The sequence below is a fragment of the Streptomyces sp. AK02-01A genome (genome assembly GCF_033795305.1).
Classification (GTDB): Bacteria; Actinomycetota; Actinomycetes; order Streptomycetales; family Streptomycetaceae; genus Streptomyces.
The window spans coordinates 1-56,827 of the sequence record NZ_JARBAE010000013.1; the positions used below are offsets into that span (position 1 = coordinate 1).

At 68.7% G+C, this 56,827-nt stretch carries 53 protein-coding genes, 3 pseudogenes and 1 riboswitch (1 of these 57 cut by a window edge); of the genes and pseudogenes, 15 read left to right on the forward strand and 41 right to left on the reverse strand.

Annotated elements, in window-relative coordinates:
* Positions 1–395: 395 nt before the first annotated feature.
* Positions 396–836, reverse strand: a complete 441-nt coding sequence (locus PV679_RS14840) for a VOC family protein (protein ID WP_319680690.1) — start codon at positions 834–836, stop codon at positions 396–398.
* Between the two features lie 190 nt (positions 837–1,026).
* Positions 1,027–1,578, reverse strand: coding sequence for a hypothetical protein (locus PV679_RS14845; protein ID WP_319680691.1), 552 nt, complete (start codon positions 1,576–1,578; stop codon positions 1,027–1,029).
* A gap of 426 nt (positions 1,579–2,004) precedes the next feature.
* Between PV679_RS14845 and PV679_RS14850 the strand changes: the two genes are divergently transcribed.
* The 4 genes and pseudogenes from PV679_RS14850 to PV679_RS14865 all read left to right on the forward strand — a co-directional run.
* On the forward strand, positions 2,005–2,331 hold the full coding sequence (locus PV679_RS14850) for a PadR family transcriptional regulator (protein ID WP_319680692.1): 327 nt from the start codon (positions 2,005–2,007) through the stop codon (positions 2,329–2,331).
* Positions 2,328–2,684 carry a DUF1048 domain-containing protein gene (locus PV679_RS14855; RefSeq protein WP_319680693.1) on the forward strand — a complete coding sequence of 119 codons (357 nt, stop codon included), beginning with the start codon at positions 2,328–2,330 and terminating at the stop codon, positions 2,682–2,684. Before PV679_RS14850 ends, PV679_RS14855 begins: the two co-directional genes overlap by 4 nt.
* 1 nt (position 2,685) lies before the next feature.
* On the forward strand, positions 2,686–3,012 hold the full coding sequence (locus tag PV679_RS14860) for a DUF1048 domain-containing protein (protein WP_319680694.1): 327 nt from the start codon (positions 2,686–2,688) through the stop codon (positions 3,010–3,012).
* Between the two features lie 247 nt (positions 3,013–3,259).
* Positions 3,260–3,523: pseudogene (locus PV679_RS14865) on the forward strand (ABC transporter); the annotation flags it as partial.
* A gap of 54 nt (positions 3,524–3,577) precedes the next feature.
* On the opposite strand, the gene PV679_RS14870 reads toward PV679_RS14865, so the two are convergent.
* The 4 genes and pseudogenes from PV679_RS14870 to PV679_RS14885 form a co-directional block, all read right to left on the reverse strand.
* On the reverse strand, positions 3,578–5,422 hold the full coding sequence (locus tag PV679_RS14870) for a TerD family protein (RefSeq protein WP_319680695.1): 1,845 nt from the start codon (positions 5,420–5,422) through the stop codon (positions 3,578–3,580).
* A gap of 737 nt (positions 5,423–6,159) precedes the next feature.
* Positions 6,160–6,282: pseudogene (locus tag PV679_RS14875) on the reverse strand (transposase); the annotation flags it as partial.
* Between the two features lie 235 nt (positions 6,283–6,517).
* A complete protein-coding gene (locus PV679_RS14880) occupies positions 6,518–7,846 on the reverse strand; it encodes a class I SAM-dependent RNA methyltransferase (protein ID WP_319680696.1) in 1,329 nt (442 codons plus the stop codon).
* Positions 7,847–8,004: 158 nt separating this feature from the next.
* Positions 8,005–10,053, reverse strand: coding sequence for an APC family permease (locus PV679_RS14885; protein WP_319680697.1), 2,049 nt, complete (start codon positions 10,051–10,053; stop codon positions 8,005–8,007).
* Positions 10,054–10,277: 224 nt separating this feature from the next.
* Here PV679_RS14885 and PV679_RS14890 point away from each other — a divergent pair, with 224 nt between their 5' ends.
* Both PV679_RS14890 and PV679_RS14895 read left to right on the forward strand, forming a co-directional pair.
* On the forward strand, positions 10,278–10,946 hold the full coding sequence (locus PV679_RS14890) for a TrkA family potassium uptake protein (RefSeq protein WP_319680698.1): 669 nt from the start codon (positions 10,278–10,280) through the stop codon (positions 10,944–10,946).
* Positions 10,946–11,623, forward strand: a complete 678-nt coding sequence (locus PV679_RS14895; RefSeq protein WP_319680699.1) for a potassium channel family protein — start codon at positions 10,946–10,948, stop codon at positions 11,621–11,623. Before PV679_RS14890 ends, PV679_RS14895 begins: the two co-directional genes overlap by 1 nt.
* A gap of 70 nt (positions 11,624–11,693) precedes the next feature.
* On the opposite strand, the gene PV679_RS14900 is transcribed toward PV679_RS14895, so the two are convergent.
* From PV679_RS14900 to PV679_RS14950, 11 genes are all read right to left on the reverse strand, one after another.
* On the reverse strand, positions 11,694–12,470 hold the full coding sequence (locus PV679_RS14900; RefSeq protein ID WP_319680700.1) for a DUF3159 domain-containing protein: 777 nt from the start codon (positions 12,468–12,470) through the stop codon (positions 11,694–11,696).
* A 3-nt stretch (positions 12,471–12,473) separates the two neighbouring features.
* A complete protein-coding gene (locus tag PV679_RS14905) occupies positions 12,474–12,824 on the reverse strand; it encodes an OB-fold nucleic acid binding domain-containing protein (RefSeq protein WP_319680812.1) in 351 nt (116 codons plus the stop codon).
* A gap of 70 nt (positions 12,825–12,894) precedes the next feature.
* On the reverse strand, positions 12,895–13,584 hold the full coding sequence (locus tag PV679_RS14910; protein ID WP_319680701.1) for a response regulator: 690 nt from the start codon (positions 13,582–13,584) through the stop codon (positions 12,895–12,897).
* A 26-nt stretch (positions 13,585–13,610) separates the two neighbouring features.
* Entirely contained in the window at positions 13,611–16,157 is a 2,547-nt protein-coding gene (locus PV679_RS14915) for a sensor histidine kinase KdpD (protein WP_319680702.1), read from the reverse strand.
* Between the two features lie 250 nt (positions 16,158–16,407).
* Positions 16,408–17,070: a potassium-transporting ATPase subunit C gene (locus PV679_RS14920; protein WP_319680813.1), complete on the reverse strand. Its 663-nt coding sequence runs from the start codon at positions 17,068–17,070 to the stop codon at positions 16,408–16,410.
* A 14-nt stretch (positions 17,071–17,084) separates the two neighbouring features.
* Positions 17,085–19,184 carry a potassium-transporting ATPase subunit KdpB gene (gene kdpB, locus PV679_RS14925; protein WP_416069727.1) on the reverse strand — a complete coding sequence of 700 codons (2,100 nt, stop codon included), beginning with the start codon at positions 19,182–19,184 and terminating at the stop codon, positions 17,085–17,087.
* Positions 19,185–19,219: 35 nt separating this feature from the next.
* Complete coding sequence (gene kdpA / locus PV679_RS14930; protein WP_319680704.1) at positions 19,220–20,884, reverse strand: potassium-transporting ATPase subunit KdpA; 1,665 nt, start codon at positions 20,882–20,884, stop codon at positions 19,220–19,222.
* Between the two features lie 2 nt (positions 20,885–20,886).
* Positions 20,887–20,976, reverse strand: coding sequence for a K(+)-transporting ATPase subunit F (gene kdpF, locus PV679_RS14935; RefSeq protein WP_033264828.1), 90 nt, complete (start codon positions 20,974–20,976; stop codon positions 20,887–20,889).
* 301 nt (positions 20,977–21,277) lie between these two features.
* On the reverse strand, positions 21,278–22,054 hold the full coding sequence (locus PV679_RS14940) for a DUF3710 domain-containing protein (RefSeq protein WP_319680705.1): 777 nt from the start codon (positions 22,052–22,054) through the stop codon (positions 21,278–21,280).
* A 1-nt stretch (position 22,055) separates the two neighbouring features.
* Positions 22,056–22,571, reverse strand: a complete 516-nt coding sequence (gene dut, locus PV679_RS14945; RefSeq protein ID WP_319680706.1) for a dUTP diphosphatase — start codon at positions 22,569–22,571, stop codon at positions 22,056–22,058.
* A complete protein-coding gene (locus PV679_RS14950; protein WP_416069724.1) occupies positions 22,568–23,188 on the reverse strand; it encodes a PaaI family thioesterase in 621 nt (206 codons plus the stop codon). Before PV679_RS14950 ends, dut begins: the two co-directional genes overlap by 4 nt.
* Positions 23,189–23,246: 58 nt before the next feature.
* Here PV679_RS14950 and PV679_RS14955 point away from each other — a divergent pair, with 58 nt between their 5' ends.
* Positions 23,247–23,705: a DUF3093 domain-containing protein gene (locus tag PV679_RS14955; protein ID WP_319680707.1), complete on the forward strand. Its 459-nt coding sequence runs from the start codon at positions 23,247–23,249 to the stop codon at positions 23,703–23,705.
* 164 nt (positions 23,706–23,869) lie between these two features.
* Here the strand turns inward: PV679_RS14955 and PV679_RS14960 are convergent, their stop codons facing one another.
* The 4 genes from PV679_RS14960 to PV679_RS14975 all read right to left on the reverse strand — a co-directional run bounded on the left by PV679_RS14960 (position 23,870) and on the right by PV679_RS14975 (position 27,393).
* Complete coding sequence (locus tag PV679_RS14960; RefSeq protein WP_319680708.1) at positions 23,870–24,784, reverse strand: hypothetical protein; 915 nt, start codon at positions 24,782–24,784, stop codon at positions 23,870–23,872.
* A 13-nt stretch (positions 24,785–24,797) separates the two neighbouring features.
* Complete coding sequence (locus PV679_RS14965; protein WP_030350183.1) at positions 24,798–25,094, reverse strand: DUF4193 domain-containing protein; 297 nt, start codon at positions 25,092–25,094, stop codon at positions 24,798–24,800.
* A 404-nt stretch (positions 25,095–25,498) separates the two neighbouring features.
* Positions 25,499–26,740 (reverse strand): sensor histidine kinase, encoded by a 1,242-nt coding sequence (locus tag PV679_RS14970; protein WP_416069725.1) that lies wholly within the window; start codon positions 26,738–26,740, stop codon positions 25,499–25,501.
* A complete protein-coding gene (locus PV679_RS14975) occupies positions 26,740–27,393 on the reverse strand; it encodes a response regulator transcription factor (protein WP_319680710.1) in 654 nt (217 codons plus the stop codon). The genes PV679_RS14970 and PV679_RS14975 overlap by 1 nt, the downstream gene beginning before the upstream one ends.
* A gap of 350 nt (positions 27,394–27,743) precedes the next feature.
* On the opposite strand from PV679_RS14975, the gene PV679_RS14980 reads away from it, so the two are divergent.
* On the forward strand, positions 27,744–27,917 hold the full coding sequence (locus PV679_RS14980) for a hypothetical protein (RefSeq protein ID WP_319680711.1): 174 nt from the start codon (positions 27,744–27,746) through the stop codon (positions 27,915–27,917).
* A gap of 157 nt (positions 27,918–28,074) precedes the next feature.
* On the opposite strand, the gene PV679_RS14985 is transcribed toward PV679_RS14980, so the two are convergent.
* Positions 28,075–28,890: an inositol monophosphatase family protein gene (locus PV679_RS14985; protein ID WP_319680712.1), complete on the reverse strand. Its 816-nt coding sequence runs from the start codon at positions 28,888–28,890 to the stop codon at positions 28,075–28,077.
* Between the two features lie 12 nt (positions 28,891–28,902).
* Entirely contained in the window at positions 28,903–30,030 is a 1,128-nt protein-coding gene (locus PV679_RS14990) for a ferrochelatase (protein ID WP_319680713.1), read from the reverse strand.
* Positions 30,031–30,137: 107 nt separating this feature from the next.
* On the opposite strand from PV679_RS14990, the gene PV679_RS14995 reads away from it, so the two are divergent.
* Positions 30,138–31,391, forward strand: a complete 1,254-nt coding sequence (locus PV679_RS14995) for an MFS transporter (protein ID WP_319680714.1) — start codon at positions 30,138–30,140, stop codon at positions 31,389–31,391.
* Complete coding sequence (locus tag PV679_RS15000) at positions 31,345–32,670, forward strand: D-arabinono-1,4-lactone oxidase (RefSeq protein WP_319680715.1); 1,326 nt, start codon at positions 31,345–31,347, stop codon at positions 32,668–32,670. The genes PV679_RS14995 and PV679_RS15000 overlap by 47 nt, the downstream gene beginning before the upstream one ends.
* Positions 32,671–32,685: 15 nt before the next feature.
* On the opposite strand, the gene PV679_RS15005 is transcribed toward PV679_RS15000, so the two are convergent.
* Positions 32,686–33,561 carry a hypothetical protein gene (locus tag PV679_RS15005; RefSeq protein ID WP_319680716.1) on the reverse strand — a complete coding sequence of 292 codons (876 nt, stop codon included), beginning with the start codon at positions 33,559–33,561 and terminating at the stop codon, positions 32,686–32,688.
* 489 nt (positions 33,562–34,050) lie between these two features.
* On the opposite strand from PV679_RS15005, the gene sepH reads away from it, so the two are divergent.
* Complete coding sequence (sepH, locus tag PV679_RS15010; protein ID WP_319680717.1) at positions 34,051–35,085, forward strand: septation protein SepH; 1,035 nt, start codon at positions 34,051–34,053, stop codon at positions 35,083–35,085.
* Positions 35,086–35,190: 105 nt separating this feature from the next.
* Here sepH and PV679_RS15015 read toward each other — a convergent pair whose 3' ends face one another.
* Both PV679_RS15015 and PV679_RS15020 read right to left on the reverse strand, forming a co-directional pair.
* On the reverse strand, positions 35,191–36,369 hold the full coding sequence (locus PV679_RS15015; RefSeq protein ID WP_319680815.1) for an IS30 family transposase: 1,179 nt from the start codon (positions 36,367–36,369) through the stop codon (positions 35,191–35,193).
* Positions 36,370–36,656: 287 nt separating this feature from the next.
* Complete coding sequence (locus PV679_RS15020) at positions 36,657–37,484, reverse strand: sulfurtransferase (protein WP_319680718.1); 828 nt, start codon at positions 37,482–37,484, stop codon at positions 36,657–36,659.
* A 207-nt stretch (positions 37,485–37,691) separates the two neighbouring features.
* Between PV679_RS15020 and PV679_RS15025 the strand changes: the two genes are divergently transcribed.
* A complete protein-coding gene (locus tag PV679_RS15025; protein WP_319680719.1) occupies positions 37,692–38,468 on the forward strand; it encodes a VOC family protein in 777 nt (258 codons plus the stop codon).
* On the opposite strand, the pseudogene PV679_RS15030 reads toward PV679_RS15025, so the two are convergent.
* Positions 38,465–38,590, reverse strand: a pseudogene (locus tag PV679_RS15030) (thymidine kinase); the annotation flags it as partial. The gene PV679_RS15025 and the pseudogene PV679_RS15030 overlap by 4 nt on opposite strands.
* A gap of 67 nt (positions 38,591–38,657) precedes the next feature.
* Here PV679_RS15030 and PV679_RS15035 point away from each other — a divergent pair.
* Entirely contained in the window at positions 38,658–39,422 is a 765-nt protein-coding gene (locus PV679_RS15035; RefSeq protein ID WP_416069726.1) for a PIG-L deacetylase family protein, read from the forward strand.
* 514 nt (positions 39,423–39,936) lie between these two features.
* Here the strand turns inward: PV679_RS15035 and PV679_RS15040 are convergent.
* A complete protein-coding gene (locus tag PV679_RS15040) occupies positions 39,937–40,137 on the reverse strand; it encodes a hypothetical protein (protein ID WP_319680721.1) in 201 nt (66 codons plus the stop codon).
* Between the two features lie 443 nt (positions 40,138–40,580).
* Here PV679_RS15040 and PV679_RS15045 point away from each other — a divergent pair, with 443 nt between their 5' ends.
* Complete coding sequence (locus PV679_RS15045; protein WP_319680722.1) at positions 40,581–42,497, forward strand: acyl-CoA dehydrogenase; 1,917 nt, start codon at positions 40,581–40,583, stop codon at positions 42,495–42,497.
* A 2-nt stretch (positions 42,498–42,499) separates the two neighbouring features.
* On the opposite strand, the gene PV679_RS15050 is transcribed toward PV679_RS15045, so the two are convergent.
* From PV679_RS15050 to PV679_RS15095, 10 genes are all read right to left on the reverse strand, one after another.
* Positions 42,500–43,861, reverse strand: a complete 1,362-nt coding sequence (locus tag PV679_RS15050) for a cytochrome P450 (RefSeq protein WP_319680723.1) — start codon at positions 43,859–43,861, stop codon at positions 42,500–42,502.
* An 11-nt stretch (positions 43,862–43,872) separates the two neighbouring features.
* The gene (locus PV679_RS15055; protein ID WP_319680724.1) at positions 43,873–44,463 is read right to left on the reverse strand and encodes a GTP-binding protein; all 591 of its coding nucleotides are present in this window, start codon (positions 44,461–44,463) and stop codon (positions 43,873–43,875) included.
* On the reverse strand, positions 44,438–44,812 hold the full coding sequence (locus tag PV679_RS15060; RefSeq protein ID WP_319680725.1) for a DUF742 domain-containing protein: 375 nt from the start codon (positions 44,810–44,812) through the stop codon (positions 44,438–44,440). The genes PV679_RS15055 and PV679_RS15060 overlap by 26 nt, the downstream gene beginning before the upstream one ends.
* The gene (locus tag PV679_RS15065; RefSeq protein WP_319680726.1) at positions 44,809–45,216 is read right to left on the reverse strand and encodes a roadblock/LC7 domain-containing protein; all 408 of its coding nucleotides are present in this window, start codon (positions 45,214–45,216) and stop codon (positions 44,809–44,811) included. The genes PV679_RS15060 and PV679_RS15065 overlap by 4 nt, the downstream gene beginning before the upstream one ends.
* Complete coding sequence (locus PV679_RS15070) at positions 45,213–46,349, reverse strand: ATP-binding protein (protein WP_319680727.1); 1,137 nt, start codon at positions 46,347–46,349, stop codon at positions 45,213–45,215. Before PV679_RS15070 ends, PV679_RS15065 begins: the two co-directional genes overlap by 4 nt.
* 995 nt (positions 46,350–47,344) lie before the next feature.
* Positions 47,345–47,803 carry a DinB family protein gene (locus PV679_RS15075; protein ID WP_416069728.1) on the reverse strand — a complete coding sequence of 153 codons (459 nt, stop codon included), beginning with the start codon at positions 47,801–47,803 and terminating at the stop codon, positions 47,345–47,347.
* A 132-nt stretch (positions 47,804–47,935) separates the two neighbouring features.
* Positions 47,936–48,586 (reverse strand): thymidine kinase, encoded by a 651-nt coding sequence (locus tag PV679_RS15080; protein WP_319680729.1) that lies wholly within the window; start codon positions 48,584–48,586, stop codon positions 47,936–47,938.
* 100 nt (positions 48,587–48,686) lie between these two features.
* On the reverse strand, positions 48,687–49,883 hold the full coding sequence (locus tag PV679_RS15085) for an alkaline phosphatase family protein (protein ID WP_319680730.1): 1,197 nt from the start codon (positions 49,881–49,883) through the stop codon (positions 48,687–48,689).
* On the reverse strand, positions 49,883–50,482 hold the full coding sequence (locus tag PV679_RS15090; protein ID WP_319680731.1) for a DUF5998 family protein: 600 nt from the start codon (positions 50,480–50,482) through the stop codon (positions 49,883–49,885). The genes PV679_RS15085 and PV679_RS15090 overlap by 1 nt, the downstream gene beginning before the upstream one ends.
* Positions 50,483–50,557: 75 nt before the next feature.
* Positions 50,558–53,443, reverse strand: a complete 2,886-nt coding sequence (locus PV679_RS15095; protein WP_319680732.1) for a GNAT family N-acetyltransferase — start codon at positions 53,441–53,443, stop codon at positions 50,558–50,560.
* Between the two features lie 175 nt (positions 53,444–53,618).
* Here PV679_RS15095 and PV679_RS15100 point away from each other — a divergent pair, with 175 nt between their 5' ends.
* A complete protein-coding gene (locus PV679_RS15100; RefSeq protein WP_319680733.1) occupies positions 53,619–53,900 on the forward strand; it encodes an HPr family phosphocarrier protein in 282 nt (93 codons plus the stop codon).
* Between the two features lie 206 nt (positions 53,901–54,106).
* Here the strand turns inward: PV679_RS15100 and PV679_RS15105 are convergent, their stop codons facing one another.
* From PV679_RS15105 to PV679_RS15115, 3 genes are all read right to left on the reverse strand, one after another.
* Positions 54,107–54,796, reverse strand: a complete 690-nt coding sequence (locus PV679_RS15105; RefSeq protein ID WP_319680734.1) for a GntR family transcriptional regulator — start codon at positions 54,794–54,796, stop codon at positions 54,107–54,109.
* A gap of 293 nt (positions 54,797–55,089) precedes the next feature.
* Positions 55,090–55,851 carry a M23 family metallopeptidase gene (locus PV679_RS15110; protein WP_319680735.1) on the reverse strand — a complete coding sequence of 254 codons (762 nt, stop codon included), beginning with the start codon at positions 55,849–55,851 and terminating at the stop codon, positions 55,090–55,092.
* 13 nt (positions 55,852–55,864) lie between these two features.
* Positions 55,865–56,034: riboswitch (cyclic di-AMP (ydaO/yuaA leader) on the reverse strand.
* A gap of 189 nt (positions 56,035–56,223) precedes the next feature.
* On the reverse strand, positions 56,224–56,827 hold the end of the coding sequence (locus PV679_RS15115; RefSeq protein ID WP_319680816.1) for a pitrilysin family protein. Its footprint extends 779 nt past the window's final position; only the last 604 of its 1,383 coding nucleotides appear in the window; the start codon falls outside the window, past its right edge — the gene reads right to left on this strand; the stop codon is at positions 56,224–56,226.

Here is a 56,827-nt window from a genome sequence, read left to right on the forward strand (position 1 = left end):
CCTGAGGAGCGCACAAGCTCGATCGCGTCCCGCTTGTACTCGTCCGAGTACCGCTTCGTGTACTTGCTTGCCACCTGGTCACTGCTTCCTCTGGAACCACTCTGATCCCAGTCTCCAGGTGTCCACGATCAAGGGGAAGCTTCACAAGGCCAGTTCTGGTGCCGTCGTTTCAGGAGCCTGTGCGCGAGGTTGGCCACGGAAGTTTGGGCGCGTAGTTCGTCGTACACATGACGATGTGCGACCCGTTCCAGGTGAAGACGATTGGTACGTTGCGCAGGGCCCCGTCCTTGGCGACGTAGGCCAGGCGAGTCATGTCACGGGCCGGCAGCTCCTGGCGGATCGCGCGGTTCAGAACCTCGACGATCTCGTCGGCTGCATGGTTCGGTTCCTCCTTCTCAGCGCAGTTGCTCGGCCAGTCCGACGATGATGCCCTCCGGGCCGCGGACGTAGCAGAGCAGATAGCTGTCCTCGAACCGGGCGATCTCGCCGACGAGTTCGGCGCCGTGAGGGCGCAGGCGGGCAACGGTGTCCTCGATGTCGTCGACGGCGAACATGACGCGGTGCGTGCCCAGAATGTTGTGCGGCCGGTTGCGCGGCCCGGCGCTGATCACCGCAGGACTGCGGTACTTCGCCAGCTCAAGCCGGCTGTGACCGTCCGGGGTCCGGACCATCGCGATGTCACAGCGGACGCCGTCGAGTCCGGTGCACTGGTCGGCGAAAAGGCCCTTGACCTCCGCCCTGCCCTCCAGCTCCATACCGAGTTCCACGAAGAACGCGATGGCGGCATCCATGTCCTCGACGACGATGCCGACGTTGTCCATCCGCTGAATCGCCATGCTGGTTTCTCCTTCTTCCTCGTGCGGCCGGTGGTGGCCGCTGATGTCCTTGGGACGGAGCTGGTGGCACGTTCTCGACATCCTCAGACCGCCGAAATCCAAAAAAACTGGATCGCGCCTCAGCAGCCAGCCCGTACACGACCAAAACCGTATTCCGGAAAGGCCGGCCGAAGGTAACGGCCCCTTCGCATCACCACTGCCCTGCCCGGAGAGGAACCCGTCCGTGAAGTTTGGGTGGCCTCGCGCCGGAGCGCGGTGAGCAGGGTGCTGCGCTGGCCTCCGTGTGTGCACGCTGTCGCCGACGGAGAGGAATGTCTCGCCCTGGAATGAGAGCAGCAGGAAGCCCCCGCAGGTATGAGACGCACGCGAGGCTTCTCGCTTCTCGCCGCAAGGCTTCAGTCCTGCAGCACGATGCTGCTCCAGTCCGTCGCGGCGCCCTGTTCCAAGCGGTCAAGCGGTCAATACAGAAGCCCCACCACAAGATTCCCTCCAGCCCGGGGACCTGGGTCCACTCCTCCAGCCGCTCATGGGCCAGTCCCGGGTCGGTGGTCATCGGGCACAGGGCCCACGGCCGATCCGGATCGGCGACCAGGGATTCCAGTACCGCGCGGCGCTCGGCGTACGGGCGGACGAGCACTGGGCTGCCGTCGCCCTGCAGAACGTCGAAAGCGACGAAGTGGGCGGACAGCTCGCGGGCCAGGGCGCGGGCGGTACGACTGCCGGCGACGGCGCGGCGCTGCAACGCCTCACGACAGATCGTCGCCGATCGTCACAAGCAGGGCGGACATCCGACTCTCGGCTGGGCAGTTGCGGTCATCCTCCTTGTGCCGCGCCCGCAGGCCCAGTGTCGGCCACGTTATCCAGCGGGACTCGTCACGGACCCGCGAGTCGGGGTACGTGAAGGTGAGCCGAGAAGTTCGACATGCCGCCGCTGGAGGGCCCAGAACGGGCTCTGGACTGGGGCGAGCGGTCCCACCTCAGCTGATGACGGCTGCGCACACCGAGCTGGTCGCCGAGGGCTTCTCTGTCAAGTTCAGCCTGTTGCGGTACGGGAAGCCCCAAGCCCGCAGAAGGCAAGACCGCCGCGCTGACATTCTCCACTACTCGGTGGTACCGTATAGTGGTACTCGGTACTACGCAGTACCGCTAGGGCCGAGGAGGACTCGCGATGGACGACCTGACAGAGATGCTGAAGGGCACGCTCGAAGGGTGCGTACTCGAGATCATCGGCAGCGAGGAAACCTACGGGTACGCCATCACTCGTCAGCTCAACGAGCTCGGCTTCGCCGACGTCGTCGAGGGGACCGTGTACACCATCTTGCTGCGACTGGAGAGGAACAAACTCGTCCAGGTGACGAAACGACCCTCCGGGGTCGGTCCGCCGCGCAAGTTCTACGCGCTCAACGACGCCGGACGCGAGGAACTCACGAAGTTCTGGACGAAATGGCAGTACGTCTCATCACGCATCGACAGGCTCAAGGAGGGCGCGAGATGAACTTCTGGGAGAACATCACAGGCAGCGATCTCACCAGGGATTGGAAGGCGTTCGAAGCCCGGGCCGAGGCCCTGCCAGACGACTACCGGGCGGCGTGGGAACAGATCAAGGGCCACATCTTTCCCCATGGGGACTTCACCGGCCGCAACCTGATGCCGATCCTCGACGCCGCTCTGGGGCTGCTCGAAGAAACAGCGGCGGACGGGCAGAGCGTCCACGAGGTCCTCGGCGACGACATCCGAGGCTTTTGTACGGCGCTGGCCGGCGGAGAAGGGGCTCGAACCTACCGCGACCGGTGGCGCGAGCAGTTGAACAGGAACGTCGCAAGGAAATTGAGCCGGCTGGGAGGCTGACGTGGGCATCCAGGACATCATCGAGGGCAAGAAGCAGTGGCGGGCACATGTGGCTCGGGTCAAGGCGCTCCCGCCGGACTACCGGATCGTCTACGAGGAGATGCAGAAGTACATGTTCAAGGTCGGACCGATCGACCTGCCTGACGGGCCCCTGCTCCCCGGGATCGTCGATTTCTTCGAGGAAGGCGTCGCCGCTGGCAAGGGAGTCCTGGAACTCATCGGCAACGACGTCGCCGCGTTCTGCGACAACCTTGTCAAGGACTCACGCACCTATGCGGACGCCTACCAGGAGTCCATCAGCGGGGAACCCGGCACGGCCGAGAAGTAACACCCGTCGCCTCATGTCAGTGGGCGTAGTAGCGCGCACGCACGGTTCGTTCGGCCCGGCGTAGCACGAACAGGCGCGAGCCGACCGGCCACCTGAAGCCGCCGCAGATCCTGTCCACCGAGGTGGTCTAGCAGGCGGGCGATATCTGACTCAGTCCTGCCCATGCCTCCGGCGAGCAGGTCTCCGGCGGCGGGCCGCTCGACATCATTCCCCAAGACGACACGACAGACGTGTAGTACGGACAGTCAACAACGACAGGATCGCCGCCGAGGGCACCACCGACGAGCTGAAGCGGATCGTCCCGGGCGGACACGTCCGCCTGCGCTTCACCGATCCGGACGCCTACCGGGCCGCCGCCACCGCGCTGCGCGAGGTCACCCACGACGACGAGTCCCTCACCGTGCAGATCCTCAGCAACGGCAGCCAGCGCGAACTGTGCTCCATCCTCGACCGGCTGGACGCCGCCGGCATCGAGGCGGACGAGCTGACCGTGCACACCCCTGACCTCGACACGCATGGGTGGCAGTTCCTTCGGAACCCAACACTCGCTATGGGGGCTCGTCGGTCATTCGGCGACGTCGACGCCGTAGCCGCGGGCGAGGTCCGCCAGTCCATGGTCGTAGCCCTGCCCGACGACGCGCAGCCGCCACCCGTCACCTCGGCGGTAGAGCTCGGCGAGGATCATGGTGCGCTCGGTGGTGGCGGCGTCGAGGGTGGCCCGGGCGGTCGGGGCCGCGCCGATCCCGCAGGTGGCGGTGATCTCGATAGCCCCGACGTCGGTGAAGGTTGCGGCGCCGTCGATCGCGGCAGCGATGGCGATCCGGCGGATCTCCAGGGGCAGTCGCTCCAGGTCGGCAGTGACGGCCTGTTCTGTCGGACCGTCTGTGGCGAGCCGCAGGGTGCCGTCGGGGTGCTCGGGTGCGCCGTAGAAGACGAAGTCCTCGTCTCCTGGTACTTGTCCGTGAGGGTCGACCGCGAAGGCAACGACGTCCACGTCGTAGGGGGTCTGCTGACGCCATGTGGCGGCCACTGTCCAGGCCATGCCGGTGTCGGACAGGTCGATGACCGCCCCTCGGACCAGTACCGCTGCCGTGTCGGGCCGGTTTTCGGCGGTGCTCTGTGCCAGCGCGGGCATCGGCGTAGTCGTGGGTGCGAGGAGCCAGTCGGCGTCGTGGACCCGGAGGCCGAGGGCGGTGATGCGCGTCATGCGCCGGTCCGCTTCGCTGCCGGGCAGCACGACGACGTCGGACACGCTGGCGGAGAGGTTGACCGCCGCGGAGGCTCCCAGGGCGACAGCACGCGCACGTGCCTCGGCGGCCTCTTGGTGAGTGCCTCCCAGGACCAAGACCCTGTGCCCGGTGAGCGGCTGATCCTCGGTAACAGCGGACGCGGTCGGTACGGCAGTCCGCTGTGCCGGGACACTCGGCGTCGGCGCAGGCGGTGCAGTGGGCGGGTTCACGGGAGTCTCCGCCGCGCGCCGCTGCCGGACGGTGCCCTTGGCCTGGCCGGGTTGCACACTTTCGAGCAGTCGCAGATACGTCGGCTCATCCACGAGCGGGACACCCTCGGTCGCGGCGCGACGCAGTTTCCCGGATGCGGCACTGGGGTCGTTGGTGACGACGACGCTGGTCTGGCCGCTGACCGAGGTCGTCATGTTCAGCCCGGCGGCCACCGAGCGGGCGATCAACTCCTCGCGGGAGACCTGGGTGTCCCCGCTGATGGCGACCTTCATGCCCTGAACCAGGGCCCTGCCCGGTTCCAGGCGGCCCGGATTGCGGTACGCGCAGGGCGTCTTGGGGACATACGGCTTGTAGTCCTGGCGGGGCGGGCAATCCAGGAGCGGCAGGGACAGGCCCAGTCGCTCGGCCGCGCTCAGCGAGCCGCGCAGGATGCCCGAGAGCACCCGCACGTCGTCCTGCGCGTCGTGGGCCTTCTCCTGGCGCACGCCGTAGTGCGTGGCGAGCGTGCCCAGCTTGAGATCGGGCGTCGCGGGCCCGACCAGGCGGTTGAGGGCCAGCGTGCACAGCCGTCTGCTGACTGGAACCCAGGAACGGACGTGGGCGAACTCGTGGGCCAGGAAGTCGTAGTCGAACTGCGCGTTGTGGGCGACCAGGACGCGGTTGCTGAGCAGTGCCCCCACCTGCGGTGCGATCTCGTCGAAGGTGGGAGCGCCGGCGAGACGGGCCGGGGTGAGGCCGTGGATGTGCACGGGGCCGGGGTCACAGCCCGGGTTGAGGAGGGTGGAGAACTCCCCCATCTGACGGCCGTGTGCGTCCAGCGTGAGGATCGCAAGCGAAAGGACTCGGTCCCGGCCGGGTCTCAGCCCGGAGGTTTCTACGTCCACCAGCGCCCAGTCGTGGAAATAGTCGGGAAGGGTGGGCCACTTCGGACTCGACGACAGCAGGGCCATACGAGGCTCCCCTCCCCCGGGTGCAGCGGGCGGTACGCCCTGTCTGCGGTGACGATCGACCCGTGGGATTTTCGCACGCGCCAGGCACCGTTTGTGGTGGATCCGTAACGGAGAGCCGGTCGGGAGGCCGACAAGCTGCTGCTCTGTTGAGCCGGCCTCGGTGCCTTCCGTTCACTGAGTGAACGGAAGGCGTGTCCACCCGGTGAACACTCACGCTGTTCACTCGGTGAACAGACTTTGCTGGGATCGTTGCCGTTGCCCACACCACGACGACCGGCCAGTGCCCGTGGCCCGGACCGCACCCCCGCCTATGAATGTTCCTTCGCCCCTCTATGGCGGACGGAGCGAAGGAACGCTTAAGCGGCAACGGTCAGGTCAGCGGAGCGTCCAAGCGCTCCCAAGCGCCGAGGACAGCCTTATGCGCATCCGGCTGCACGTGGGCGTAGCGCTGCACTTCCGGCCCGCGACACGGCACATGGACCGCATGGACGTGGATCGCCGATCACCCCAGCACCGTCCCCAACCCTGTTGAGTAGATTCCGGTCGACCCGCCCCGCACCGTCCGGATCGATGATCGCGACCTGCGAACGGTGCCTCCCCACCGCGAACCCCCGTCCTTCCAGCGCGGAAGGGGGGGCGTCGTTGGGCGAGCAGCCAGAGTTTCGCGATTTCTGACTCGATCGGGTGGAGACGGGCCTCGGCCAGCAGGTCGAGTCCCATGCAGCGGGCGGACCTCCTTGCTCGGCCAGCACGGCGCCAACCAGGCAGATCAAAGCGGTGCGGTCAGGAAGCACCCCGACGACATCGACGCGGTGCCGGATTTCTTAGTTGGGCTCCTCCCGAGGACTGTTCACCCAGATGTCGGCGTCGGGCCGTTCGAAGATGCTCCCGTCGGCCAGCCGGCCGAGACAGCGTCGGTCAGCTCGCGACGCTTACTAGGCACTTGTTCTATCTCAAGAGGGTCTGACCTGCCCAAGAAGTCACTGACACCCCATCAGAACGAGCGTCAAATGAGCGCCACGAGCGTCATTTCAGCGTCAAGATATCGCCCGTAACGCCCACACCGCACATAATGCCCACACGCAAAACCGCAGGTCAGGCGCCCTTCCCCACCGGCTCCAGGATCGCCACGCACTCCACATGGTGCGTCATCGGAAAGAGGTCGAAGGCGCGCAGCGTACGCGGCTTGTAGCCGCCCTCGCGGAAGTACGCCAAGTCGCGGGCCAGGGCCGCCGGGTCGCAGGCGACGTACGCGATGCGGCGGGCGCCCAGGCCCGAGATGTGCTTGACGACCTGCTTGCCGGCGCCGGCGCGCGGCGGGTCGAGCACGATCAGGTCCGTCGACGTGATGTGCGTGCGCGGCAGTACCTGGTCGACCTTGCCCTGCTCGACGCGGACCCTGGGCAGGTCCTGGAGGTTGTGCCGGGCATCCTCCACAGCGCGCTTGCCGGACTCGATGCCCAGCACCGCCCCGGCCTCCCCGACGCGCTCCGCGATCGCTCCGGCGAACAGGCCGACTCCGCAGTACAGATCGAGCGCGGTCTCGCCCTTGCGCGGCATCAGCCCTTGCATCACGGCCTCCACCAGTACCTGCGGAGCCTGCGGATGGACCTGCCAGAAGCCGCCCATGCCGACGCGGTACGTACGGCCGTCGGCGCGCTCGCGGACGAAGGCGCGGCCGTGCACCCGGTGCACACCGCCGTCGTGCTCCTCCACCCGCAGCACGGACACCGGCTTGTCCAGCTCCACCAGCGGCAGCCGACCGCCGGGCCGGGGAGTGAGGACCACCTGACGGTCGCCGGAGCCCGACGCCGCGATCGCCTCGACCGTGGCCATCTGCGGCCACTCGCGCCGCTCGACGCCCAGCTCGCTCACGCCCTCCGTGGCGATCAGGCAGTGGTCGACCGGCTCGATGTCGTGCGACCGGTGCTTGCGCAGTCCCGCGCGGCCGTCCTCGTCGACGGCGTACTGCACCCGCGAGCGCCATGCGGGCACCTCGCCCGGCGGCAGCTTGTCTCCCGGCGCGGGCATGACGGTCCCGTCCCAGCCGGCCTGCTCGGGAGTGAGGCCCGCGAGTCGCTGAAGCTGTTCGGCGATGACCTCGCCCTTGAAGCGCCGCTGCGCGCCGGGCTTGGCGTGCTGCCAGTCGCAGCCACCGCACCGGCCGGGACCGGCGTACGGGCAGGGCGCCTCGACCCGGTCCTTGGACGCGTCGATGATCTTCACCGCGTCGGCGCGGAGATAGCGGGAGTCCTCCTCGCCCTCCGTGACCCGCGCGATGATCTTCTCGCCGGGCAGCGCGTGCCGTACGAACAGCACGCGGCCCTCGTCGGTACGGGCGATGCAGTGGCCGCCGTGGGCGACGGGACCGACCTCGACCTCGTACTCCTCCCCGATCAGTGAAGCCTGCGGTTCAGTTTGCATGAGGGGGTGGCTCCAAAAGATCAAAGGGGACGGCGGGACGACAGCCCACCAGTCTACGTGCGCACGACCGGGCCCCTCGCCACTCCGGATCGCGGCCGCCGTCCGCCCCGGACGAGCAGGTCCTGACCGAGGCGGTACCGGTCGTTTCCCCCACCGGGTCAGTCCTTGGGAGCGGAATCCTTCGGGCGCGAGTCGACAGGTCCACGCCGGACCGAGCCCGGCGCCTGGTACACGGGCCGCCGCTTCGCCCGCTGTTTCGCCAGCTCCGAGGATTCGAGCTGGTACGGCACCGAGGTCACCATCACCCCGGGAGTGAAGAGCAGCCGTCCCTTGAGCCGCAGGGCGCTCTGGTTGTGCAGGAGATGCTCGTACCAGCGGCCGACCACGTACTCCGGGATGTAGATACTGATCGCGTCACGCGGGTTCTCGCTGCGCAGGCCCCGTACGTACTCGATGATCGGCCGGGTGATCTCGCGGTACGGCGAGTCGAGGATCTTCAGCGGTACGTTGATGCCGCGCCGCTCCCAGTCCTCCTTGAGCGCCTTCGTCTCGGCCGGGTCGACGCTGATACTGAGCGCCTCCAGGGTGTCCGAGCGCATCAGCTTGGCGTATCCGAGCGCGCGCAGCGTGGGCTTGTGGACCTTGGACACCAGCACGATGGAGTGCACACGGGACGGCCGGACGCTGTCGTCCGACGGACCCTCCTCGGCGGCGATCTCCTCGGCGACCCGGTCGTAGTGCTTACGGATCGCGGTCATCGTCCCGTAGAAGATCACCATGCCGAGCAGCGCGACCCAGGCACCATGAGTGAACTTGGTCGCCAGGACGACCACCAGGACCAGGCCGGTGAAGAAGGCGCCGAAGGCGTTGATGGCCCGGGAGCGGACCATGTGGCGGCGCTTGGCCACGTTGCGCTCGGTCTTCAGATGACGGTTCCAGTGCCGCACCATGCCGGTCTGGCTGAGCGTGAAGGAGACGAAGACACCGACGATGTAGAGCTGGATCAGCCGCGTGGAGTCCGCGCCGTAGACGGCCACCAGCAGCGCTGCGGCGCCGGCCAGCAGCACGATGCCGTTCGAGAAGGCCAGCCGGTCCCCGCGGGTGTGGAGCTGGCGCGGCAGATAGCGGTCCTGGGCGAGAATCGAGCCGAGCAGCGGGAAACCGTTGTACGCGGTGTTCGCGGCCAGGAACAGGACGAGAGCGGTGGCCGCGGCGAGCAGCACGAAGAAGAAGGTCTCGGGCCCGAAGACGGCCGCGGCGACCTGTGAGATCACCGGGTTCTGGACATAGCCCGGGCCGACGGGAGCGCCGTCGCGGAACAGATCGGTGGCCGGGTACTCGGCCATCCTCACCTTGGTGACCATGGCCAGCACGATGATGCCGCAGAACATGGTGACGGCGAGGCCGCCCATCAGGGCGAGCGTCGTCGCCGCGTTCTTGCTCTTCGGTTTGCGGAAGGCCGGGACACCGTTGCTGATCGCCTCGACACCGGTGAGCGCGGCGCAGCCGGAGGAGAACGCCCGCAGCAGGAGAAAGACGAGCGCGAAACCGGCCAGGCCCTGGTGCTCGGGTTTGATCTGGAAGCCGGCGGTCGGGGCGTTCATGGTCTCCCCGAGCACGAGCCCGCGGAACGCGCCCCACATGATCATGATGAAGACGCCACCGACGAAAACATAGGTCGGGATGGCGAAGAGCTTCCCGGATTCTCGTACGCCGCGCAGATTCATCAGGGTCAGCAGCACGATTATGGCGATGGCACAGAGGACTTTGTGTTCCACGACAAACGGAATCGCGGAGCCGAGGTTCTCCACGCCCGAGGAGATCGACACGGCCACGGTCAGCACGTAGTCGACCAGCAGCGCGCTGGCGACGGTCAGTCCGGCCTTGGGACCGAGGTTGGTGTTGGCCACCTCGTAGTCGCCGCCGCCGCTGGGATAGGCGTGCACATTCTGCCGGTACGAGGCGACGACCGTGAACATCAGGACCACGACGGCCACCGCGATCCACGGGCTGAAGTGGTAGGCCGACACTCCCGCGATGGACAGGACCAGAAGGACCTCTCCCGGCGCGTACGCCACCGAGGACAGCGGGTCGGAGGCGAAGACGGGCAGGGCGACGCGTTTGGGGAGGAGGGTCTCCCCCAGCCTGTCGCTACGCAGCGCCCGCCCGATCAGGATTCGTTTGGGCACGTCGGTCAGTTTGGACACGCAGAGGATCGTATGCGTTCGAACAGCCTGCCGCGCAGTCAGTACCCCACACCGTCTTGGAGTCGTGGCCCCACGGAGATGACAGCTTCACGCCACCGCCGCTTAAGCTCGACCCAGGGGGACACCGTATACACAGTCCCATTTAGTGCGCGGCACGTCGAGAAAGAAGAGTGAACAGGGTGTTTTCGCAGGTCAGCGAGTTCAGGACTGCGGGGTAAGGCGACGTGCACATCGTGATCATGGGCTGCGGCCGGGTGGGAGCCGCGCTCGCGCAGAATCTGGAGCGGCAGGGGCACACCGTCGCCGTCATCGACCAGGACCCGACGGCGTTCCGCCGGCTCGGCTCCGGTTTCGGCGGCCGTCGCGTCGGCGGGGTCGGATTCGACCAGGACACCCTGCGTGAGGCGGGGATCGAGGAAGCCGGCGCGTTCGCGGCGGTGAGCAGTGGCGACAACTCCAACATCATCGCCGCCCGGGTGGCCCGCGAGATGTTCGGCATCGAGAATGTCGCGGCCCGTATCTACGACCCGAGGCGCGCCGAGGTCTATCAGCGGCTGGGCATCCCGACCGTGGCCACGGTCCGGTGGACCGCCGACCAGATGATGCGGCGGCTGCTGCCGTCGGGCGCGGAGCCGCTGTGGCGCGATCCGAGCGGCGGTGTGCAGCTCGCGGAGGTGCACACCTCGGAGAGCTGGATCGGGCACAAGATCAGCACGCTGCAGGAGGAGACGGGCGTCCGCGTCGCGTTCCTCACCCGGCTGGGCGAGGCGATGCTGCCGACGTCCCAGACGGTGCTGCAGGAAGGCGATCTCGTCCACGTGATGATGCGTACCGACGAAATCGAGAAGGTCGAGGCGGCGTTCGCCGAAGGTCCGGACGGAGGCGGGAACTGATGCGCGTCGCGATTGCCGGGGCAGGTGCGGTGGGCCGTTCCATCGCGGGCGAGCTGCTGGAGAACGGGCACGAGGTCCTGCTGATCGACAAGGCGCCGACGGCGATCTCGGTGGAGCGGGTTCCGCTGGCCGAGTGGCTGCTGGCCGATGCCTGTGAGATCACCTCGCTGGACGAGGCGGCGCTGCAGCGCTGCAATGTCGTGATCGCCGCGACCGGCGACGACAAGGTCAATCTGGTCGTCTCGCTGCTCGCCAAGACCGAGTACGGCGTGCCGCGGGTGGTGGCGCGGGTCAACAACCCGAAGAACGAGTGGCTGTTCAACGAGGCCTGGGGCGTCGATGTCGCGGTCTCCACGCCGCGTCTGATGTCGGCGCTGGTCGAGGAGGCGGTGAGCGTCGGCGATCTCGTACGGCTGCTGCGCTTCAGCCACGGTGACGCCAACCTCGTCGAGTTGACGCTGCCTCCGGAGTCGGCTGTGACCGGCACCCAGGTCGGCGATGTGACCTGGCCCGAGGACACCTCCCTGGTCACGATCATCCGCGGTACGCGCGTGCTCACGCCGAACCCGGAGGAGACGCTGGAGGCGGGCGACGAGCTGCTGTTCGTGGCCGCTCAGGCGCGCGAGGAGCAGCTTGAGGATCTTCTGTCGGTGCGCCGCGAGGACGCGGCCGGCTGATCCGCCCCGGCGGTGGACACGCGGAAGGGCCGGCAGGAGTGCCGGCCCTTCCGCACGCGTGGAGCGGAGGCTATGTGTCCCGGCGGTGCCGGGCCGGGCCGTCGGCCGTGGCGGCGGCCGCGGCCTTGCGCTCCTTCTCGGCCTGCTCCTCCGCCTCCATCTCGGCGAAGACGTCGATCGGCGGCGGTGCCTTCGCCAGGAAGATCCAGGTGAGATAGACCGCCAGCAGGAAGGGCGGGATCTTGAGCGCGATCAGCACCCAGCCGAGCTGCGTGGTGTCGGCCCACCAGTAGAGCGGGAAGAGGATCGCGCACTTGGCGAGCAGGATCAGGCCCCAGGCCCAGCTCGCCTTGGCGTACGCCTTCCTGCGGCCCGGGTTACGGGTGCGCCAGGAGAGGTTCTCCTTGAAGACCGGGCCGAGGATGAGTCCGATCAGCGGCACGCCGGCCATGGTGGTCACGAGGTAGGCGACCGCGAGCCCCAGCGTGTAGATCATGCCCGGCAGATAGAAATCCTTGGCGTTCCCGGTCATCATCGCGAAGACGACACCGAAGGCGACGCCGAAGACACCGCTGAAGGCGTGCTTGACGGTGTCCCGGCGGACCAGCCGGACCACGAGCAGCAGCAGCGAGACGGCCACGGCCGCGATCGCCGAGCTGTGCAGGTCCTTGTTGATCGTGAAGATCGTGACGAAGAGCAGACCGGGGAGGACTGTCTCCACCATGCCGCGCAGGCCGCCGAACGCCTCGAAGAGCGCCGCCTCGGTGACGGCTTTCGCGTCTTCGTCCTGCGAGGTCGGTGAGGCGCTGGAAGCGGGCGAGGCGGGAGGCTTGTCGAGTGACGTCACCGGCTACTCCTGTCCGAGCGGTCGGAGCTCGTATTTGGGATTGAACAGCACCCGCCGGCCGTGGCTCAGAGAGATCCGGCCGGAGGCGATCAGCTTGCGGCCCGGTTCTATGCCCACGATGGAGCGCCGGCCCAGCCACACCACGTCCAGCGGCGCGGTGCCGTCGAACAGCTCCGCCTCCAGCGCGGGTACACCGGCCCGCGGACGCAACGTGACCGTCCGCAACGTACCAGTCACCCGGACCACCTGGCGGTCGTTGCAGTCGGAGATCAGCGTGCATCCCGACGCCTGCGTGTCTTCCCGCAGTTCCTCCGACTCCAGATCCTCCTGGGAGCTGGACAGCCGGTCGAACATCCGGCGGAAGCGGCCGGTCGGCTTCTCAGCACTCATGCCTAGAGCGTACCGGGGTACGGACGTGCCCAGGTCATCGTTCGAAGCGGTAGCCCATGCCCGGTTCGGTGACGAAGTGCCGGGGATGTGAAGGATCCGCCTCCAGCTTGCGGCGAAGCTGTGCCATGTAGACCCGCAGGTAGTTGGTCTCCGTGCCGTACGAGGGACCCCAGACCTCCTGGAGGAGCTGCTTCTGGCTGACGAGCCGGCCCGTATTGCGTACGAGCACCTCCAGCAGATGCCACTCGGTCGGGGTGAGGCGTACGTCCCTGCCCTCCCGCTGGACCTTCTTGGCGGCCAGATCGACGGTGAATCCCTCGGTCTCCACGATCGCCGTCGCGTCGTCGCCGTCGCCGCCGACGGGCTCGGCCCTGCGCACCGCGGCGCGCAGCCGGGCCAGCAGCTCGTCCATGCCGAAGGGCTTGGTGACATAGTCGTCGGCGCCGGCGTCCAGCGCCTCGACCTTCTCGTCGGAGGTGTGGCGGGCGGAGAGGACCAGGATCGGGACGCGGGTCCAGCCGCGCAGGCCCTTGATCACCTCGACGCCGTCCATGTCCGGCAGTCCGAGGTCGAGCACGACGACATCGGGATGGCGCGCGGCGGCGAGTTCCAGCGCGCTGGCGCCGTCGGCGGCCGCTTCCACCTCGTACTTGCGCGCTCTCAGGTTGATCACAAGGGCGCGCACGATCTGCGGCTCGTCGTCGACCACGAGCACCCGGGTCATAGAGGTCTGCCTTTCTGCTGTCCCGGTCACGAGGTGACCCGGGCCGGGAGTTCTGGGCGCACCGGAACGAATCCGGGCGCCGCTCTGAGGGTGAGGACCATGGTCAGGCCGCCGCCCGGAGTGTCCTCGGCGGCGAGGGTGCCGCCCATCGCCTCCACGAAGCCGCGGGCGACGGCGAGTCCGAGTCCGACGCCGGCGCCGCGCGGGGCGTCGCCGTACCGCTGGAAGGGCTCGAAGATCCGCTCCTTGGCTTCGTCGGGGACGCCGGGGCCGCGGTCCACGACCCGTACCTCGACCCGGTCGCCGAGCGCGCTGGCGGCGACGTGGACGCGCCGGCCGTAGGGGCTGTACTTGACGGCGTTCTCGACGATATTGGCGACCGCGCGCTCCAGCAGGCCCGGATCGACGGCCACCATGGGCAGCGATTCGGGAATGTCCAGCTCCACGCTGTCCTCCGGTACGCCGCCGAGCGCCACCGGGACCACCTCATCGAGATCGATCTCGCGGATCAGCGGGGTGACGGTGCCGGTCTGCAAGCGGGACATGTCGAGGAGGTTGCCCACAAGATGGTCCAGGCGGTCGGCGCCGTGCTCGATGCCTTCGAGGAGTTCGGCCCGGTCCTCCTCGGACCATTCGACGTCGTCGGAGCGCAGTGAGGTCACCGCGGCCTTGATCCCGGCCAGCGGTGTCCGCAGATCATGGCTGACGGCGGCGAGCAGGGCCGTACGGATCCGGTTGCCCTCGGCCAGTTCGCGGGCCTGCTCGGCCTCTCCGACCAGGCGCTGCCGGTCGAGTACGACGGCGGCCTGGGCCGCGAACGCGGCGAGCACCCGGCGGTCCTCGGCCGGCAGCACCCGGCCGGAGAGCGCCAGCGCCATATGGTCACCGACCGGCATGTCGACATCGGCGTCCTCCGGACGTTCGACCCGGTCGGCCGGTCCGACACTGCCGGCGCAGGTCCAGGGATCGACGTCGCTCTTACGTTCGAGCAGGGCCACGGATTCCATGGAGAAGGTCTCGCGGACCCGCTCCAGCAACGCGTCCAGGGTGGTCTCACCACGCAGCACACTGCCCGCCAGGAAGGAGAGAATCTCGGATTCGGCCCGCAGCCGGGCGGCCTGATGGGTACGACGGGCCGCCAGGTCCACCACGGACGCCACCGACACGGCCACCGCGAAGAAGATCACGATGGCGACCAGGTTCTTGGGATCCTGCACGGTCAGCGTGTGCGTGGGCGGAGTGAAGTAGAAGTTCAGCAGCAGCGAGCCGACCGCCGCGGAGGCGAGCGCGGGCCGCAGCCCGCCGAGCAGCGCCGCCAGCACGGTCAGGAAGAGAAACAGCAGGACGTCATTGGCGAGCCCGAGGGTGTCACTCAGCGCGGTCAGCAGCAGCGACAGCAGTATGGGCGCGGCGACTCCGGCCAGCCAGCCCGAGATGATCCGGGAGCGGCCGAGACGGGCCCCACGCGCCACCGGCAGCCCACGGCCCTTGGCGACCTCCTCGTGAGTGACGATGTGCGCGTCCAGATCGGGTCCGGACTCCCGCGCGACGGTGGCGCCGACACCTGGTCCGAAGATGTACTGCCAGCTCTTGCGCCGGCTGGAGCCGAGCACGATCTGGGTGGCGTTCACTCCGCGCGCGAATTCCAGCAGCGCGGACGGGATGTCATCGCCGATGACATGGTGGAAGGTGCCGCCGAGGTCCTCGACCAGCGTGCGCTGGACCGCGAGTTCCTTGGGCGAGGCGGCGGTGAGGCCGTCGCTGCGGGCTATGTAGACGGCGAGGATCTCACTGCCGGAGCCCTTGGCGGCCATCCGGGCGGCGCGGCGGATGAGGGTGCGTCCTTCGGGACCGCCGGTGAGGCCGACCACGATGCGTTCGCGGGCCTGCCAGGTGCTGCGGATGTTGTGCTCGCCGCGGTACTGCTGAAGGTATTCGTCCACCCGGTCCGCGACCCACAGCAGCGCCAGCTCCCGCAGCGCCGTCAGATTGCCCGGACGGAAATAGTGGGACAGCGCCGCGTCGACCTTGTCCGGCTTGTAGACGTTCCCGTGCGCCATCCGCCGCCGCAGCGCCTGCGGCGACATGTCCACCAGCTCGATCTGATCCGCCCGCCGGACCATCTCGTCCGGCACCGTCTCCCGCTGCCGCACCCCCGTTATCGACTCGACCACATCACCCAGCGACTCCAGATGCTGGATGTTCACCGTCGAGACGACATCGATCCCGGCCCGCAGCAACTCCTCCACGTCCTGATACCGCTTCGCGTTGCGGGAGCCCGGAACATTGGTGTGCGCCAGTTCGTCGACCAGGGCCACCGCGGGACGACGCTCCAGCACCGCGTCCACATCCATCTCCGTGAAGACCGTGCCCCGGTACTCCAGCTCGCGCCGGCGCACCTCCTCCAGACCGTGCAGCATCACCTCCGTACGCGGCCGGTCATGGTGCTCCACAAAAGCCACCACACAGTCCGTGCCGCGCTCCACCCGCCGGTGCGCCTCCGACAGCATCGCGTAGGTCTTGCCGACTCCCGGTGCCGCACCCAGATAGATCCGAAGCTTGCCGCGTCCCATGGCCCCATTGTCTTCCAGAAGAGCCCGCGCGTCCGTAGCACCGGCTGTCCAGAAGCTACGCCCAGCGACAGCGACATTTAGGACAGAAGCCTGAGCCGAGGATGGGTCTTGACACGATTCTGATGTCCGGACGGATCGGCCGCCGCGTGCGGCACCGGCCTCTGACCAGCGGCTGTCCGGACAGCCCGAGCGGCCCGCGGTGGTCTGTGCGCGACAGACCACCGCGGGCCGCGAGGCGGGCGGGCCGGGGTCAGCCGGCCAGTTCCCTGAGCGCGATGTTGAGCGCGAGGACGTTCACCTGGGGCTCTCCCACAAAGCCGAGCACACGTCCGTCGGTGTGATCCCTGACCAGCTTCTCCACCTGCGCGACGGAGAGATGGTTCCGCTCCGCCACCCGGTGCGTCTGGAGCCGCGCGTACTCCGGCGAGATGTCCGGGTCGAGGCCCGAGCCCGAGGAGGTGACCGCGTCCGCGGGCACCGCCGAAGGAGCGACCCGGTAACCGGCCGTGGAGTTGTCCTTGACGACGGCGGCCTTGGCGTCCTTGACCCACTGGATCAGCTCTTCGTTGTCGCCGGAGCGGTTGGTCGCTCCGGAGAGGATCAGCTTGTACTGGGTATTGACACTGTTGCTGCCGAGGCCGTTGGACGGACGCGGCTGGAACCATCTGAGGTCCGGCGCCGGAGTCTCCTGGCCCTCCTTGAGCGGGAGATCGTAGCGCTGGCCGATGAGCGAGGAGCCGACGACCTTGCCGGCCTCCTCGACCTCGGAGCCGTTCGCCCGGTGGTTGAAGAGTCCCTGGGCGATGCCGGTGACGACCAGCGGGTAGATCACCCCGCAGACGACGGTGAGGACGAGGAGGGCGCGCAGCCCGGCCCCGAGCATCCGTGCGGTACTTCCTGCCGAGTTCTTCATAGGAGACATGCCGTTCACCCGATGCCGGGGATGAGAGAGATGACCAGGTCGATGATCTTGATGCCGACGAACGGAGCGATCAGTCCGCCGAGGCCGTAGATCCCCAGGTTCCTGCGGAGCATCCGGTCCGCGCTCGTCGGCCGGTACCGCACGCCCTTGAGGGCCAGCGGCACCAGCGCGACGATGATCAGCGCGTTGAAGACGACCGCGGAGAGGATCGCGGACTCCGGCGAGGACAGGTCCATGATGTTGAGCTTGTCCAGCCCCGGATAGACGACCGCGAACATCGCGGGAATGATCGCGAAGTACTTCGCGACATCGTTGGCGATCGAGAACGTCGTCAGCGCACCACGAGTGATCAGCAACTGCTTGCCGATCTCGACGATCTCGATGAGCTTCGTCGGATTGGAGTCCAGATCCACCATGTTCCCGGCCTCCTTGGCGGCCGAGGTACCGGTGTTCATGGCCACGCCGACATCCGCCTGCGCCAGCGCCGGAGCGTCGTTCGTACCGTCACCGGTCATGGCGACCAGCTTGCCGCCCGCCTGCTCCCGCTTGATGAGGGCCATCTTGTCCTCCGGAGTGGCCTCGGCGAGGAAGTCGTCCACGCCGGCCTCCTCCGCTATGGCCTTGGCGGTCAGCGGGTTGTCACCCGTGATCATGACCGTCCTGATGCCCATACGGCGCAGCTCGTCGAACCGCTCCCGCATGCCTTCCTTGACGACGTCCTTGAGATGGATGACGCCGAGGACACGGGCGCCGTTCTCGTCCTCCGCGGCGACCAGCAGTGGCGTACCGCCGGCCATGGAGATCCTGTCCGTGAGCGTCCGCGCCTCGCCCGAGACCTCGCCACCGCGCTCCTGGACCCAGCCGAGGACCGAGCCGGACGCTCCCTTACGGACCTTGCGGCGCTCGACGTCCACACCGGACATCCGGGTCTGAGCGGTGAAGGCGACCCACTCGGCGCCGGCCAGCTCGCCCTGGTGACGCTCGCGCAGTCCGTACTTCTCCTTCGCGAGCACGACGACGGAGCGGCCCTCGGGCGTCTCGTCGGCCAGTGAGGAGAGCTGGGCGGCATCGGCCAGTTCGGCCTCCGTCACGCCTCTGACCGGGACAAACTCGGCGGCCTGGCGGTTGCCGAGAGTGATCGTGCCGGTCTTGTCGAGCAGCAGCGTCGACACATCTCCCGCGGCCTCGACCGCGCGTCCCGACATGGCCAGCACATTGCGCTGGACGAGCCGGTCCATGCCCGCGATACCGATCGCGGACAGCAGGGCTCCGATGGTGGTCGGGATCAGACAGACCAGCAGCGCGACCAGGACGATCATCGACTGCCGCTGACCGGCGTAGACGGCGAACGGCTGGAGCGTGACGACCGCGAGCAGGAAGACGATGGTGAGAGACGCGAGAAGGATGTTCAGCGCGATCTCATTGGGGGTCTTCTGCCGGGCCGCGCCCTCGACCAGCTTGATCATCCGGTCGATGAAGGTCTCGCCGGGCTTTGTCGTGATCTTGATGACGATACGGTCGGAGAGGACCTTCGTACCGCCGGTGACGGCCGAACGGTCGCCGCCCGACTCACGGATCACCGGAGCCGACTCGCCGGTGATCGCCGACTCGTCGACGGAGGCGACTCCTTCGACCACATCGCCGTCGCCGGGGACGATGTCGCCCGCCTCGCAGACGACCAGGTCCCCGATGCGCAGTTCCGTGCCCGGCACTCGTTCCTCGCCGGCGCCGTGCAGCCGGCGCGCCACCGTGTCGGTCTTGGCCTTGCGCAGCGTGTCCGCCTGCGCCTTGCCACGTCCTTCGGCGACCGCCTCCGCCAGATTGGCGAAGATGGTGGTCAGCCACAGCCAGGCCGCGATGGCCCAGCCGAACCAGTCGCCCGGCTCCTTCACCGCGAAGACCGTGCTCAGTACGGATCCGATGAGGACCACGAACATCACGGGCGACTTGACCATGATCCGCGGGTCGAGCTTCCTCACGGCCTCCGGGAAGGACGTGAGCAGTTGTTTCGGGTCGAACAGACCCCCGCCGACGCGTCCGCTCTCGGCGCTGTGACCGGTGTGCACGTCCTGATGCGGCGCACGGGTCGGAGTGACTGTGGACATCGCGTTTTCCTGGTCCTCCTGCTTCGGGCGAGTGGTCATGACGCCAGCCCCTCGGCCAGCGGTCCCAACGCCAGCGCCGGGAAATAGGTCAGACCGGTCACGATCACGATCGTGCCGACGAGCAGCCCGGTGAAGAGCGGTTTCTGGGTACGGAGCGTGCCCGCCGTCTCCGGGACGGGTCTCTGTTCGGCGAGCGAGCCGGCCAGCGCGAGGACGAACACCATGGGCAGGAAGCGGCCGAGCAGCATGGCCAGGCCGATGGTGGTGTTGAACCACTGGGTGTCGGCGTTGAGTCCGGCGAAGGCCGAGCCGTTGTTGTTGGCGCCCGAGGTGTACGCGTACAGAATCTCGGAGAAGCCGTGGGCCCCGGAGTTGGTCATGGAGTTGCCCGGTGTGGGCAGTGCCATGGCCGCGGCGGTGAAGCAGAGCGCCAGCGCCGGCGTGATCAGGATGTAGATCGCGGCGAACTTGATCTCGCGGCTGCCGATCTTCTTGCCCAGATACTCGGGCGTGCGGCCGACCATCAGACCGGCGATGAACACCGCGATGATCGCCATGATCAGCATGCCGTAGAGGCCCGAGCCGACACCGCCGGGCGCGATCTCGCCGAGCTGCATGCCCAGCATCGTGATGCCGCCGCCGAAGCCGCTGAACGAGGAGTGGAAGGAGTTGACCGCGCCTGTCGAGGTGAGCGTGGTGGCCACGGCGAAGATCGACGAGCCGCCGACGCCGAAGCGGGTCTCCTTGCCCTCCATGGCGCCGCCGGCGATCTCGAACGCCGGCCCGTGGTGCGCGAACTCGGTCCACATCATCAGCGCGGTGAAGCCGATCCAGATCGCCGCCATCGTGGCGAGGATCGCGTAGCCCTGTCTGACGCTGCCGACCATCGTGCCGAAGGTGCGGGTCAGCGCGAAGGGAATGACCAGGATCAGGAAGATCTCGAAGAGGTTCGAGATTCCGTTGGGGTTCTCGAAGGGATGGGCGGAGTTGGCGTTGAAGTAACCGCCACCGTTGGTGCCCAGCTCCTTGATGGCCTCCTGGGAGGCGACGGCGCCGCCGTTCCACTGCTGCGAGCCGCCCATGAACTGGCCGACCTCGTGGATTCCGCTGAAGTTCTGGATGGCGCCGCAGGCGACCAGCACGATCGCGCCGATCACGGAGACCGGCAGCAGGATGCGGACGGTGCCGCGCACCAGGTCCGACCAGAAGTTGCCGAGCTCACCGGTGCGGGACCGGGCGAAGCCCCGTACGAGTGCGACCGCGACGGCCATGCCGACGGCGGCGGAGACGAAGTTCTGGACCGCGAGGCCGCCGGTCTGTACGACATGGCCCATGGCCTGTTCGCCGTAGTACGACTGCCAGTTGGTGTTGGCGACGAAGGACGCGGCGGTGTTGAACGCCTGGTCCGGGTCGATCGAGGAGAAACCGAGCGACCCGGGCAGGCTGCCCTGGACCCGTTGCAGCAGATACAGGAAGAGGACGCCCACCGCGGAGAAGGCGAGGACACCGCGCAGATAGGCGGGCCAGCGCATCTCGGTGGTGGGATCGGCGCCGATGGCCTTGTAGATCCACTTCTCGGCCCTGAGGTGCTTGGGCGAGCTGTAGACACCGGCCATGTAGTCGCCGAGCGGGCGGTACGCCAGACCGAGCGCCACGATCAGCGCGAGCATCTGGAGCACACCGGCGAGGACGGGGCTCATACTCAGAACCTCTCCGGGAAAACAAGGGCGAGGACGAGATAGCCCAGCAGGGCGACGGCTACGACGAGGCCGACGATGTTCTCGGCAGTCATAGCTTCGCCACCCCCTTGGCGATGAGGGCCACCAGCGCGAAGACCGCGATCGTGGTGACGACGAAGGCCACGTCGGCCATCGTGAGCTCCTAGATGAGTCCGGGAAATCTGACTCACTGAGGAAACCCTCTGATTCGGGACGCGAGCCGTTTGTTGACGGGTCCCTTACGGCTGGGGTCGCCGGCTTGACGCACTCCATATGGTCACGGCCGTGACCAGCGAAAACGCCGGTGGGCCGCACCCCATGAACGTCCATGAAGGGGTGCGGCCCACCGGCCACAGGTGTTTCGGGTCAGGCTGTTCAGCGCACCTCGGTGATCTCGGGACCGCGCTGGAGCTGTCCCATGCCACCGGAGAAGCGGGAGCCCTCCTGCTCGTCCTGCTGTACGCCCTCGGGCACCATCTGCGCGTCGTTCGGCAGCTTGAGGACGATCGGGTCGCGTGGCGCCATCGGTCCGTCACCGCGTACGACGACGGTGTCCCGGAAGATCTGCTCCAGCAGACCGGCGGCCTCGGGCTGCACCGCGCCCTGCCCGGAGATCACACCGCGCAGGAACCAGCGCGGCCCGTCGACGCCGATGAAGCGCACGAGCTGCACGCCTCCGGTGCCGTCCGGAAGCTGTACGGGCACCTGGGCCCGCAGCTCCCAGCCCAGCGGACCCTCGACCTCGTCGATGATGCCGCCCTGCTGGGTGATCCCGGAGGCGATCTCCTCGCGGACCTCGCCCCAGATGCCTTCCTTCTTGGGCGCCGCGAACGCCTGAAGCTGTACGGCGCTGTCGCGCACGACGACCGTGGCGGCGACGATCGCGTCACCGGCGACCTCGACGCGCAGCTCCATGCCGTCCACCCCGGGGACATAGATGCCGCCCAGGTCGACCCGGCCCTCGTCGGGCCTGGAGACCTCGGAGATGTCCCAGGGACCGTCGGGCCTGGGCGCCGGCGGGAGGTTGGCCCGGCGGGGCGTGGCCACCGCCTCGTTGTCATCGGCGTTCACGCCGTCGACGACCTGCTCGGTCTCGCCCGCTGCGTCCGCCGCGTCCTCTGCGGAACCACTCTTCTTGCGACGTCCGAACACGTCACTGTCCTTCCCGGTCGGATACGGCCGAAGCGTATCGATTCCCACCCTGTACGCCGCCCACGGCGGCATGACCGCCGGTGGACCCGAAGCCCCCCTCGGCCCGCGCGGAGCCGGGAAGCTCCGCCACCTCGTGGAAGCGCACCCTCTCGACCTGCTGGACGACCAGCTGGGCAATCCGGTCGAACCGCTCGAACCGCACGCTCTCGCGCGGGTCCAGATTGACCACGATCACTTTGATCTCTCCACGGTACCCGGCATCCACCGTCCCGGGGGCATTCACCAGAGCGACACCGCAGCGGGCGGCCAGTCCGGAGCGCGGGTGCACAAAGGCCGCGTACCCGTCGGGCAGCGCGATGGACACTCCCGTCGGCAGCACGGCCCGCTCTCCCGGGGCGAGTTCGGCGGCCTCCGTGGTGACCAGATCCGCTCCGGCGTCGCCCGGATGTCCGTACGACGGAAGCGGTACTTCCGGGTCCACGCGGCGGATCAGCACATCCACAGGAGAGCGGCTCATGGGTTCACCTCGAACGCGCGAACGCGTTTGACCTGGTCGGGATCGGCCATGGCCGCCCGGATCTCCTCCTGGCGGCCGTTGTCCGTGAAATGTTCGACCTTGACCTCGATGAAGAGGGCCTCGGCACGCACGGCGACGGGACCTCCGGGGCCGCCGAGCCGGCCGGTGGCCGTGCCGTAGATCTTCCGTCCATGGACGGCGGTGACCTCGGCCTCCAGATACAGGAGCGTGCCCACCGGTACCGGCAGTACGAACTCGGTTCCCAGCCGGCCGGTCACCGCGATCACCCGCAGCAGCCAGTTCAGCGAACCGAGCGTCTCGTCGAGCGCCGTCGCCAGTACGCCGCCGTGGGCGAGACCGGGAGCGCCCTGGTGGGCGGGTTTCACGGTGAACTCGGCGGTGATGCTCACGCCTTCACCGGCGCGCGCCTTCAGCGCCAGCCCGTGCGGCTGCGCCCCGCCGCAGCCGAAACAGTGTTCGTAGTGGGAGCCGAGCAGCTCACCGGGGGCCGGTGCGTCGGGATGCCGTACCGGCGGTACGGCATCGGCCGGCGGTGTCAGGGTCCCCGGCCCGGCGGAGGATCCGGGGGGCGTCCCCGGGGATGGCACATTACTCACAGGCGCAGACCTTACCCGCGCGGTCGTCCGCCGACCGCACCATGTCAAGCTTGGCTTCATGGAGCCCTCCGCCGCGCGCTACGACGAACGCCTCACCGCACCCCGTTCCTGGTGGGGCATCGCCGCCCTCATCGCGCTCGCGGGCGGTCTGATCCTGCTGCCCCTGGGGCCTGTACCGCTGCTCGGCGGGCTGATCGGCGCGGGTGCGCTGGCGGCGGCCGGAGTGAGTTCCTACGGGTCCGCGCGGATCCGGGTGGTGGCGGACTCGCTGGTCGCCGGTGACGCCCGGATCCCGGTCTCGGCCCTCGGGAAGGCCCACTCCCTCGACAGTGAGGAGGCGCGGGCCTGGCGGCTGTACAAGGCCGATCCCCGTGCGTTCATGCTGCTGCGCAGCTATGTGCCGACGGCGCTGCGCGTGGAGGTCACGGATCCGGACGATCCGACTCCGTACCTCTATCTGTCGACCCGGCACCCGGCTGCCCTCGCGGCGGCGCTGGAGGCGGTACGGGCGGGCTGAATCCGGCCGGAACATACGGGCCCGCTCGGTGCGGGCCTGCCTCGTACGAGCCTTGAGAAGAGGCCCTACGGGCTGTCTCCTCATCCCTGGTGGACCAGCGCGCGGCGTCGGATGCGGTGCGTCGCACGGCGCAGGGGCGCTCGCACACTGGACGTGGACAGCCCTTAGTCCCCGAGCTCCTTGGGCAGCTCGGGCGGCAGCTCCTTGGGCCGCTCCAGCGGCGGCAGTTCCGGCAGCGCGTCCCAGGGGATCTGCCCGCTCCGCAAATCCCTGCGGACGCGTTCGGCGACCTTCTTGGTGTCGCGCCGGTTCATCATCGCGCCGACGGCCGCGCCGATCATGAACGGCACCAGATTCGGCAGACTGCGGACGGTGCGCTTCATGATCTGCTGCCGCAGCTCGCGCTTCATCCGGACGCTCAGCGCGGCATTGACGGTCCCGGGCTTGCTGAGATCGACCCCGCGCTCCTCCGTCCAGGACATCAGATAGACGGTGCTGCGCTCCTTGAGACCGCCGGGCGGCCGCTGTCCGTAGACCTCGTACAGCTCGGCGATGAGCTTCATCTCGATCGCGGCGACGGCCGTGATCTCGGCCGCCAGCTCGGTCGGCATCGCGGGCGGTACGGGCATCATCGCGACCGCGCCGATGCCCGCGCCGACCGTGGAGCTGCTGTTCGCGGCGCCCGCGACCAGCTTGTCGGCCAGCTCCTCCGGGCCGAGACCCGGAAACTGCTTGCGCAGGGTCGCGAGGTCCCGGACCGGAACCCGAGGCGCGTTCTCAATGATCCGGTCGGCGATGTGGACCAGCGCCGCCTTGGCGCTTTCGCCGCCCTTGCGAACACCGCGTTTCACGGCGTCCAGGCGCCGGCCCCCGGTCGCGGGACCGTCGTGGTCGTCCTGAGCCGCTTCGAGCGAGGCCGTCAGGCCCCGCTCGTCGTCACGCGCGTCGGGATGGGGCAGGAGAGCGGACTGCTCGGCAGGCGGCTGAGTGCCATCTGCCGGGCCTGTGCCGCCCTGATACGCCTCCGGCGAAGCCTTGCGCCGGAAGCGCCGTTTCCGAGACGGTGAGTCGCCTGCCACGGCCGACCTGACCTCAGTCGCAGTCGCGGCAGATGGGCTGGCCGTTCTTCTCCCTGGCCAACTGGCTGCGGTGATGTACCAGGAAGCAGCTCATGCAGGTGAACTCGTCAGCCTGCCTGGGCAGCACCCGGACGGACAGCTCCTCGTTGGAGAGATCCGCGCCGGGCAGCTCAAGGCCTTCCGCCTGCTCGAACTCGTCGACGTCCACCGCGGACGTCGACTTGTCGTTCCGCCGGGCCTTCAGCTCTTCAAGGCTGTCCTGATCGACGTCGTCATCGGTCTTGCGTGGGGTGTCGTAATCCGTTGCCATGTCGCTCTCCCCCTCTGGGTGTCTGTGGTGTCTTCAGCGCACGTAACGCGTGAGAGGCCGGACTTGTGCCCGACCTGAGGCGGAGATTTTGCCTCACATCAAGGTCTGTTACTCAATCGACACCCAACCGCACTCCTGACGAGTGATCGGCTTCAGGTGGCGAAGGGGACCGTACACGGTCCTGAGGTCGCACTCCACGGGCGCCACCCCGTGTACTTCCCGTGATCCGGGCCCCCGGAAACCCGGACTTTACCGGCTTTCCGAGGAGGTCCCGATGACGGAGAGTAGATAGGCGGGAATTCGACCCTGTGATCGATCACACATGGTCCCGCCTGGATTGGGGCCTGAGAATTCCGCGCAAAGCGAACAAAGCAATCTCGTCGCCGAACGCTGCGCGCAGCATCTCAGATCGGAAGAGTGACACGCATCACGAGACCACCGCCCTCTCGCGGCTCCGCGAAGATACGGCCGCCGTGAGCGCGGGCCACGGAACGGGCAATCGACAGGCCAAGGCCCACTCCCTTGTCACTGCCGGTGCGCTCCGTACGCAGCCGACGGAACGGCTCGAAAAGATTGTCGATCTCGTACGCGGGAACGACCGGACCGGTGTTCGACACCATCAGGACCGCCTGGCCCTGCTGGATCTCGGTGGTGACCACCACCCAGCCTCCGCGCGGAATGTTGTACCGGACGGCGTTCTGCACCAGATTCAGGGCGATCCGCTCCAGCAGGACACCATTTCCCTGCACGACGACGGGCGCCCGCTCGCCGCGGATCTCCACGCCCTTCGCCTCCGCCTCGCCGAGGGCCTGGTCCACCGCGCGGGTGGCGACCTCGGCGAGATCGACCGGTTTTCGCTCCACGAGCTGGTTGTCGCTGCGCGCGAGCAGCAGCAGGCCCTCCACAAGCTGCTCACTGCGCTCATTGGTGGCCAGCAGGGTCTTGCCGAGCTGCTGGAGCTCCATCGGCGCACCCGGATCGGAGAGATGGACCTCCAGCAGGGTGCGGTTGATGGCGAGCGGTGTACGGAGCTCGTGCGAGGCGTTGGCGACAAAGCGCTGCTGCGCCGTGAAGGCCCGCTCCAGCCGCTCCAGCATCTCGTCGAAGGTGTCGGCCAGCTCCTTGAGCTCGTCGTCCGGGCCGTCGAGCTCGATCCGGCGCGACAGGTCGGAGCCGACCACGCGCCGCGCGGTGCGGGTGATCCGGCCCAGCGGCGACAGGACCCGGCCGGCCATCGCGTAGCCGAAGGCGAACGCGATGATGCTGAGGCCCACCAGGGCGAACAGCGAGCGGGTGAGCAGATCGTCGAGCGCCTGCTTCCGCTGGTGGTTGACGCAACTGTTCATCGCGGCGTTGAACTGCTCGGGCGGCGCCTTGGCCGGGAAGTTGCAGACATCGCTGCTCACATTGCCCGTCACGATCTTGAAAGGCAGTTCGCTGCCCACATGCAGGGCCTGTGCGGCCAGCAGATAGATGATCGAGAGCAGCAGGATGCCGGCGATCAGAAACATCCCGCCGTACAGCAGCGTCAGACGTATCCGGATCGTCGGCCGCACCCATGGCAGGGCCTGATCCGGCCGCCGCGGGTCCCAGGTCGGTTTCGGAGGCGCGGCGGGAGGCGCCGGCGGGGTCGTCGCCACGGACATCAGATCCGGTAACCGGAGCCGGGCACCGTGACGATCACAGGTGGCTCTCCCAGCTTGCGGCGCAGTGTCATGACGGTCACCCGGACGACATTGGTGAAGGGATCGGTGTTCTCGTCCCATGCCTTCTCCAGCAACTGCTCCGCCGAGACGACCGCTCCTTCGCTGCGCATCAGGACCTCCAGCACCGCGAACTCCTTGGGCGCGAGCTGGATGTCCTTGCCGTCGCGGACGACCTCGCGGCGGTTGGGGTCGAGCTTGATCCCCGAGCGCTCCAGGACGGGCGGCAGCGGCACGCTCGTACGGCGGCCCAGCGCCCGTACCCGGGCGGTGAGCTCGCTGAACGCGAAGGGCTTCGGGAGATAGTCGTCGGCGCCCAGCTCAAGGCCCTCGACCCGGTCGCTGACATCGCCCGAGGCCGTGAGCATGAGAACCCTGGTGGGCATTCCCAGTTCGACGATCTTGCGGCACACGTCGTCGCCGTGGACCAGCGGGAGATCGCGGTCCAGCACCACCACGTCGTAGTCATTGACTCCGACACGCTCCAGGGCGGCGGCGCCGTCGTACACGACGTCGACGGCCATGGCCTCCCGGCGTAGTCCGGTGGCCACCGCATCGGCGAGCAGTTGCTCGTCCTCGACGACGAGTACGCGCACGTCGCTGTTCCTTCCTCTGAGCCCCGTCATCCGTGATCAGGGCAGGTGGTAGCACTGGCTGTGCGGCTACATCCTGCCCGTTACGCCCATAAACCGGCGGTAAGACGATGCGGACGACCCCGCACGACCGGGAATGGAATGGATTCTTTGTCGGGTTGAGGTTTCTCGATGACGGAGCCTGGGGAAGACGACTGCACACCCGAGATCACGCCCTGTTTGTGGCATGCCACACCCTTATCTGTCATCCAGAGACAGTGGGTGCGTGATCCATCCGCCGTCGGCACACTCCCGTGCCACTGACCAAGACGTCGGCACACCCCCGTGCCACTGACCCACGACGAGGGGGCGCAATGGACGCGTTCACCGCCGGGCTGCTGCAGCGTATAAAGGCCACGGAAACTGATCTCACCCGAGCCCGCGAAATGGGCGACGACTTCCTCGCGGACGTCGAACAGGAAGAGCTGGACGATCTTCGCCGGCTCGCCGCCGAACACGGTGTGGAGGTAGGCGCCGCAAGCGTCTGACCCACGCCACAGATGTACGTTCCTGGACAGCCCTACCACTTACAGAGCCACACAGAGCCGTACAGAACCAACGAGCAGGGCCCCGGTGCCGAGGGGACGGCGCCGGGGCCCTTCCCTGTGCCCGCCGCCGGCCGGTCGGCGGGCACAGCGGGCCGGCTCAGTCGTGCCAGGCGCCGTACTCCTCCAGCAGCGCCAGCAGCGGCTCGAAGACACCGGGCGTCGCGGCCACCGTGAGATCCCAGCCGGGCGGCGTGCCGGGACGGCCGCTCGTGAGCGCGCCGGCCTCGCGCGCGATGAGATCTCCGGCGGCGAGGTCCCAGGGGTGCAGTCCGCGCTCGTAGTAGCCGTCCAGCCGGCCGGCCGCGACGTCGCACAGGTCGATGGCCGCCGAGCCGCCGCGCCGGATGTCGCGCAGCAGCGGGACGAGCCGGGCGGCGATCTCCGCCTGGTGGGTGCGGACGGCGGTGACGTAGTTGAAGCCCGTCGACACCAGAGCGCGCTCCAGCGGCGGCGCGGGACGGCAGCGGACCGGCCGGTCGTTGACGAAGGCGCCGCCGCCCAGCACGGCCCGGAAGGTCTCCCGGCGCATCGGGATCTCGACGACCCCGACGAGCCTCTCGCCGTCCCGCTCGGCGGCGATGGAGACGGACCAGGTCGGCAGCCCGTAGAGATAGTTCACGGTGCCGTCCAGCGGGTCGATGACCCAGCGGATGCCACTGCCGCCGGGCGAGCTGGCGCCCTCCTCACCGAGGAAGCCGTCGTCGGGACGGTGCTCCGCGAGATAGCCGGTGATCAGCTTCTCGGCGGCGATGTCCATCTCGGTGACGACATCGACGGGACTGGACTTCGTGGCGGCGACGGCGAGATCGTCGGGACGGCCGTCGCGCAGCAGCGCGCCGGCCCGGCGCGCCGCCTCCAGGGCGAGTGCGAGCAGTTCGTCGGTCAGTGCGGCATCGGGCCGGGCGTCGGTCACTGCTTGGCTCCTTCAGGCGTACGGGCTGTCGGCGCCCGCCGCGGCGGGCCTGGGGGCACGGGCCGGGCAGCACCCGACCGGGCAGAGATCATGGCTCGGGCCGAGCGCCCCCAGGGCGCAGCGTTCCACCGCGCGCCCCCGCTCGGTCGCGGCGCGCTCCAGGACGAGATCGCGTACGGCGGCGGCGAAGCGCGGGTCCGCTCCCACCGTCGCCGAGCGGCGGACGGGCAGGCCGAGTTCCGCGGCCTTGGCGGTGGCCTCCGTGTCGAGGTCGTACAGGACTTCCATATGGTCCGAGACAAAGCCGATGGGAGCCATCACGACGGCCGGGACGCCTTCGCCGTGCAGCGTCTCCAGGTGGTCGCAGATGTCCGGTTCCAGCCACGGGATGTGCGGAGCGCCGCTGCGTGACTGATAGACGAGGCGCCACGGGTGTGCGACGCCGGTCTCCTCGCGCACCGCCTCCGCGATCAGCCGGGCGACATCGAGATGCTGCGCGACATAGGCACCGCCCTCGCCGTGCTCCTCGGCGGGCCCTGAGGTGTCGGCCGCCGCGTCGGGGATGGAGTGGGTGGTGAAGGCGAGATGCGCTCCGGCGCGTACGTCCTCGGGCAGGTCCGCGAGCGAGGCGAGCACGCTCTCGATCATCGGCCGCAGGAAACCCGGATGGTTGAAGTAGTGCCGCAGCTTGTCCACCCGCGGCGGTTCGAGGCCCTCCGCGGTCAGCGTGGCGAGCGCGTCGGCGAGGTTCTCGCGGTACTGGCGGCAGCCCGAGTACGAGGCGTACGCGCTGGTGGCGAGGACGGCGATCCGGCGCCGGCCGTCGGCGGTCATCTCGCGCAGGGTGTCGGTCAGATAGGGCGCCCAGTTGCGGTTGCCCCAGTAGACCGGCAGGTTCACGCCGTGCTCGGCGAAGTCCTCGCGCAGCGCGTCCAGCAGGGCGCGGTTCTGTTCATTGATCGGGCTCACTCCCCCGAAGAGGAAGTAGTGCTTGCCCACTTCCTTCAGCCGCTCCTTGGGGATACCGCGGCCCCGGGTCACGTTCTCCAGGAACGGAACCACGTCGTCCGGGCCTTCTGGGCCGCCGAAGGACAGCAGGAGCAGGGCGTCGTAGGGAGAAGTCGCAAGCTGTTCGGACATGTTTCGATCCTGCCATCCGCCCCGGTCCGCGGGAAAACCGCGGCGCGGACGGCGCACGGACGGCCGTAAGCTGTACCGGCCTGATTCATCACTTACCGGAGCGTCCGTTGCCCAGTTCCTACCGTGCGATATTCGCCCCTCCCGGCACCAGGGAATTCAGTGCGGCCGGATTGATCGGCAGGCTGCCGCTGGCCATGACCAGCATCGGTGTCGTGACGATGATTTCGCAGCTCACAGGACGTTATGGGCTGGCAGGAGCGCTCTCCGCGACGATGGCGATGTCGGCCGCGGCGCTGGGCCCGCAGATCTCCCGGCTCGTCGACCGGCACGGCCAGCGCCGGGTGCTGCGTCCGACGACATTGATCTCCGTGGTGAGCATCGCCGGGCTGCTGCTCTGCGCCCAGCAGAGCGCCCCCGACTGGACGCTGTTCGTCTTCGCCGTGGGCTCGGGCTGTATGCCGAGTGTGGGCGCGATGGTGCGGTCCCGCTGGGCGGCGATCTACCGCGGCCGACCGCGTGAACTGCACACCGCGTACTCGTGGGAGTCGATCGTCGACGAGGTGTGTTTCATCTTCGGCCCGATCATCTCCATCGGGCTCTCGACTGCCTGGTTCCCGGAGGCGGGCCCGCTGCTCGCGGCGGCGTTCCTGGTCGTCGGAGTCCTCTGGCTGACCGCGCAGCGCGCCACCGAGCCCGTACCGGGGCCACGTGAGCACCACACCGGAGGTTCGGCGCTCGGCTCTCCTGGTCTGCGGGTGCTGGTGGCGACCTTTGTGGCGACCGGGACGATCTTCGGCGCGGTCGATGTGGTGACGGTCGCCTTCGCCGAGGAGCAGGGCCACAAGGCGGCGGCGAGCCTGGTGCTGGCGGTCTACGCGCTGGGATCCTGCACCGCCGGCGTGGTGTTCGGGCTGCTGCACCTCAAGGGGTCGGCCCCGCGGAGGTGGCTGGTGGGTGTCTGCGCGATGGCCGTGAGTATGATCCCCCTCCAACTGGCCGGGAATTTGCCGTTTCTGGCCGTGGCGCTCTTTGTCGCGGGCCTCTCCGTCGCACCGACGATGGTGACCACGATGGCCCTCGTCGAAGCGCACGTACCGCGCACCAAGCTGACCGAGGGCATGACCTGGACCAGTACCGGGCTCGCGGTCGGAGTGGCGCTCGGCTCATCGGCCGCCGGCTGGGTGGTCGACGCCGCCGGTGCCGAGGCGGGGTACGGGGTGCCCGTCGTGGCGGGCGCGGCCGCGGCCGTGGTGGCGTTCCTGGGGTATCGCCGGCTGCGCGAGCCGGTGCCGATTCTGGGAGGGCGCGGGGCGGATGACCAGGACCCACACACGCACGGCGGCAAGGAGCGCGTGGCGTAACTGGGCGGGGAACGTCACCGCCCGGCCGGCCCGGGTGGTGTCCCCGGCCTCCGCCGAGGAACTCACCGAGGCGTTACGCGAGGCGGCGCGGGACGGCCTGCGGGTCAAGGCGGCCGGCACGGGACACTCCTTCAACGCCACCGCCGCCACCGACGGTGTGCTGATACGGCCCGATCTGCTGACCGGCATCCGGGAGATCGACCGGGCCGCCGGCACGGTCACGGTGGAGGCGGGCACTCCGCTCAGGCGGCTGAACACGGCGCTGGCCAGGGAGGGACTGTCGCTCACGAACATGGGCGACATCATGGAGCAGACCGTCGCCGGCGCGACCTCCACCGGAACCCATGGCACCGGCCGCGACTCGGCCTCCATAGCCGCTCAGATCCGGGCCCTGGAGATCGTCACGGCGGACGGCACACTGCTGCGCTGCTCCGCCGAGGAGAACCCGGACGTCTTCGCCGTCGCCCGGATCGGGCTGGGCGCGCTGGGTGTGGTCTCCGCCCTCACCTTCGCCGTGGAACCGGTCTTCCTGCTGACGGCCCGCGAAGAGCCAATGACCTTCGACAGGGTCACGGCGGAATTCGATCAGCACGTCGCCGAGAACGAACACTTCGAGTTCTACTGGTTTCCGCACACCGGCAACTGCAACACCAAGCGCAACAACCGCAGTTCGGGGCCCGCGGCGCCGCCCGGCCGGGTCGGCGGCTGGGTGGACGACGAATTCCTCTCCAACGGCGCCTTCCAGGTGGCCTGTTCACTCGGCCGAGCCGTGCCCGCCGTCATCCCGGCCATCGCCAGGATCTCCAGCCGCGCCCTGTCCGCCCGTACGTACACGGACCTCCCGTACAAGGTCTTCACGTCTCCGCGCCGGGTGCGATTCGTGGAGATGGAGTACGCGCTGCCCCGGGAGGCCGCGGTCGGAGCGCTGCGCGAGGTCAAGGCGATGATCGAGCGCTCACCCCTGAAGGTGAGTTTTCCGGTGGAGATACGGACGGCTCCCTCGGACGACATCGCGCTCTCGACGGCTTCGGGACGCGAGAGCACATACATCGCGGTCCATCTCTACCGGGGCACGCCGTACCGCTCGTACTTCACCGCGGTTGAACGGATCATGACCGCGCACGGCGGACGGCCGCACTGGGGCAAGATCCACACGCGGGACGCGGAGTATCTCTCCGAGGTGTATCCGCGCTTCGGCGAGTTCACGGCCTTGCGCGACCGGCTGGACCCGGGCCGGCTGTTCGGCAACGACTATCTGCGACGAGTCCTCGGAGACTGACCGCCGGTGGCCGTCTCAACGATCCGTCTCCGTCTGCCGGTCCGCCGTCCCGGGACCGGTGTGCCGGCCCGTCACGCCGCCGTCGGCGCCACCGGCCCCGGCGGTGTCTCCGGGAGAACCGGAGGGAGTCGGTGTCGGACTGGGCGTCTGCGAGGCGGGGGTGTCGCCGGGACGCGAGGGAGTGGGTGTCGGAGAGTGCGGTGTGGCGCTTTCGTCATCCTGTTCCGGTCCGGTGCTCGGACCGTCGCCGGCCGATCCGCCAGGAGTGACGCCGTCGTCCGGGGTCCGGCCGCCCGGCGTCGGGCCCGGGTCCGGCGAGTCGGCGGGAGCCTGCGGAGGTACGGACCGGTCGCCGCCGCGTACGACAGAACCCACGGTCGTTCCCTTGCCTCCGCTCAGGTCCTGACCGGAGATCAGTTCGTATCCGGTGATCCCGATCATCGCCACCACGAAGACGGCGACGGCGCCGAGCGCGGGACGCTTCCAGCCCCGTATCCGGCTGCCGTGCGTGGTGGCCTCGCCGAACCGCCCGTCCCGGCCCGCTGGCCCGGACAACGCCCAGGTCACGTCACCCGGGTCGCCCGGATCATTCCGGCCGTCTCGCACCGGCCCGCGCCGGCCGCCCGGCTTCGTCTGGACCGTGACCACTCGTATCTGCTCGCCGGTACGCCGGAAGAGCTGCTGGAAGACCGAACCGCCGGCGGTGGCGACCACGCTGACCACGCCCGCGCCGATGACCGTGCCGTACACGCCGAGCTGGGAGGCGAGCACCGCCGCGGCGACCGCCGCGAGCGCGCTGCCCGCGACCTGCGGCACGGTCAGATCGAGCCGCCGTTCCCGCTGCCGCACCTCGCCGTCCCGCTGTTCCGTGCCGCCCAGCTTCTGATCCATCTCCGCCCTCTGCTCGCCCAGCCGTTCTACCCCGCACCAGTGAGGGACAACTGAGCGAGGCGAATAGTTCCGTTTTTGTAGGTTCTGTGAAACATGACACCCGTCGCGGGCCTCCCGGCGCCTCAACTCCCGCGCCCTGGGAGAACTTGGGCGGCGCGCCGGTCCACCCGCATGGCCCGAATGGAGTACTGTGGCGAGCCCTGGGGCCGGACTCCCTCATGGGCGTCCGGGACCTGCGGGAAGGGGGCCGAAGGTGGCACTCGATCCGGCGGCGCCGTGGCTCCGCACGGGCGCCTGCTGCACAGAGTGACCGGGTATGTCACTCTGCGTCGCAAATAGGTAACCGTGCCATAACGGCGGTCCAGGGCTCACGCCCGACACGCCGGGCAGCACGGCAAGGTTGTGGCAGGCTGCACCCGGGCAGGCCACACTCGACTAGCGGAAGCAGCGACGCACGTGACGTCGGCAGGCACCACCCGGGAGGTTCCCATGCCCGAACTGCGTGTCGTGGCCGTCTCAAACGACGGCACACGACTGGTGCTCAAGGCTGCCGACAGCACGGAATACACGCTTCCGATCGATGAGCGCCTGCGCGCCGCCGTGCGCAATGACCGTGCCCGCCTCGGTCAGATCGAGATCGAGGTGGAGAGCCACCTCAGACCGCGTGACATCCAGGCGCGGATACGGGCCGGTGCCTCCGCGGAGGAGGTCGCCCAGTTCGCCGGTATCCCCGTCGACCGGGTCCGCCGGTTCGAGGGACCGGTGCTCGCCGAGCGCGCCTTCATGGCCGAGCGCGCCAGAAAGACCGCCGTGCGCCGCCCCGGAGAGAACACGGGACCCCAGCTCGGCGAGGCGGTGCAGGAACGGCTGACGCTGCGCGGTGCCGAGAAGGACACCGTGCAGTGGGACTCGTGGCGCCGTGACGACGGCACCTGGGAGGTCCTGCTCGTCTACCGGGTCGCGGGCGAACCGCACTCGGCGAGCTGGACGTACGACCCGCCGCGGCGGCTCGTCCAGGCCGTCGACGACGAGGCGCGCGCGCTCATCGGTGACACCGATGACACGGTCACGCAGGAGCCGAGCTTTCCGTTCGTCCCGCGTATCGCGCGGCTGCCGCGCGACCGGCCGCTGGACCGCTCCCTCGACCGCGCGCTGGAACGGCCCGCGCTGCCCGAGTCCGACGAGAACAGCGAGCGCGACTCCCTGACCAGCCTGCTGGAGGCGGTGCCCAGCTTCCGCGGCGACATGGTGGTGCCCGAACGGCCCGCGCCGCCGGAGCCGCCGGACCTGGATCCGGGACACGATCCGGAGGCGGAGGAGCCGGTGGCGCCCGCCGCGTCGGCCGGTGCGGGATCGGCGTACGCGGATGTGCTGATGCCGCGTTCGGTGACCGGGCACCGGGACCGGCTCACGGGTACGACGGACCGCCAGGCCGAGGCGGACGGTGTACGTCCGGGCCGCCGGGCGGCGGTCCCGAGCTGGGACGAGATCGTGTTCGGTACGCGCCGCAAGAAGCAGGAGTAACCCGTCCCGCCCACGACCGGAGCGGGACGCGGACGTTGGTGACGCGCACAGCGAGGGCCCGTACGCCATGGGCGGATTCTCGGGGTCCTCGCAACACCTGATGGCCTACGCGGTCGTCAGTAGATCACGCAGGCGCTCGGCTGGGGTTTTCCAGCCGAGCGTTTTGCGTGGTCGGCCGTTGAGTTGCTGGGCGACGTGTTCGAGGTCTGCGGCGCTGTGCACGGACAGATCGGTGCTCTTGGGGAAGTACTGTCGCAGCAGGCCGTTGGTGTTTTCGTTCGATCCGCGTTGCCAGGGGGAGTGCGGGTCGCAGAAGTAGACCGGTACTCCCGTGGCCACGGTGAACTGTTTGTGCGCGGCCATCTCGCAGCCCTGGTCCCAGGTCAGCGAGCCGCGCAGGTGTGCGGGCAGGGTCTGGATCAAGGGCACCAGCACGTCACGGACCTCCTCGGCGGTGTGCCCGCCCGGCAGGTGCCCCAGCAGGACGTAGCGAGTGGAACGCTCGACCAGCGTCACGATCGCGCTCGCGCTGCGGGGGCCGACGATCAGGTCGCCTTCCCAGTGGCCGGGCACCGCCCGGTCCTCGACCTCGGCAGGACGCTCGGAGATCATCACCATCTCGTCGACGAACCGGCGGGTGCGCTGGTCCGGGCTGCGGTGGGGCTTGCGGCGGGTACGCCCGCTGCGCAGTGCGACCGCGATCTCGCGGCGCAGTCCACCTCTGGCCTGGACATAGATCGCCTGGTAGATCGTCTCCGGACTCACCCGCATGCTCTCGTTGTCGGGGTACTCGATGACCAAAGCGTGACAGATCTGCTCCGGCGACCATCGCTCCCGCAGCCTGTCCGCCACAAACTCACGCAGCGGGCCGTCCTGGGCGAGCTTGGACTCCTTGGGCCGTGGACGGCTCTTCGCCCACGTCCGCTGGGCCCGGTGCGGCAGGTAGACGCCTTCGACGGAGTGGGCATCGATCTCGCGCTTGACGGTGGATGCCGGCCGGCCCAGTGCCCGTCCGATGGCCCGCAGCGCCTGACCGCAACGACGCAGGTCGGCGATCGTCTCCCGCTCGGCCACCGTCAGGAACCGAGAGTGCAGCTCAGCATCGACTGCCGCGAGGGACGGCTCTGCCGCAGCAGTAACGATGGTGGTCACACTGGTCTTGTAGTCGATCCGGCGCCCATCGGCGTGCAGGCGCGCGCCGTTGCTCTTGCGGATGCCGCGGTCCCAGTCCCGGGCGGTACGTTCGTGGACCCCGGCCCGCGCCGCGGCCTCCCGCCGCCGCATCCCGGCCGCTCGAAGACGGTCGTACTCCTCCCGGCCCGGATGCGCGGCCGCGCCGGACTTCCCACGGCCACGCACACCGGCCTTCCGCGCCCACCCGTACGCCGTGGCCCGATTCACCCCGACCGCCCGAGCAGCCCCCGAGATGCTCCCGTCCTCCCGGTCCAGCACCTCGAAGAACCGCGCCCTCAACTCCTCAAAAATCACGATCCCCGCAACTCCCTGAACTACAGGGTGTTGCGGGGATCGCTAGAACCCGCCCATGCGCGTACGGGCCCTCGTGTCCGGGGCTACCGCGGGTCGGGTCCCGTGGCCACCGGGCGGTCACCGGCCGCGGACCACTCGGACCAGGAACCCGCGTACAGAGCGGCCTGGAATCCGGCGATCTCCAGGGCGAGAAGCTCATGGGCCGCGGAGACTCCCGAGCCGCAGTAGACACCGATCTCCTTGGCGTCCGCCGCTCCGAGCCCGGCGAAGCGAGAGGCCAGCCGTTCGGCCGACAGGAAACGGCCGTCCTCGTCCACGTTCTCCGTCGTGGGAGCCGACACCGCGCCCGGGATATGACCGGCGACCCGGTCGATCGGCTCCACATCACCCCGATAGCGCTCGGCCGCCCGGGCGTCCAGCAGCAGACCGTCGCGGGCCAGGGCCGCCGCGGCGTCCGCGTCCAGCAGCGGAAGCGAACCGGCGACGGGGCTGAAATCGCCCGCTTCCGGAGCCGGGATCTCGGTGGACAGCGGACCGGTCCAGCCCGCGAGGCCGCCGTCCAGGACCCGGACATCACGATGGCCCGTCCAGCGCAGGAGCCACCAGGCACGGGCCGCCGCCCAGCCCTGACCACCGTCGTACACCACCACGGGCGAGTCCGCCGAGACCCCGGCGCGCCGCATCACCGCGCCGAAGGCCGCCACGTCGGGCAGTGGATGCCGGCCGCCTTCGCCCGGCGGACCGGCGAGTTCTGTGTCGAGGTCGACATACACGGCGTCCGGCAGATGCCCGGCCTCGTATTCCGGGCGGCCGGGCGGCCCGCCCAGCGCGTAGCGGACATCGAGCAGTACGGGCGGACGCGTCCCGGCCGACTCGCCGACGAGTTGGGCCGCGTTGATGATGGCTGTCATGGAATCCATCCTCGCGCACGGTCCGTCCCGGCCCCAACCACTGAGAAAAAGGCGGTAAACACCGAATCGAGATCCCGCCAAAAGCGGCGCGGCCCGGAGCGCCGCATGCCGGTGGGTGCGAGCATCGGCTGGGGTGCGGCGACCGCTTCGGCTCGGGGCCCGTGCCCGGCCTCCGCACACCACCACGACGGTCCGAGGAGAGTGACGATGACCGAGGCAGCGACCCGGCGCACACCCGGCACGCCATGCTGGGTGAGTCTGATGGTGCACGGCCTTGCCGCGACTCAGGATTTCTACGAAGCGCTGTTCGGCTGGGAGTTCAGACCCGGACCACAGCAGCTCGGACCGTACGTCCGCGGGCTGCTCGACGGCAAGGAGATCGCGGGGATCGGCCAACTGCCGCCCGACCGCCATCTGCCGATCGCCTGGACGACGTATCTGGCGACGGACGACGCCGACAAGACCGCCGAGACGATCAGGAGCCACGGCGGCACGGTCGGTGTGGGGCCGCTGGACGCGGCCGAGGCCGGCCGGATGGCCATAGCCTCGGACCCGGCGGGCGCGGTCTTCGGCATCTGGCAGGCCGCGGCGCACACCGGGACGGCGGTGGCCGGGGCGCATGGCACCCCGGTCTGGAATGAGCTGGTCACCCGCGAGACGTCCGTGGTCGGCAAGTTCTACGAGGCACTCTTCGGCTACGAGGTCGACGCGGTCGTCTCGGCCGACTTCGACTTTCTGACACTTCTTCTGGAGGGACGGCCGGTCGCCTCACTGCACGGGGTGGGTCGGGCGCTGGCCCGTGACCGGGGCGCGCACTGGATGACCCATTTCGAGGTCGACGACACCGATGCCACCGCGCGCCTGGTCACTGAGCTCGGCGGGCATGTGCTCCAGCCGCCGCGGAAGAGCGTGAACGGACGGATCGCGACGGTCGCGGACCCGGAGGGCGCGATCTTCACGATCGTACGGTCGTCCGGCGTCTAAGGGCCCTCCCGTGCGCGGGACGCGCCTCGGGCGGACAGTACGTCCGGGCAGAGCGCGGCAGCGGCGGTGGCACCGGTCATCCAGCGCCGGTGGTGGCGTCGGCACAGCACCTCGTCACCGGCCCCGTCACCCGGCCGGCGGACTGCGTGGGCCCGCGAAGGTCGACCGGCCAGGATCGAGGAGAAAGCCGTGTTGCCCAGCGTTCTAGCGGTCTTTGCGCACCCTGACGATGAGGCGATCGTGTCCGGCGGCGTCCTTGCCCAGCACGCCGACGCGGGTGCCCGCACTGCCGTCGTCACCGCCACTTGGGCACCCGACAGCCCGCGCGCTCCCGAACTCACCGACTCCGTGGCGGCCCTGGGAATCCGCGAGCCGCCGCGCATGCTCGGCTACGCCGACCACCGCGTGGCCGAATCCGCGCCCGGACGACCGCGATGGTGCGAGGTGCCCCTCGACGAAGCCGTCGGCCGCCTCGTCGCTCACATCAGGGAGGTCCGGCCCGAGATTGTCATCACCCACGACGCCTACGGCCAACTGACGGGACACCGCGATCACCGCCACACCCACCAGATGACCATGCTCGCTGTGACCGCCGCCGGGCTCAAGCAACTCCACCTCGAAGCAGGTGAACCGTGGCAGCCTCGCGCCGTCTATCTGGCGACCCATCCTCACTCGGGCGTCGGCGATCTCGGCGACCTCCTGAGCCGGGTCGGCAAGTCGGCGTTGAGCGTGCCGGACGACCACGTCACCGCGACGGTGGACGTCCGGCCGTGGCTCGATCAGAAGTGGCGCGCGATCCTGGCGCACCGCAGCCAGGTGGAGCGGGAACGGCCGCTGCCCGGAATCCTGTCCCGCCTCCCGGAGGAGACCCGGAACCGAATCCTCGGCACCGAGTACTACACCCGTATCAGTTTCGTCCCTTCTCCGGGCGGGTTGAGGCAACTGACGACCTGATCCTGCGCATCAGCGAGGCCGCATCGCTCTGCCGCCGCCCTTGTCCCTCCAGAGGCCGGCCCGGCCCGACCGCGTCACGCCGCTGTCAACGGCTGCCGTCCCGCGACCTGCGAACCTTCGTAGCCGGACGCTCTCGACCTCCATGTCGCCCTTCGGCACGAACGCGTACGTCACCGCGCCGAAGCGCGGGCCTGACGTGTTCACCGGCCGAACAGATGTCAGCCGGGTCCGAAGGAGAGACGCGCCGACCGGCTGGACCGGGTAAGTCCCGGCGGGATGAAGGTCCAGGGACTGTCCCGTCATCCCTGGTGGATCAGCGCGCGGCGTCAGATGCGGTGGATCGCGAGGCGGAGGCGTGTCGCCGTACTGGTGTATGAGGGCGTTCCGACAACGCGGCGAGATGCCGCGTCTGACGCCGTGCCGTAGCTGACGCCGCGCGCCCGCCCGGGATGACGGGACAGCCCTGAGGAGCGTCACCGTCAGCCACATGGCCCTGCCACGGCCCAGCGGATGGTTATTCGGCCACTTCGCGCGAATAACCTGAGAGGCCGAACACTTTCATTTCGGCGGAGCATTCATTGGTGTTCTGTGCAATTTCCGGCGCCGCGTAAATGGAGAATTCCCAGCCGGGGAAATGGGAAAATCGCAGCGGCCGCAGCCGGGTTATGCGGTTGGAAATAATACCGCGGGACACGACTGTGCCGGGAACGGCCATTCCGGAGAGGCGGTGCCGCCGGAACGCGGACAGCCGGCATCACAGGTCCGGGCATATGTCGGAAACATGAGACATCGAGTGGATTCCGACCTCCGATCACGGCGACACCGCAGCCCAGCGCCAGGCGGAGGGTCGCCGGGCGGTGACGCTTCGCTTCCGTCACCTTGGGCCGCCGGACGGCGACTACCGAGATGTGACTAAATCTTTCATGACTTCCCCGGGAGACAGCCGTTTAATCTTGGCCTTACTTCTAAACACACAAGGCCGCACTTTGCAATATAAGGGGGCCGAGGGTAATGCAGGCCGACTGCTTCCTCAAGTGCCCCCCCGAGTGATTTTCCACTCAAAAAAAGATCTTGAAACCGCTGGAGTCAATAGGCGTGCCCGTATTAAATTGTCTCAAGTTCTGTTCGTTGGCGTAGGGCATTCATGCGGAGTTATTCATGACCATGCTGACATTTCGTGACAATGATCTCCCCCAGGACACCGCCCCGGTGTCGCCTCACCTACCGGTGCAGGGACAGAACAGGGCCCGTTCTGAGCTCACGTACCTGCTCTTCAACGGCGACGAGCAGGCACGGGTTCATGGAGCATGGCGTAACCTCCTCTCCACCGGGGAGTTCCGGCACCGTCCCGGCCTCTCCCCCGCGGAGCGCGTCGAACTCTCTTACTCCCGCCTGCGTTTGGTCAATGAGGCTGCCGGTTCTCCCACGGACTTGGCCCTCGATCCGCAGCGGCTCTCGGCACTCCACGAGTGGACGGGAGTGGTGGACGGCGGCCTCTGCACCCTGGCGAGCATCCACTACAACCTGTTTCTGGGCAGCCTGCTGGAACAGGACGCCGACAGCGGAGGCCGCGATCTGTCCGCCTTCACCGAGATGCGGCGTACGGGCACGTTCCTCTGCACCGAGCTGGGTCACGGCAACGACGCGGCGGCTCTTGAGACGACCGCTGAATACGACCGGGAGACCGGCGGGTTCATCCTGCACACGCCCAATGACCGCGCGCAGAAATTCATGCCGAACACCAGCCTGGCGGGCGGCCCGAAGTCGGCCGTCGTGGCGGCGCGGCTGGTGATCGACGGCGAGGATCAGGGAGCCTTCCTCTTCCTCACTCCGCTGAGCGACGAGAACGGCCATCTGCCGGGAGTCCACGTCAAACAGCTCCCGGACCGCACCGGCACGCCTGTCGACCACTGCCTGACCCGCTTCCACATGGTGCGGCTGCCGCGTGAGGCGCTGCTCGAAGCGGAGCACGGCCGGCTGGACCGGGAAGGCCTGCTCCACAGCACGCTGGGCAGCGCACGCAAACGGTTCCTGCACTCAATCGGCCGTGTCACCAGCGGCAAGCTCTGCATGAGCGCGGGCACCCTGGGCATGTCGAGGGCTGCCCTGACCATCGCCGTGCGGCATGCCCACTCCCGGCACATCAGCGGGATGAAGCGCGGTGAGCGCATTCCGCTGGTGGCGCATCGCAGCCATCACAGCCGACTGCTGGACTCGATCGCGACGGCGTACGCCATGACGCTCCTCCATCGGGAGGTGGTTTCCCAGTGGGTCGGGCACACACCGGAGAACCGGGCCGATACGGAGCGACTGGTCGCGATCACCAAGGGATGGATCACCTGGCAGGCCCGCGCGATCGCGATCGAGTCCCGGGAGCGGTGCGGAGCGCAGGGACTCTTCCCGGTCAACGGCATATCCGAACTGCCATTGAACATAGAGGGCGGCATCACCGCAGAGGGTGACAACCTTGTCATCTGGAACAAGGCGGCATCCGAGATGCTCTTCGGCCATCAGATGGAACGCCGTCGGGCGTGCGACGAGCCGCTCGCCGAGAGATCGTTGACCGATCTCGGCTTTCTGCGTGATCTTCTGGCCGAGGTCGAGTCCGACGCGCAGCGCAGGGCGAGGAGCGCTCTGCGCCAAGGTCCTGCGGGCGATCCGCTCGGACGCTGGAACGAGGCATCCGAAACGGCTCTGGAGATGGTTTCGGCGCATGTCTGCCGCGAGGCCGCCGACGCGTTCATCGCCGCGGCCGCCCGGGCGGCCGATCCGACGGCACGGAGCCTGCTGGAGGACCTGTGCCGGCTGTTCCTGCTCCGTCAGCTCGACTCGCACACCGGGAGGCTGCTCGCCGAGGGACATCTGACCGCCGATCACGTGCGGGCCTTCCCGGATGTCCGCAACGACATCATCGCCGGCCTGGCCCCTCACATGCTGAGTCTGGTGGACGCGTTCGATCTGCCCGCCGAGTTCCTCGCCACCGTGCCGATCGCCAGCGGCGGCCGGATCGGTGACGAGGGGGACATGTGGTCGACGTGGCCACGCGCCTCAGTCTCGGCTTCCACGGCCGAGTGATCTCAGCCCTTCATCCACGCCAGGAAGCCACTCCAGAACTTCCCCTTCTGCGGTGCGGACGCGTCCTCGGTCCGAGGTCCGCCGGCGGCGCGGACCGCCGACCGGGGCGCGGCGGTTTCCCGCCGCGAGATCCGGACGGGAGTGAACCGGGCGGGCAGTGAACTCAGTGCCCGGTGGAACGGGCCCGGCCGGTAGGCCAGATTCTCGGAAGGAACCGCCAGCTCGATGTCCGGCAGGTCCTTGAGGAGGTTCTCAATGGCCTGCACGGAGATCAGCAGCGCGGGATCCTTGGCCGGGCAGGCATGCGGCCCGGCTCCCCAGGCCAGATGCGCTCGCTTGCTGAGCGTCTGCCGGTCCCCGGACAGATTGGGATCGGTGTTGGCCGCGGCGAAACTGATGAGCACCGGATCCCCGGCGTCCAGCCGGTATCCCGACAGTTCGACATCCTGCAGCGGAAAATGCGTGGCGTAGTTGGAGATGGGGGCGCTGTTCCAGAGGACCTCGTTGACGGCGTCCTCGACCAGCAGACCGCCGGAGTGCAGCCCGGCGATCGTCTCTTCGGAGAGCAGCACCGCCAGGGCGCTCGCGATGAGATTCGCGAGCGGCTCTGTCCCGCCACCGATGAGCTGGATGATCTGCGGGATCATCTCCTCGTCGGTGAGAGCGGCCGGATGCTGCATCAGCCAGGAGATGACGTCCTCGCCGGGCTCCTTCCGCTTGAGCGCCACCAGCTCGAACAGTGCCTCCCCCAGCACCTTGTTGGCCCTCTCCGCGTCGGTTCCGTCGAAGATGCCCGAGATGCCGAACACCACCCGGTCGCCCACGTCCGCGGGGCAGCCGAAGAGCTCGTTGAAGACGAGCAACGGGAGGACCTGCGCGTATTCCCGCACCAGGTCGACCGTGCCACGGCCCTTGAACTGCTCGATCAGGTATTTGGCGATTCGTTCGCCCAGCCGGGTCACCCAACGGCTGTCGATCTTCGCCAGACTGTCCGTCATGGCTTGACGGAGCCTCAGATGCTCGGGCCCGTCGGTGAAGAGCGGCCCCGGTCGGAACGCCATCATGGGCAGGACGGGACTGTTCATCGGTATGCGGCCCTCGTTGAGGGCCCGCCAGCGTCGTGAGTCACGGCCGAAGACGTCCGGGTTCTGGAGCACATGGAGCGCCGCCGCGTAATCCGTGACCAGCGAGGCCTCCACACCGGGCGCGAGCTCGACGGGCGCGGCGACCCCGAAGCCGCGCATGTACTCGTAGTGGGCCTGCGGGTCATCGGCGAAATCAGCTGTGTACAGGGGGATTCCCTTGCCGCTGTTGTGCGCCGGGCAGCCTGGCGGCGGGGCGGGGATATCCGCAGGAGAGGGCATGGGTCGGACTCCTAGTTGAGGCGTGACTGGAGGTAACGAACGAGAGCGATGAGGGCGTTCGCGGACGAACGCTGGTCACGGGCGTCACAGTTGACGAGAGGTGTCTCGGGAAGGAGATCGAGCGCCTCTCTGATCTCGTCGTCGGAGTGATCCGGTCTCCCGACGAATCTGTTCACCGCTATGGCATACGGGATTCCGTAGTGCTCGACCAGGTCCATCACCGGGAAGGACTCTTCGAGGCGCTCCGGGTCGACCAGGACCAGCGCGCCGAGCGCGCCGCGTGACATGTCCTCCCACACCTGCACGAAGCGCTGCTGTCCGGGTGTTCCGAAGAGATAGAGGACCAGCTTCTCGCTGAGTGTGAGACGGCCGAAGTCCATGGCGACCGTCGTCGTGGTCTTGCTGGAGGTGCCCTTGAGATCGTCGACTTCCTCGCCGGCCCGCGTCATGACCTCTTCGGTACGCAGCGGGGGAATCTCGGACATGGTCCCGATGAAAGTGGTCTTGCCAACGGCGAAATGCCCGACCACAAGGATCTTGGCCGCCGTCTGCACCGAATCGCGCAGGTAGACGCCGTCATCCAAAGCGAGCTTGGAGCCCATTCAGCACCTCCTCAAGAATTTGCCTGTTGACTCTTTTTGCGGGCGGGATGGGGGCACGCGTGTAGAGATAGCCCTCCGCCGTGAGATCGTGCAGGAGAATCTTGACGATGCCGACGGGGAGCTGGATATGCCCGGCTATTTCGGCGACCGACAGAAAACCTCCGGAGCACAGCTCCATCAGCCGACGCTTCTCAGGATCCAGCAGACCGTTGTGCGGAACGTCCTCCGAGACCGTGACCAGGGTGATCAACGAGAAATCGTTGTCGTCGATCAGTTCGCGACCGTTGGCGATCACATACGGTCGCACTAAGGGCGTGGCCTCTACCTCGGGCTCGTCCGGCGTGGTCATGCCCTCGCCTCGGAATTCTCACGGGGCGGGCTCGTCAACGCCTTCCCGAGCTGTCCGACGAGCTGCTGCATACGGAAGGTGATCTCCGCCATGTCGACCTCGGGTGAGGCGGAGACAGCGAGGTAGGCACCCTCACCCGCGGATATGAGGAAGACCCAGCCGTGGTCGAACTCGACCAGGGTCTGACGCCACTGGGGGCGCTGGTCGGGCCCGCCGCAGAAGTCGGCGACCGTACGGCTGAGCGACTGCATGCCGCTCATCGCGGCGGCGACGGTGTCGGCGTGGTCCTTGCCGACATCCTTCGAGCGCGCCATCAACAGACCGTCGGCGGAAACGAGAATCGCGTGGCGTGCTTCGGGCACTTCCAGAGCACTGTCAAGCATCCACGAGAGATCGTAATTCACTGAGCCTCATGCCCTTCACTGCTTGTGTTGGTGGAACGACGGCCCGACTGCGTCCCCCGCTGGAACGCGCCCATGACGGAGGCGGCTTGTTCGCTGCTCCGGGCCGGGGTGTCCGCGTTCTCGGCTGCCGGCACGATGGATATCGCACCGCGCCGTCGGCGTTTCGGCAGACCGCCGAACGTGGTTGTGGGGGGTACCGCGTTCTCTTCCGGCGGCATCGGGGAGGACGCGGCCACGGCGGAACTCTCCTCGGGCTCGGGCCCCGGCTCGGGCATGGCTGTGAGGAGTTCCTCGGGAAGAAGCACGACCGCGCGCACGCCACCGTAGGGAGAAGTGGAATCCACCGAGACGGTGAAGCCGTAGCGGGCGGCGAGCACACCGATCACGGTGAAGCCGAACTGCGGCGGGTTACCGAGACCGGAGACACCGGGTGAGCGCTCACTCGAAAGGAGCTTCGCCGCCCTGCTCTTCTCTTCTTCGTTCATGCCCACACCGGCGTCGTCGACGATGATGCAGACGCCCTTGGGCACGGGCCGGATATTGATCTCGATGATTGTTTCCGGCGCCGAGTAACTGGTGGCGTTGTCCAGCAGTTCGGCGAGCGTGAGCGCGACCGGTTCGACGGCGCGGCTGACGATCGCGACGTTGCTCTGGGCGCGGATTTCGACACGCGTGAAGTGGCGGATACGGCCCTTGGCGCTGCGGACCACATCGTAAAGAGAGGCCGCGGCGCGCTGCCGGCCGAGCCAGCCGTCGCAGAGCACGGCGATGGACTGGGCGCGCCGCGCGAACTGCGAATTCATGTGGTCAATGTCCAGGAGGTCCTGGAGAATCTGGAGCTCTCCATATTTGTCCTGGATTTTGGTGATGGCGAGCTGCTGCTCACTCGCGAGACCCTGAAGAGTCCGCATAGCGGCCTTCAGCGCATTTTTCGTGGCCTCTTCGGCTGCGTCCTTGGCCTCTTCCACGGCCTCGGTGTAATGGTCTTCCAGTCTGGCGTAGTGAGACTTGAGCTCCTCCTTCTCCTTCCGCAGCGCGGTGATCGATTTTCTACCGCGGACAATCGCGGTTGCGGCGATAGGAGTACCAGCGATCAAACCCCAAAACGCTGGATCCTGAAAGTATTGCGTCACAGGACTCTCTTCGGACGAGTGTACGACCGGGCACTGAATGCCTAGAGTGTGCGTTGGAATGAGCACACGGTCATGGACATACGGGATGGGCCGCGCACGCCCGCCCGCATTGAAGGCCGGACTAATGGCACAGTTCTCCCAGGGATAACTGACTTTCTGAGCCGATGCGTTGAATTCACAACGCTATAGCGAGTTTGGCACTACTTAGCAAGTCTATCACCACGCCATGATCCGACAGCCCGGCCGACCTGTTCCATTTCTGGCATCTGACGGGTTTTCAGCAGGATTTCCGTTTTAAGATCATTGGCGCCAATTAGCCGCCCCCGAGGGTGCCCTCAGAACACTTACCCCTTTCCAGCCGAACCACCCGTTTTGCATGGCGACCCGACGTGCATTCGCGCGACGAAGGTGCACCACGAAGCGTGCGGACTCGGCCGTCCGCGCCTCTCCCGATGGTTCGTTCGCGGATGCCACGAGGCGCTCCCGCGCCGCCGGACGGCTTCGGTTGAGGATCTGACCAGCGACCCGGTCAAGGCCGGGCACGTCGGCGGCGGAGGGAATGACTGGGGCCTCGCCCGGCGCCCGAGCGAGGCCGGCTGCCCGACGGATCAGCGGCCCCGTAAGCCCTTCACGGAATCTTTCCCATCCGTTCATAGGTCCGCCCGGATCGGCGGTTGAAACACCTCGTCGCGCCGCTTCCAAGTGCCCTTACGAGCCCTGTCCGGACGAATGAACATTCTCTGTTCTCCGGCATTGAGAATAGGCACACGTTGCCGTGTGCAGGACGCCGATAAAAGGATTTCCGACGTAGTTCCTGTCGCCGGTCAGCGTCTGTCGGGGATTACGGCACAGCCCTTCGAGAGAGCACCGCAAGAGCGGTTGCGAGGAAGTCCGGCTCTGCCGTCACACCGATGTCGGACTCCCTTCTTCCAGACGCGCAGGTGATTCTCCGGAAGCGATCAGCATGTGGAGACGATCGAGGCCCTCCCACGGACTCAGGCGCCCACGGTCCCGTCGATACCCTCACGCAGAAAGTCCGCGTGCCCGTTGTGGCGGCCGTACTCCAGAAGCACGTGCACCATCACCATCCGCAGCGATACCTCCTCGCCCCATCTCGGCTGATACCCAGCCAGGTCCAGGGAGTGAGCCTCCTGTTCGATGCGGCGCGAGTTCCTCACCTCGGCCTCCCAGACCGTGAACGCCTCGTCCCTCGTCGACGCGCTCGCGTCATACGCGGCCTGAAAGTCGATCTTGTCGGACCAGACCATGGGCGCGTCGTTGTCCTCGAACGCTCGACGGAACCAGGCACGCTCCACCTCCGCCATGTGCCGCACCAGGCCGAGCAGCGAAAGCGTCGACGGCGGCATCGACCGCTGCCGCAGCTCCTCGTCGGTGAGCCCTTCGCACTTCATGGCGAGGGTCGCCCGGTGGTAGTCGAGGAAGGCCCGCAACATGTCGCGTTCGCTGCCAAAGCTGGGCGGTCCTATGCGATTTCCGTTGGTCACTGACCGTGCTCCTCATCCGTGCCGGTGTTCAGGGCCGCGACCGCCGCTGCCCCTTGGAATCAATCATCCGGAGGAGAACGGTCAGGCGTGGTTGACCGGCAGGACGTCCGGGGAGAGAGCGCTCGCGTGGGCCGAGGCCGACGTCATGTGGCGGCGGTGGTGGCGACGGCAGAGGACCTCGTAGCCGATCTCTTCGGCCGGCCGGTTGACGTCGCCGACGACGACCTGAGCGCCCTCGACGACCATCTCGCCGTCCACCGTACGGGCGTTGTGGGTGGCGCGGGCCCCGCACCAGCACAGGGCCTCGACCTGGAGCTGCTCGATCCGGTCGGCCAGCTCGATCAGCCGCTGCGAGCCCGGGAACAGCTTGGTGCGGAAGTCGGTGGTGATCCCGAAGGCGAAAACGTCCAGCCCGAGGTCGTCCACGACCCGGGCGAGCTGGTCGATCTGCTTCGGGGCGAGGAACTGCGCCTCGTCCACGATCACATAGTCGGCCTTGCCGCCCTTGGAGAGCTGGTCCACGAGGTAGGCGTACAGGTCCATGCCCTCGGTGGCCTCAACCGCCTCGGTGACCAGGCCCAGGCGGGAGGAGAGCTTGCCTTCGCCCGCCCGGTCGTCGCGGGTGAAGATCACGCCTTGGAGCCCGCGGGCCGAACGGTTGTGTCCGATCTGGAGCGCCAAAGTACTCTTCCCGCAGTCCATGGTGCCGGAGAAAAACACCAGCTCTGGCATGACGGAGTGACGGCCTTTCGGTTAAACGGCTGCGCGGTCGGATCTCCACGCGCACAGGTGTCTCACGCGCGTGTACGGAGGTCGGTGGTCGCTCGGGCGGCTACGAGCGTACTTCGAGGAGCGGGACGAGCTGCTCGACGGAGGTCATCGAGCCGTGCATCCCGACCATCGCGGACTCGTGCGGTTCCTGGACCGAGGCGGTGACGACCACATCGTCGTGGGCCGCGGCGACGACATCGCCGATCCGTCCGTACACCCGCTCGTCCATCGCGCCCGGCGGGCCGAACCAGCCCGCCGCGATCGCCTCGTCCCGGCTCGCCACCCAGAACTGCTCGCCCAGCACCTCGCGCCAGACGGTGAGCACATCGGCCTCGGCGCCCGGCACCGCGTAGACATGGCGGGCCCGGCCCTCGCCGCCCAGCAGGGCGACCCCGGCGCGCAGCTCCCAGTCCTCGTCGAAGTCGATGCGCGACCGCTCGTCGAAAGGGATGTCGATCATGCCGTGGTCGGCGGTCACATAAAGCGCGGCGCGGCGCGGCAGTTGCTCGGCGAGCCGCTGGACGAGCCGGTCGACATACATGAGCTGGCCGCGCCAGGCGTCGGAGTCCACACCGAAGCGATGGCCCTTGCCGTCGACCTCGCTGTAGTACGTGTAGACCAGCGAGCGGTCTCCCGCGGCGAGTTGCTCGGCGGCCAGGTCCATCCGCTCCTCGCCGGAGAGCCTTCCGAGGAAGGTGCCGCCGCTGAGCGCGACCTTGGTGAGCGGCGTGTGCTCGAAGGTCGGCGAGGACACCTGGGCGGTGTGGACGCCCGCCGCGTCGGCGAGCTGGAAGACGGTGGGATACGGCTGCCAGACATGCGGCGCGGTCCACGGCTTCCAGCGGAGCTGGTTCATCAGCGCGCCTGTCGCGGGATCGCGGACGGTGTAACCGGGCAGGCCGTGTGCGGCGGGCGGCAGGCCCGTACCCACGGAGGCGAGCGAAGTCGCGGTGGTGGCCGGGAAGCCCGCGGTGATGGGCCGGCCGGTGGAGCCGCGCGAGGTGCCGAGCAGCGAGGTCAGATAGGGCGCTTCGGCCGGGTGCGCCTTGATCTGCTCCCAGCCGAGGCCGTCGATCAGGAAGACGCAGTTCCGGTCGGCGGGAGTCAGCTCGGGGATGGCGGCGGTCAGGTCCGGTACGCCTTGGCCGGCCGCGAGCGTGGGCAGCAGGTCGGCGAGCGAGCCGCTGCCGTACTCGGGAAGCGGCGCGGCGCCGGGATCGAGAGGGACGGGATCCGGCCAGAGGGGCTGGGCGGTCATCAGCGGCCGGTCGCCGCGGTGGCCGCCGCGGTCGCTTCGGAGAGGGACTGGGCGAACGCCAGCGTCTGCCGGACCGCGTCGGGGCCGTCGCCGGCCTCGCTGACCCGCAGGCTCAGGTCGTCGGCGGTGGAGCTGCCGGTGTAGCCGTGGTCCGCCTCGCAGTTCGGATCGCCGCAGGCGGCGGGCTCCAGATCGATCCGGGAGACGGCGCCCCAGCCGATGGTGAGGACGACTTCGCGGGGCAGGGTGCCGGGTGTGTAGGACTCCGGGTTGGCGACGACGCGGCTGACCACGACGGACGAGATCCGGTCGAGCTTGACCGACTCGGTTGAGGTGGTGGCGTACGGAGTCGGGGAGCTGGAGTCGGCGGCCTGCTCGTCGGTGTGGCTGACGATGAAACGGTGGACCGTCAGCACGAGGACGGTGACATGCCTGCGCACCTCGTTGGCGTCGAACGTGGTCTCCTGGTGCACCAGGTACGACGCGATCTGCTCGCCACCGACAGCGGCCTCCACCGCTTCGGCCACGAGAGCCGGGTAGTAGCCGCTGCGCTCGATCGCCGTGCGCAGCCCCTGGGTCGTCGTACCGGTCTTCGCCATGGGCTCCATCCTACGGTGGCCGGATGGCTGCCGGAGACGCTCCGCGAGGCGCTCACCACAGCCCCGCGCCGCCGCTCAGTAGCTCGGGAGGCGGCGCGGACCGAGGTCGTCGCGGGCGGGCCTCGGCGCGAGCCGGACGCCGGCGCCGAGGACGGAGAGTCCGTGTGTGGCGACGACCACCGGTTCCAGGCTGACGGAGACGATCTCCGGGTGGGCGTGGACCAGCCGGGACACCCGCAGGAGCAGCTCCTCCAGTGCGGCGGTGTCGACGGGTTCGGAGCCGCGCCAGCCGAACAGCAGCGGGGCCGTCCTGATGGACCGGATCAGCTCGGCGGCGTCGCGGTCGGTGGCCGGAACCAGCCGGTGGGCGAGGTCGCCGAGCAGCTCGGAGGCGGCGCCCGCGAGTCCGAAGGAGAGGACGGCACCGGCGGCGGCGTCGATCGCGGCCCGGACGACGGTGTCGACGCCGCGAGGCGCCATGGCCTGGACGACGGGCTGAAGCTCGGCGGGCCCTCCGAATGTCTCGGTCAGCTCGCGGTACGCGAGGCGCAGTTGTGCCTCGTCGGCGAGATCCAGCCGTACGCCTCCGAGGTCGGCGCGGTGGCGCAGTCGCGGCGCGGTTGTCTTGAGCGCGACGGGATAGCCGAGCCGGGCGGCCGCGTCGGCGGCTTCGTCGGGACCGGACGCGGGCAGGGCCGGCCGCACGGAGATGCCGTACCTGGCGAGGAGTTGCCGGGCGTCGGCAGGCGCGAGGGACACGCCGCCGGGGTCGGTCGAGCCGCCGAGGAGTCTTCCGATCGACGCGGCGGCGCCGCCCTCGTCTATGTCGTCGTACTCGGGGACCTTTCCCGGCTCGGCGGCCTGTCGCCGCCACTGGGCGTAGGTGACGGCCTCGGACAGCGCGCGGACGGCCCGCTCGGCGGCGGGATACGCGGGGATCCGCGCGGTGCCGGGACGCGGCCCGGCGGGCTCCGGCCCGGCGGGCTCCGGTCCGGCGGCGGCGGTCGCGGAGGTCACGGCGCCGGCCGGCGGCCGCGCCGTACCGGTGGCGTCGGCGGCCCGGCCGTCCGGTTCCGTGGAGCGGACCGCCGGGCCGGGCGCGCCGCCGGTGACCGCCGACAGCGCCTCCGCCAGGCCGACGATCTCGACATGGACCACCGCCACCGGCTTGGCCGGGCCGCCCGCCGCCGCCGCGCGCAGGGCCCTGCCCAGAGCTCCGCCGTCGGAAGGGTCCATCGTGCCGGTCTCACCGACGCCGGGAATCGCCGTCACCACGACCGCGTCGCACGCCGGGTCGGCGAGGGCCGTCACCAGTGCGTCACGGAAGTCCGCCGGGGTCGCGGCGGTCGTCAGATCGCGCGGCGGGAGCGGCTGGAGCCCTTCCGTCAGGCAGGCGTCGTAGGTGAGCAGGCCGAGGGACTCGGAGTTGCCGAGGATCGCCACCCGAGGGCCGGACGGGAGGGGCTGGGAGGCGAGCAGCAGGCCCGCGTCGACCAGTTCCGTGACCGTGTCGACGCGTATCACTCCGGCCTGGCTCATCAGCGCGGAGACCGTGGCGTCCGGGATCCGTGTCACCGGGACCGCGTGTCCCGGCGGTGCGCTGCCGCTGTGGCGCGCTCCCTTGACGACCACGACCGGCTTCACCGCCGCGGTGCGCCGGGCGAGCCTGGTGAACTTCCGTGGATTGCCGATCGATTCCAGATAGAGCAGGACGACGTCGGTGTCCGGGTCCTCGTAGCAGTACTGCAGGAAGTCATTGCCGGAGACGTCCGCGCGGTTGCCGGCGGAGATGAAGGAGGACAGGCCCGCGCCGCGCCGGTAGAGCCCCGAGAGCAGAGCGATGCCGATCGCGCCGGACTGGGTGAAGAGACCGATCCGTCCCCGGTCGGGCGGCTCCGGCGCGAGGGACGCGTTCAGCCGGACCGCCTCGGCCGTGTTGATGATCCCGAAGGCGTTGGGGCCGATGATGCGCATCCCGTACGAACGTGCCTGGCGCACCAGTTGGCGCTGGCGCTCCCTTCCTTCCGCGCCGCTCTCCGCGTAGCCGGCGGAGAGGACGACCAGGCCCTGGACGCCGTGCGCACCGCAGTCCGCGACCGCTTCCGGCACGCGCTCGGCCGGCACGGCCAGTACCGCGAGGTCGACGGGCTCGCCGGTCTCCGCGACGGAGCGGAGTGCGGGCACGCCGTCGGTCTCGTCCAGGTCCGGTGCGAAGGCGTGGTTGACCGCGTAGACGCGGCCGGTGAAGCCTCCGTCGAGCAGGTTGCGCAGCACGGTGCGGCCGACGCCGCCGGGCGCGCGGCCGGTGCCGACGACGGCGACCGAGCGCGGCGTGAGGAGGCGCTGCACGGAGCGTGCCTCGGCACGCTGCTCGCGGGCGCGCTGCACGGCGAGGGACTCGACAGTCGGTTCGAGGTCGAGGCTGAGGTGTACGGAACCGTCCTCGAAGCTGCGTCTCTGGGTGTATCCGGCGTCCCGGAACACCTTGATCATCTTGTTGTTCGCCGGCAGCACCTCGGCGGCGAAGCGCCGGATGCCCCGCTCGCGGGCGACAGCCGCGATGTGTTCGAGCAGCGCGGAGGCGACACCGCGGCCCTGGTGCGCGTCCTGGACGAGAAAGGCGACCTCGGCCTCGTCCGCCGGGGCCGAGGCGGGGCGCCCCAGACCGTCGATCCGGTCGTATCGCACGGTGGCGATAAACTCGCCGCCCACCGTCACCGCGAGTCCCACCCGGTCCACGTAGTCGTGGTGGGTGAAGCGGTGTACATCCCGGTCGGAGAGCCGTGGATAGGGAGCGAAGAAGCGGTAGTACTTCGACTCGTCGGAGACCTGTTCGTAGAAGCTGACCAGCCGCTCGGCGTCCTCGGTGGTGATGGGCCGGATCCGGGCGGTGGCTCCGTCGCGCAGCACCACGTCCGCCTCCCAGTGTCCGGGGTACGCGTGGTCCGGCGGCGTCTCCATGTCCCAGAGCCTACGGTGCCCGCCCGGGCCCGGGCGGTGGATGCGCCAGGCCACTCTGGGGCACTCTGGTGTGGCCCGCCCGGGGGCGGTCCCGAGTCCGGGGCCGACCGGAAGGTATTCCGCGGAACATGAGAGACTGGTCTAGACAACATCATGAGACTTGAAGGGCAACACCATGGCTGAGCGCCGCGTCAACGTCGGCTGGACCGAGGGCCTGCACGCCCGCCCCGCCTCCATCTTCGTCCGCGCCGCCACGGCCACCGGCGTCCCCGTGACGATCGCGAAGGCCGACGGCAACCCCGTCAACGCGGCCTCCATGCTCGCGGTGCTCGGCCTGGGCGCGCAGGGCGGCGAGGAGATCGTGCTGGCTTCCGAGGCGGACGGCGCCGACGCCGCTCTGGACCGGCTGGCGAAGCTGGTCGCCGAAGGTCTCGACGAGCTTCCCGAGACCGTCTGACGTCGGCCGACCGGTGATGTCTCGGCGGTAAACGTCTCGACGGTAAAATGTCGGACGAAAATGTCCCGTACAGACAGGGCCGTACGGGACTTTTTCATGACGGAGCCGCGGTGCGCGGAATTCAGCGCACCGCGGCTCCGTAGTTTTTGTACGGGCAGCAAAGAATACGGCCCACGTATTTCTTCTCTTTGTATACGGCGCGATTGTTAATTGCGGGCACTCGCGATGTTTACGGCATGTTGCGAAGCCCTCACCTTTTCCCGGCCGCGATCCGGCCGCCGCAGCCGGTGCACCACCGCCGTGCGCTCCGCGTGCAGCGCCGTCAGCGTCCGTGCGCGCTCCGCGTCACCGCGCGCCACCGCGTCCACGATCGCGCCGTGCTCCGCCCAGGACTCCACGGGATGAGCGGGCTGCTCGACGATGTACATCCAGGCGATCTTGTGTCTGAGCTGGGTGAGCAGCGCGGTGAGCGCGGGGCTTCCGGACGCCTGGGCGAGCGTCTCGTGGAACCAGGCGCCGAGCGAGCGCAGATCCTCGCCCTGACCGCGGCGGGCCCGCTCCTGGCCCAGCCTGACCAGGCCGCGCAACACCTTGAGATGGGCTTCCGTACGGCGCTGGGCCGCGCGCGCCGCTCCCAGCGGCTCCAGCAGGAGCCGCACTTCCAGAAGGTCAGCCGCCTCCTGCTCCGTGGGCTCGGCCACGCACGCGCCGACATGGCGGCGCGTGGTCACGAAACCCTCGGATTCCAGGGTGCGCAGGGCCTCGCGCACCGGGACGCGGGAGACGCCGTAGCGCCGCGCGAGCTGCTCCTCGGTCAGTCTGGCGCCGCGCTCGAATACACCGGAGATGATGTCGTCACGGATCGCTGTGCATACCGAGTGCGCGGGAATGCGCATGTCCGAACCTCCGTTTTAATCCGCGCGAAACGCTGCCGATTGACTCCTGTTCCGTGACTCTATTGCAATCAACGAGAAATTCCGATGGGTGCCCGGAATCGATGGATATCTTTTGGCCAGTACGGCGGACGCGGAAGGCCCCGGCACGGAACCGGGGCCTTCGGAAACGGTCGGACAACTCAAAACGGCCGGAATGAACCGGAACAGCCGGAACAGCCGGAAGCTGCCCATCCTGTCGGTCCTGTCGGTCCTGTCGGTCCTGTCAGTCCTGTCGGTCCTGTCGGTCCTGTCAGTCAGACGTTCACACCGTGCGTGCGCAGATAGGCGACGGGATCGATGTCGGAGCCGTAGTCCGGGCCGGTCCGGGCCTCGAAGTGGAGGTGCGGACCTGTCGCGTTGCCGGTCGCACCGGAGAGCCCGATCCGCAGGCCCGCGGTGACACTCCGACCGGCCGAGACGCCGATCGACGAGAGATGGCCGTACTGCGTATATGTGCCGTCGTTCATCCGGAGGACGACGTTGTAGCCGTACGAGCCGGCCCAGCCGGCCTCGACGACGGTGCCCGCGCCCACGGCGACGACCGGCGTGCCGGACGCGGCGCGGAAGTCGACACCCGAGTGGCTTCCGGAGGACCAGAGAGAGCCACCGGACCGGTACCCGGTGGTGACATACGAACCGGCGACGGGAAGCCGGAAGGCGTTCAGCCGCTTGCGCTCGGCCGCGCGGGCGGCGCGCTCCTCGGCGGCACGGACCTCCTTGGCGCGGGCCTCGGCCATGCGCTCCGCCCTGGCCATCGCCGCGGCCCGCTCGGCGGCGGCGCGCTGGGCCTCGGCCTGGTCGTCGATCGCGCCGGCCAGGGAGTGGTCGATGGCGATGGCCTGGGCCAGGCCGGTCAGCCGGGCTGACGGAGCGTCCGTGTCGGCGGCGAGCGCCGGAGAAGCGAGGGTACCGATGGCGCCGCCGGCGGTGAGCGTCGCGACACCGGCGATGCTCACGCCCCTGCGGATCCTGCGGTTGCGGGCACGATGCTTCCCGGTGGCACGGGTGAACGCCATGAAGAGGCTGGTCCTTTCCTTCCTTCTCGCCTACCGGGTTAGCTGACGGGTTCGGAGCAGGAAGGTCTCCTACGGACCCCTCCGCACGGGTTGGTGCGAAGGCGTCCGATTCACCCCGGGGACTGCGTGTGGGTCCCCGGCTCCCCAGGCTCGCGCCTGACGGGGACTCGGCGATGGCTGTCCGGCGCCGCGGTCGCGGCGGGCAACTGGCGAACAGCCGGACCGACGCTAAGCGGGTCATCTTTCAAATACCAAACAGAGCGGCCCATTTGTAGCGCACACCACAGGGCAGACAGGCCGTCTCTCCAACAAAGAGGACATAAAGACAAACCCCGGCGAACTGGTTCGCCGGGGTCCCTCTCACTGGCCGGATCAGCCGGTGACCACCGTCACCTCACCGATTCCCAGAGCCGCGACCGGCTCCTTGATCTGAGCGGCGTCACCGACGAGCACGGTGACGAGCCGGTCCACCGGGAAGGCGCTGACCACGGCGGCGGTCGCCTCGACGGTGCCGGTCTCCGCGAGCCGCGCGTAGAGCTGCGCCTGGAAGTCGTCCGGGAGATGCTGCTCGACCTGGTCGGCCAGCGTGCCGGCGACGGTGGCCGCCGTCTCGTACTTGAGCGGTGCGACCCCGACCAGATTCTGGACGGCCACATCGCGCTCGGCGTCGGTGAGACCTTCGGCCGCGAGGGTGCGCAGCACCTGCCAGAGGTCCTCCAGCGCCGGACCCGTGGACGCGGTGTCCACGGAGCCGCTGATGGCGAGCATCGCGGCGCCCGTCGGCCCGCCCGGCTCGGAGGGCGCCGAGGAGCGCAGCACCTGCCCGAAGGCCCGCACGCCGTAGGTGTAGCCCTTCTCCTCGCGCAGCACCCGGTCGAGCCGGGAGGTGAGGGTGCCGCCCAGGCAGTACGTACCCAGCACCTGGGCCGGCCAGACCCGGTCGTGCCGGTCGGCGCCGATCCGGCCGATCAGGAGC

Bases quoted from the DNA above. Each gene is read 5' to 3' on its own strand.
- PV679_RS14840 (WP_319680690.1), bottom strand. From the start codon at position 836: ATGGCGATTCAGCGGATGGACAACGTCGGCATCGTCGTCGAGGACATG.
- PV679_RS14850 (WP_319680692.1), top strand. From the start codon at position 2,005: ATGGACGACCTGACAGAGATGCTGAAGGGCACGCTCGAAGGGTGCGTA.
- PV679_RS14855 (WP_319680693.1), top strand. From the start codon at position 2,328: ATGAACTTCTGGGAGAACATCACAGGCAGCGATCTCACCAGGGATTGG.
- PV679_RS14870 (WP_319680695.1), bottom strand. From the start codon at position 5,422: ATGGCCCTGCTGTCGTCGAGTCCGAAGTGGCCCACCCTTCCCGACTAT.
- PV679_RS14880 (WP_319680696.1), bottom strand. From the start codon at position 7,846: ATGCAAACTGAACCGCAGGCTTCACTGATCGGGGAGGAGTACGAGGTC.
- PV679_RS14895 (WP_319680699.1), top strand. From the start codon at position 10,946: ATGCGCGTCGCGATTGCCGGGGCAGGTGCGGTGGGCCGTTCCATCGCG.
- PV679_RS14905 (WP_319680812.1), bottom strand. From the start codon at position 12,824: ATGTTCGACCGGCTGTCCAGCTCCCAGGAGGATCTGGAGTCGGAGGAA.
- PV679_RS14910 (WP_319680701.1), bottom strand. From the start codon at position 13,584: ATGACCCGGGTGCTCGTGGTCGACGACGAGCCGCAGATCGTGCGCGCC.
- PV679_RS14915 (WP_319680702.1), bottom strand. From the start codon at position 16,157: ATGGGACGCGGCAAGCTTCGGATCTATCTGGGTGCGGCACCGGGAGTC.
- PV679_RS14920 (WP_319680813.1), bottom strand. From the start codon at position 17,070: ATGAAGAACTCGGCAGGAAGTACCGCACGGATGCTCGGGGCCGGGCTG.
- kdpB (WP_416069727.1), bottom strand. From the start codon at position 19,184: ATGTCCACAGTCACTCCGACCCGTGCGCCGCATCAGGACGTGCACACC.
- kdpA (WP_319680704.1), bottom strand. From the start codon at position 20,884: ATGAGCCCCGTCCTCGCCGGTGTGCTCCAGATGCTCGCGCTGATCGTG.
- kdpF (WP_033264828.1), bottom strand. From the start codon at position 20,976: ATGACTGCCGAGAACATCGTCGGCCTCGTCGTAGCCGTCGCCCTGCTG.
- dut (WP_319680706.1), bottom strand. From the start codon at position 22,571: ATGAGCCGCTCTCCTGTGGATGTGCTGATCCGCCGCGTGGACCCGGAA.
- PV679_RS14955 (WP_319680707.1), top strand. From the start codon at position 23,247: ATGGAGCCCTCCGCCGCGCGCTACGACGAACGCCTCACCGCACCCCGT.
- PV679_RS14965 (WP_030350183.1), bottom strand. From the start codon at position 25,094: ATGGCAACGGATTACGACACCCCACGCAAGACCGATGACGACGTCGAT.
- PV679_RS14970 (WP_416069725.1), bottom strand. From the start codon at position 26,740: ATGTCCGTGGCGACGACCCCGCCGGCGCCTCCCGCCGCGCCTCCGAAA.
- PV679_RS14980 (WP_319680711.1), top strand. From the start codon at position 27,744: ATGGACGCGTTCACCGCCGGGCTGCTGCAGCGTATAAAGGCCACGGAA.
- PV679_RS14990 (WP_319680713.1), bottom strand. From the start codon at position 30,030: ATGTCCGAACAGCTTGCGACTTCTCCCTACGACGCCCTGCTCCTGCTG.
- PV679_RS15000 (WP_319680715.1), top strand. From the start codon at position 31,345: ATGACCAGGACCCACACACGCACGGCGGCAAGGAGCGCGTGGCGTAAC.
- PV679_RS15005 (WP_319680716.1), bottom strand. From the start codon at position 33,561: ATGGATCAGAAGCTGGGCGGCACGGAACAGCGGGACGGCGAGGTGCGG.
- sepH (WP_319680717.1), top strand. From the start codon at position 34,051: ATGCCCGAACTGCGTGTCGTGGCCGTCTCAAACGACGGCACACGACTG.
- PV679_RS15015 (WP_319680815.1), bottom strand. From the start codon at position 36,369: ATGCGGCGGCGGGAGGCCGCGGCGCGGGCCGGGGTCCACGAACGTACC.
- PV679_RS15020 (WP_319680718.1), bottom strand. From the start codon at position 37,484: ATGACAGCCATCATCAACGCGGCCCAACTCGTCGGCGAGTCGGCCGGG.
- PV679_RS15025 (WP_319680719.1), top strand. From the start codon at position 37,692: ATGACCGAGGCAGCGACCCGGCGCACACCCGGCACGCCATGCTGGGTG.
- PV679_RS15040 (WP_319680721.1), bottom strand. From the start codon at position 40,137: ATGGCCGTTCCCGGCACAGTCGTGTCCCGCGGTATTATTTCCAACCGC.
- PV679_RS15045 (WP_319680722.1), top strand. From the start codon at position 40,581: ATGACCATGCTGACATTTCGTGACAATGATCTCCCCCAGGACACCGCC.
- PV679_RS15050 (WP_319680723.1), bottom strand. From the start codon at position 43,861: ATGCCCTCTCCTGCGGATATCCCCGCCCCGCCGCCAGGCTGCCCGGCG.
- PV679_RS15055 (WP_319680724.1), bottom strand. From the start codon at position 44,463: ATGGGCTCCAAGCTCGCTTTGGATGACGGCGTCTACCTGCGCGATTCG.
- PV679_RS15060 (WP_319680725.1), bottom strand. From the start codon at position 44,812: ATGACCACGCCGGACGAGCCCGAGGTAGAGGCCACGCCCTTAGTGCGA.
- PV679_RS15075 (WP_416069728.1), bottom strand. From the start codon at position 47,803: ATGTTGCGGGCCTTCCTCGACTACCACCGGGCGACCCTCGCCATGAAG.
- PV679_RS15080 (WP_319680729.1), bottom strand. From the start codon at position 48,586: ATGCCAGAGCTGGTGTTTTTCTCCGGCACCATGGACTGCGGGAAGAGT.
- PV679_RS15085 (WP_319680730.1), bottom strand. From the start codon at position 49,883: ATGACCGCCCAGCCCCTCTGGCCGGATCCCGTCCCTCTCGATCCCGGC.
- PV679_RS15090 (WP_319680731.1), bottom strand. From the start codon at position 50,482: ATGGCGAAGACCGGTACGACGACCCAGGGGCTGCGCACGGCGATCGAG.
- PV679_RS15095 (WP_319680732.1), bottom strand. From the start codon at position 53,443: ATGGAGACGCCGCCGGACCACGCGTACCCCGGACACTGGGAGGCGGAC.
- PV679_RS15100 (WP_319680733.1), top strand. From the start codon at position 53,619: ATGGCTGAGCGCCGCGTCAACGTCGGCTGGACCGAGGGCCTGCACGCC.
- PV679_RS15105 (WP_319680734.1), bottom strand. From the start codon at position 54,796: ATGCGCATTCCCGCGCACTCGGTATGCACAGCGATCCGTGACGACATC.
- PV679_RS15110 (WP_319680735.1), bottom strand. From the start codon at position 55,851: ATGGCGTTCACCCGTGCCACCGGGAAGCATCGTGCCCGCAACCGCAGG.